This window comes from Shewanella sp. A32 (assembly GCF_029167175.1).
Lineage (GTDB): Bacteria > Pseudomonadota > Gammaproteobacteria > Enterobacterales > Shewanellaceae > Shewanella > Shewanella yunxiaonensis.
This window is the reverse complement of record NZ_JARFTS010000005.1, coordinates 1-57671: the sequence shown is the minus strand read 5'-3', so window position 1 is coordinate 57671 and position 57671 is coordinate 1. Positions and strand designations below refer to the sequence as shown.

At 48.0% G+C, this 57671-nt stretch carries 56 protein-coding genes; 38 read left to right on the top strand and 18 right to left on the bottom strand.

Features of this window, described 5'->3' with window-relative positions; all coding sequences use genetic code 11:
- Positions 1-71: 71 nt before the first annotated feature.
- Positions 72-1181, bottom strand: coding sequence for an anhydro-N-acetylmuramic acid kinase (locus PY479_RS05665; RefSeq protein WP_212594020.1), 1110 nt, complete (start codon positions 1179-1181; stop codon positions 72-74).
- A 14-nt stretch (positions 1182-1195) separates the two neighbouring features.
- The gene (locus PY479_RS05660) at positions 1196-2599 is read right to left on the bottom strand and encodes a peptidoglycan DD-metalloendopeptidase family protein (RefSeq protein ID WP_275483156.1); all 1404 of its coding nucleotides are present in this window, start codon (positions 2597-2599) and stop codon (positions 1196-1198) included.
- A 123-nt stretch (positions 2600-2722) separates the two neighbouring features.
- Here PY479_RS05660 and tyrS point away from each other — a divergent pair, with 123 nt between their 5' ends.
- Positions 2723-3922 (top strand): tyrosine--tRNA ligase, encoded by a 1200-nt coding sequence (gene tyrS, locus PY479_RS05655; RefSeq protein WP_212594018.1) that lies wholly within the window; start codon positions 2723-2725, stop codon positions 3920-3922.
- 40 nt (positions 3923-3962) lie between these two features.
- Here tyrS and PY479_RS05650 read toward each other — a convergent pair whose 3' ends face one another.
- The 7 genes from PY479_RS05650 to gltB all read right to left on the bottom strand — a co-directional run bounded on the left by PY479_RS05650 (position 3963) and on the right by gltB (position 13322).
- The gene (locus PY479_RS05650; protein ID WP_275483155.1) at positions 3963-4424 is read right to left on the bottom strand and encodes a hypothetical protein; all 462 of its coding nucleotides are present in this window, start codon (positions 4422-4424) and stop codon (positions 3963-3965) included.
- Positions 4425-4525: 101 nt separating this feature from the next.
- Positions 4526-4936 carry a nuclear transport factor 2 family protein gene (locus PY479_RS05645; RefSeq protein WP_228730485.1) on the bottom strand — a complete coding sequence of 137 codons (411 nt, stop codon included), beginning with the start codon at positions 4934-4936 and terminating at the stop codon, positions 4526-4528.
- 275 nt (positions 4937-5211) lie between these two features.
- Positions 5212-5592, bottom strand: coding sequence for a DUF2721 domain-containing protein (locus tag PY479_RS05640; protein ID WP_212596638.1), 381 nt, complete (start codon positions 5590-5592; stop codon positions 5212-5214).
- Between the two features lie 60 nt (positions 5593-5652).
- Entirely contained in the window at positions 5653-6639 is a 987-nt protein-coding gene (locus tag PY479_RS05635; protein WP_275483154.1) for a cobalamin biosynthesis protein, read from the bottom strand.
- 4 nt (positions 6640-6643) lie between these two features.
- Positions 6644-7336: a 5'-methylthioadenosine/adenosylhomocysteine nucleosidase gene (locus tag PY479_RS05630; protein WP_212594014.1), complete on the bottom strand. Its 693-nt coding sequence runs from the start codon at positions 7334-7336 to the stop codon at positions 6644-6646.
- Positions 7337-7459: 123 nt separating this feature from the next.
- Positions 7460-8866, bottom strand: coding sequence for an FAD-dependent oxidoreductase (locus PY479_RS05625; RefSeq protein WP_212594013.1), 1407 nt, complete (start codon positions 8864-8866; stop codon positions 7460-7462).
- Positions 8867-8873: 7 nt separating this feature from the next.
- A complete protein-coding gene (gene gltB, locus PY479_RS05620; protein ID WP_275483153.1) occupies positions 8874-13322 on the bottom strand; it encodes a glutamate synthase large subunit in 4449 nt (1482 codons plus the stop codon).
- A gap of 467 nt (positions 13323-13789) precedes the next feature.
- Between gltB and PY479_RS05615 the strand changes: the two genes are divergently transcribed.
- The 4 genes from PY479_RS05615 to oxyR all read left to right on the top strand — a co-directional run bounded on the left by PY479_RS05615 (position 13790) and on the right by oxyR (position 18282).
- Positions 13790-14698, top strand: coding sequence for a TIGR01212 family radical SAM protein (locus PY479_RS05615; RefSeq protein WP_275483152.1), 909 nt, complete (start codon positions 13790-13792; stop codon positions 14696-14698).
- Positions 14699-14834: 136 nt separating this feature from the next.
- Entirely contained in the window at positions 14835-15200 is a 366-nt protein-coding gene (locus PY479_RS05610; protein WP_212594010.1) for an Hpt domain-containing protein, read from the top strand.
- A 488-nt stretch (positions 15201-15688) separates the two neighbouring features.
- Positions 15689-17197, top strand: coding sequence for a Na+/H+ antiporter NhaC family protein (locus PY479_RS05605; RefSeq protein ID WP_275483151.1), 1509 nt, complete (start codon positions 15689-15691; stop codon positions 17195-17197).
- A 170-nt stretch (positions 17198-17367) separates the two neighbouring features.
- Complete coding sequence (gene oxyR, locus PY479_RS05600) at positions 17368-18282, top strand: hydrogen peroxide-inducible genes activator (protein ID WP_212594008.1); 915 nt, start codon at positions 17368-17370, stop codon at positions 18280-18282.
- 7 nt (positions 18283-18289) lie between these two features.
- Here the strand turns inward: oxyR and PY479_RS05595 are convergent, their stop codons facing one another.
- The gene (locus tag PY479_RS05595; protein ID WP_275483150.1) at positions 18290-19363 is read right to left on the bottom strand and encodes an adenylate/guanylate cyclase domain-containing protein; all 1074 of its coding nucleotides are present in this window, start codon (positions 19361-19363) and stop codon (positions 18290-18292) included.
- Positions 19364-19485: 122 nt separating this feature from the next.
- Complete coding sequence (mutH, locus tag PY479_RS05590; RefSeq protein ID WP_275483149.1) at positions 19486-20160, bottom strand: DNA mismatch repair endonuclease MutH; 675 nt, start codon at positions 20158-20160, stop codon at positions 19486-19488.
- 675 nt (positions 20161-20835) lie between these two features.
- Between mutH and rppH the strand changes: the two genes are divergently transcribed.
- The 10 genes from rppH to PY479_RS05540 all read left to right on the top strand — a co-directional run bounded on the left by rppH (position 20836) and on the right by PY479_RS05540 (position 29448).
- Positions 20836-21363 carry an RNA pyrophosphohydrolase gene (rppH, locus tag PY479_RS05585; protein WP_212594006.1) on the top strand — a complete coding sequence of 176 codons (528 nt, stop codon included), beginning with the start codon at positions 20836-20838 and terminating at the stop codon, positions 21361-21363.
- A gap of 24 nt (positions 21364-21387) precedes the next feature.
- Entirely contained in the window at positions 21388-23622 is a 2235-nt protein-coding gene (ptsP, locus tag PY479_RS05580; RefSeq protein ID WP_212594005.1) for a phosphoenolpyruvate--protein phosphotransferase, read from the top strand.
- 45 nt (positions 23623-23667) lie between these two features.
- Positions 23668-24471, top strand: coding sequence for a sulfite exporter TauE/SafE family protein (locus PY479_RS05575; RefSeq protein WP_275483148.1), 804 nt, complete (start codon positions 23668-23670; stop codon positions 24469-24471).
- Between the two features lie 34 nt (positions 24472-24505).
- A complete protein-coding gene (gene lgt, locus PY479_RS05570; protein ID WP_275483147.1) occupies positions 24506-25333 on the top strand; it encodes a prolipoprotein diacylglyceryl transferase in 828 nt (275 codons plus the stop codon).
- Entirely contained in the window at positions 25333-26127 is a 795-nt protein-coding gene (thyA, locus tag PY479_RS05565) for a thymidylate synthase (protein ID WP_275483146.1), read from the top strand. The genes lgt and thyA overlap by 1 nt, the downstream gene beginning before the upstream one ends.
- 118 nt (positions 26128-26245) lie before the next feature.
- Positions 26246-27421, top strand: coding sequence for a Na+/H+ antiporter NhaA (gene nhaA / locus PY479_RS05560; RefSeq protein ID WP_275483145.1), 1176 nt, complete (start codon positions 26246-26248; stop codon positions 27419-27421).
- Positions 27418-27801, top strand: a complete 384-nt coding sequence (locus PY479_RS05555) for a hypothetical protein (RefSeq protein WP_212594000.1) — start codon at positions 27418-27420, stop codon at positions 27799-27801. Before nhaA ends, PY479_RS05555 begins: the two co-directional genes overlap by 4 nt.
- A gap of 15 nt (positions 27802-27816) precedes the next feature.
- Positions 27817-28725 carry a transcriptional activator NhaR gene (gene nhaR, locus PY479_RS05550; RefSeq protein ID WP_212593999.1) on the top strand — a complete coding sequence of 303 codons (909 nt, stop codon included), beginning with the start codon at positions 27817-27819 and terminating at the stop codon, positions 28723-28725.
- A gap of 65 nt (positions 28726-28790) precedes the next feature.
- Positions 28791-29042, top strand: coding sequence for a succinate dehydrogenase assembly factor 2 (locus tag PY479_RS05545; protein ID WP_275483144.1), 252 nt, complete (start codon positions 28791-28793; stop codon positions 29040-29042).
- Between the two features lie 7 nt (positions 29043-29049).
- Entirely contained in the window at positions 29050-29448 is a 399-nt protein-coding gene (locus tag PY479_RS05540) for a protein YgfX (protein ID WP_212593998.1), read from the top strand.
- Here PY479_RS05540 and nadB read toward each other — a convergent pair.
- Positions 29436-31046 carry an L-aspartate oxidase gene (gene nadB, locus PY479_RS05535; RefSeq protein WP_275483143.1) on the bottom strand — a complete coding sequence of 537 codons (1611 nt, stop codon included), beginning with the start codon at positions 31044-31046 and terminating at the stop codon, positions 29436-29438. The two genes, PY479_RS05540 and nadB, sit on opposite strands and share 13 nt — an antisense overlap.
- Positions 31047-31248: 202 nt before the next feature.
- Here nadB and rpoE point away from each other — a divergent pair, with 202 nt between their 5' ends.
- The 11 genes from rpoE (at position 31249) to acpS (ending at position 40385) form a co-directional block, all read left to right on the top strand.
- Positions 31249-31827, top strand: coding sequence for an RNA polymerase sigma factor RpoE (gene rpoE, locus PY479_RS05530; protein WP_275483142.1), 579 nt, complete (start codon positions 31249-31251; stop codon positions 31825-31827).
- A gap of 27 nt (positions 31828-31854) precedes the next feature.
- Complete coding sequence (locus tag PY479_RS05525) at positions 31855-32463, top strand: RseA family anti-sigma factor (RefSeq protein ID WP_275483141.1); 609 nt, start codon at positions 31855-31857, stop codon at positions 32461-32463.
- Between the two features lie 9 nt (positions 32464-32472).
- The gene (locus PY479_RS05520; protein ID WP_212593994.1) at positions 32473-33405 is read left to right on the top strand and encodes a MucB/RseB C-terminal domain-containing protein; all 933 of its coding nucleotides are present in this window, start codon (positions 32473-32475) and stop codon (positions 33403-33405) included.
- 10 nt (positions 33406-33415) lie between these two features.
- Entirely contained in the window at positions 33416-33907 is a 492-nt protein-coding gene (locus tag PY479_RS05515; RefSeq protein ID WP_275483140.1) for a SoxR reducing system RseC family protein, read from the top strand.
- A gap of 108 nt (positions 33908-34015) precedes the next feature.
- Positions 34016-35806, top strand: coding sequence for a translation elongation factor 4 (lepA, locus tag PY479_RS05510; protein ID WP_275483240.1), 1791 nt, complete (start codon positions 34016-34018; stop codon positions 35804-35806).
- A 156-nt stretch (positions 35807-35962) separates the two neighbouring features.
- Positions 35963-36874 carry a signal peptidase I gene (gene lepB, locus PY479_RS05505; RefSeq protein ID WP_212593992.1) on the top strand — a complete coding sequence of 304 codons (912 nt, stop codon included), beginning with the start codon at positions 35963-35965 and terminating at the stop codon, positions 36872-36874.
- Complete coding sequence (rnc, locus tag PY479_RS05500) at positions 36874-37557, top strand: ribonuclease III (protein ID WP_275483239.1); 684 nt, start codon at positions 36874-36876, stop codon at positions 37555-37557. Before lepB ends, rnc begins: the two co-directional genes overlap by 1 nt.
- Positions 37550-38536 (top strand): GTPase Era, encoded by a 987-nt coding sequence (era, locus tag PY479_RS05495; protein WP_212593991.1) that lies wholly within the window; start codon positions 37550-37552, stop codon positions 38534-38536. Before rnc ends, era begins: the two co-directional genes overlap by 8 nt.
- Before the next feature lie 6 nt (positions 38537-38542).
- A complete protein-coding gene (gene recO, locus PY479_RS05490; protein WP_275483238.1) occupies positions 38543-39223 on the top strand; it encodes a DNA repair protein RecO in 681 nt (226 codons plus the stop codon).
- Positions 39224-39266: 43 nt separating this feature from the next.
- Positions 39267-40004 (top strand): pyridoxine 5'-phosphate synthase, encoded by a 738-nt coding sequence (gene pdxJ / locus PY479_RS05485; protein ID WP_275483139.1) that lies wholly within the window; start codon positions 39267-39269, stop codon positions 40002-40004.
- Positions 40005-40007: 3 nt separating this feature from the next.
- Entirely contained in the window at positions 40008-40385 is a 378-nt protein-coding gene (acpS, locus tag PY479_RS05480; protein ID WP_275483138.1) for a holo-ACP synthase, read from the top strand.
- A 53-nt stretch (positions 40386-40438) separates the two neighbouring features.
- Here acpS and PY479_RS05475 read toward each other — a convergent pair whose 3' ends face one another.
- The 3 genes from PY479_RS05475 to ccsA form a co-directional block, all read right to left on the bottom strand.
- Positions 40439-41041, bottom strand: a complete 603-nt coding sequence (locus tag PY479_RS05475) for a nucleoside deaminase (protein WP_212593988.1) — start codon at positions 41039-41041, stop codon at positions 40439-40441.
- Positions 41042-41176: 135 nt separating this feature from the next.
- Positions 41177-42445 (bottom strand): CNNM domain-containing protein, encoded by a 1269-nt coding sequence (locus PY479_RS05470; RefSeq protein ID WP_212593987.1) that lies wholly within the window; start codon positions 42443-42445, stop codon positions 41177-41179.
- 100 nt (positions 42446-42545) lie between these two features.
- A complete protein-coding gene (ccsA, locus tag PY479_RS05465; RefSeq protein ID WP_212593986.1) occupies positions 42546-43334 on the bottom strand; it encodes a cytochrome c biogenesis protein CcsA in 789 nt (262 codons plus the stop codon).
- 270 nt (positions 43335-43604) lie between these two features.
- Here ccsA and ffh point away from each other — a divergent pair, with 270 nt between their 5' ends.
- The 10 genes from ffh (at position 43605) to PY479_RS05415 (ending at position 53014) form a co-directional block, all read left to right on the top strand.
- Positions 43605-44978 carry a signal recognition particle protein gene (gene ffh, locus PY479_RS05460; RefSeq protein WP_275483137.1) on the top strand — a complete coding sequence of 458 codons (1374 nt, stop codon included), beginning with the start codon at positions 43605-43607 and terminating at the stop codon, positions 44976-44978.
- A 168-nt stretch (positions 44979-45146) separates the two neighbouring features.
- Complete coding sequence (gene rpsP, locus PY479_RS05455) at positions 45147-45395, top strand: 30S ribosomal protein S16 (protein ID WP_212593984.1); 249 nt, start codon at positions 45147-45149, stop codon at positions 45393-45395.
- 21 nt (positions 45396-45416) lie between these two features.
- Positions 45417-45947, top strand: coding sequence for a ribosome maturation factor RimM (gene rimM / locus PY479_RS05450; RefSeq protein ID WP_212593983.1), 531 nt, complete (start codon positions 45417-45419; stop codon positions 45945-45947).
- Between the two features lie 16 nt (positions 45948-45963).
- On the top strand, positions 45964-46701 hold the full coding sequence (gene trmD, locus PY479_RS05445; RefSeq protein WP_275483136.1) for a tRNA (guanosine(37)-N1)-methyltransferase TrmD: 738 nt from the start codon (positions 45964-45966) through the stop codon (positions 46699-46701).
- Positions 46702-46740: 39 nt separating this feature from the next.
- Complete coding sequence (gene rplS, locus PY479_RS05440) at positions 46741-47094, top strand: 50S ribosomal protein L19 (RefSeq protein ID WP_133038059.1); 354 nt, start codon at positions 46741-46743, stop codon at positions 47092-47094.
- 200 nt (positions 47095-47294) lie between these two features.
- Positions 47295-48386: a 3-deoxy-7-phosphoheptulonate synthase gene (locus PY479_RS05435; RefSeq protein ID WP_275483237.1), complete on the top strand. Its 1092-nt coding sequence runs from the start codon at positions 47295-47297 to the stop codon at positions 48384-48386.
- Positions 48387-48399: 13 nt separating this feature from the next.
- A complete protein-coding gene (gene tyrA, locus PY479_RS05430; protein WP_212593981.1) occupies positions 48400-49539 on the top strand; it encodes a bifunctional chorismate mutase/prephenate dehydrogenase in 1140 nt (379 codons plus the stop codon).
- A 225-nt stretch (positions 49540-49764) separates the two neighbouring features.
- A complete protein-coding gene (gene hcp, locus PY479_RS05425; protein WP_212593980.1) occupies positions 49765-51423 on the top strand; it encodes a hydroxylamine reductase in 1659 nt (552 codons plus the stop codon).
- Positions 51424-51478: 55 nt separating this feature from the next.
- Positions 51479-52564 (top strand): hybrid-cluster NAD(P)-dependent oxidoreductase, encoded by a 1086-nt coding sequence (locus PY479_RS05420; protein ID WP_275483135.1) that lies wholly within the window; start codon positions 51479-51481, stop codon positions 52562-52564.
- A 114-nt stretch (positions 52565-52678) separates the two neighbouring features.
- The gene (locus tag PY479_RS05415; protein WP_212593978.1) at positions 52679-53014 is read left to right on the top strand and encodes a hypothetical protein; all 336 of its coding nucleotides are present in this window, start codon (positions 52679-52681) and stop codon (positions 53012-53014) included.
- Positions 53015-53074: 60 nt separating this feature from the next.
- Here PY479_RS05415 and pheA read toward each other — a convergent pair whose 3' ends face one another.
- Together pheA and raiA are read right to left on the bottom strand one after the other, a co-directional pair.
- Positions 53075-55015: a prephenate dehydratase gene (gene pheA / locus PY479_RS05410; RefSeq protein ID WP_212593977.1), complete on the bottom strand. Its 1941-nt coding sequence runs from the start codon at positions 55013-55015 to the stop codon at positions 53075-53077.
- Between the two features lie 256 nt (positions 55016-55271).
- On the bottom strand, positions 55272-55607 hold the full coding sequence (gene raiA / locus PY479_RS05405; RefSeq protein WP_212593976.1) for a ribosome-associated translation inhibitor RaiA: 336 nt from the start codon (positions 55605-55607) through the stop codon (positions 55272-55274).
- 359 nt (positions 55608-55966) lie between these two features.
- On the opposite strand from raiA, the gene PY479_RS05400 reads away from it, so the two are divergent.
- On the top strand, positions 55967-56626 hold the full coding sequence (locus PY479_RS05400) for a cytochrome b/b6 domain-containing protein (RefSeq protein ID WP_343377248.1): 660 nt from the start codon (positions 55967-55969) through the stop codon (positions 56624-56626).
- A 50-nt stretch (positions 56627-56676) separates the two neighbouring features.
- Here the strand turns inward: PY479_RS05400 and PY479_RS05395 are convergent, their stop codons facing one another.
- Positions 56677-57129, bottom strand: coding sequence for a cytochrome c (locus PY479_RS05395; protein WP_212593974.1), 453 nt, complete (start codon positions 57127-57129; stop codon positions 56677-56679).
- A 171-nt stretch (positions 57130-57300) separates the two neighbouring features.
- Here PY479_RS05395 and trpR point away from each other — a divergent pair, with 171 nt between their 5' ends.
- Entirely contained in the window at positions 57301-57576 is a 276-nt protein-coding gene (gene trpR, locus PY479_RS05390; protein ID WP_212593973.1) for a trp operon repressor, read from the top strand.
- Positions 57577-57671 lie beyond the last annotated feature (95 nt).

The window sequence follows — 57671 nt, the reverse complement described above, 5'->3', positions numbered from 1 at the left end:
TCGATTCCTGTCAACGGTTGAAGCGGCGCATGCTACCACCGCACATGTGGATGATAAAGCCTTTCGCGCGATTATTTCGCTGGAAATCTGGCACCCAGCACCGCTTCACGAGTCGCGCCGGTGACTGCTGGCAAGTTAGCTGGCAAGTTTTCCACATGGCGTAAAGCTAACCACGCGAAAGCAATACCTTCAACCCACTTGGGATCAACCCCCAGCGCATCCGTAGTCAATAACTGATGATGTGGCATCAATGCGGCTAAACGCTGCATCAATGTATCGTTAAGCGCACCGCCGCCACAGACATACACCTCACCAGTGCTACAGAGCTTTTGAATATCATTAGCGATACTGTAACAACTGAGGTCCAACAAGGTTGACTGAATATCTTCTTCACTTAACTGGCCAAATTCTGAAAGTTGTTGTTCAAGCCACGCCTGATTAAACAGTTCACGCCCGGTACTCTTCGGATACGCCTGTGAAAAGTAAGGATGTGATAGCAACTGTTGCAGTAGCCCTTGATGCGTCTTACCACTGGCGGCCCACAAACCGTGCTGGTCGAAGGGTTCTTGCTTGACCTGTTGGATCCAGGCGTCAATCAGTGTATTACCGGGGCCGGTATCAAACCCCAGGACTTGGTGACTGTCACCGGGTAGATATGTCACATTACCAATACCTCCGATGTTCAGGATCACCCGCGTCACTCCTGGTTTGGCGAAAATTTGCTGATGAAAAGCGGGAACTAGCGGTGCCCCCTGTCCCCCCAAGGCAATATCTTTACGGCGAAAATCGGCAATGACATCGATGCCAGTTTCAACGGCGATGGTATTAGGGTCACCAATCTGCAGGGTAAAACCGACTTCCAGATTGGGCATGTGCCGTACTGTCTGTCCATGACTGCCGATTGCAATAATATCTTCAGGTGCCACCTGTGCCTTAGACAACAGTTGATTGACTGCCTCGGCAAAAATTTTACCCACGGTGCGGTCAAGCCGGCCAAGCCGATTAATTTCATCGTTGCCTGGCTGACATAGCCGCTGCAGCCCTTTGTACAAATGCTCTGGATAAGCCTCGGTATGATGCGCCACCAGTCGAGGTTTTTGTGCTGAAAAGTCCACAAGTGCGGCATCCACGCCATCCATACTGGTACCGGACATCAGTCCGATATAATAAGCGGTTTTCATATCCATTCTTTCCATTATTGCTTAGCAATTCTGACTTGCTGATTCTGTGCGAGTTTTGCCATCAACTGATGACTGAGCGCGGTAAAGGCGGCTTTCTCTTTCGATGCAATTGGCAGTGCTTTTGGCAGGTCTACCGTTCTGGGATTACGGTGTACTCCATTGACGATAAATTCGTAATGCAGATGTGCGCCGGTGACGCGACCGGTCCGCCCCAGAGTGCCGATAATCTGGCCTTGTTTCACCGTATCACCACGTTTGACCTTACGCTTGTTAAGGTGCAGATATTTCGTAGTGTAGGTTTCGTTGTGTTTAATAAACACATAGTTACCGTTGTATTGGTTGTAACTGGCTTCAATTACTTTACCATCGCCGGCCGCCTTGATAGGTGTGCCGATGGCAGCAACATAGTCAACCCCGCGGTGTGGCCTCACTAGTCCGGTCACAGGGTGGAGACGCTTAGGATTGAAATTAGAGCTGACATATTTAAAGTCTACTGGTGAGCGTAAGAAGGCTTTGTGCATGCTATGGCCATCAGCCGAATAGTAATTGCCGTCGGTATACCGTACCGCCGTATAATGCTGTCCTTGGTTGATAAATTCTGCTGCTAAGATATTACCGTTACGGAGAAATTCGCCGTCGGCATATTCCTGCTCATAAATGAGCGCAAAGCTGTCTCCTTCACGAATATCCAATGCAAAATCGACGTCCCAGCCAAAAATAGTCGCGAGTTGCATAATTTGGGCGGGGGTTAATCCGGCATCTATACCGGCATTCCAAAAATTGCTTTTTATCTCAGCGCGTGCAAACTGCTGTCGATTTTCAACGTCCTTATCGATAACCGTCGCCTGGTAACCATCGCCGTGTTGCTTAATAAGCAGGGTTGAGATGGCGTCGATTTGGTAACGCAACTGCTGCAGTGAGCCATCGGCATTCTTCCCAATAACAATCTCTTCCCCGGGCATAATTTTTATCAGGTTTTTTTTCGCCAGCGGGAGCTGCGTAATATCGTAAACCTCTCTGGCCGTTAGCTGCGCCCGGCTGAAGACCGCCGCCAGCGTATCGCCTTTTTTAATATCGAAATGTTCCAGCTCCGCCATAGTATCAGGCTGCACATCTGACTGCGGTTCAAGCGATTGCTGGGTTTCTTCGGTAATTTCCGAGGTGATGGCTTCGGCGGCCGCTTCAGATTCTTCCACGGCGCCGCTTTCCGAACTTTCCACTGTGTTCGGTGCTTCTGGGGTGCGGAATGCTAACGGTACATCGTAACGAACATTGGCGGTGGCTGGTGGTGTCTGTCGAAAAGCAGAGGCCTCTTCAGTCGGAAAAATCAGAATAATGAAGGCGACAAGAGAGAGAATACCGAGCAAAATCTGGTGCTTTTTCGGTAGTAATCTGAAGAGCGTAATAATTTTTGCCATTGACCCCGGTACCAAATCGTAAAACTTGGGCATTGCCCGTCAGTTTACACACTTTAAATTAGGCTGGCTAACAAGTAACATAAGTCTCTTTGATTTTGTAGAGCCTCGGGAGTTGTTGGCAAAATGGCTGATTTAGCGCAGGTATTGGCGGAGATTAAACGCGGTACAGAGGAAATCCTGCTGGAATCTGATCTGGTGGAGAAACTGAAAGAAGGACGTCCGCTAAGAATTAAACTGGGCGCCGACCCAACTGCACCGGATATTCATCTGGGGCATACAGTGATCCTGAATAAGCTGCGCACTTTCCAGGAGTTCGGTCACGAGGTGATATTTTTAATCGGGGATTTCACCGGCATGGTGGGTGACCCAACCGGTAAAAATAGCACTCGTCCGCCATTAACGCATGCGCAGGTGATGGCGAATGCCGAGAGCTATAAAGAGCAGGTCTACAAGATTCTCGATCCTGAGAAAACGCGCATTGAATTCAACTCCACTTGGCTGGAGAAATTAGGAGCTGCCGGCATGATCCGTCTGGCGGCGCGGCAGACAGTTGCCCGCATGATGGAACGTGATGACTTTAAAAAGCGTTATGCATCCGGCCAGTCAATCGCCATTCATGAATTTATGTACCCGTTATTACAGGGGTATGATTCCGTGGAGCTGAAAGCGGATATCGAACTCGGGGGTACCGATCAGAAGTTTAACCTGCTGATGGGGCGGGAATTGCAGAAAGCCGAAGGGCAGAAGCCACAGGCTGTGATCATGATGCCATTGTTGGAAGGTTTGGATGGCGTTAAGAAAATGTCCAAATCTGCAGGCAATTATATTGGTGTCAGTGAAGCGCCAGACGAGATGTTTGGTAAGCTGATGTCCATTTCCGATGAACTGATGTGGCGCTATTTTGAGTTACTGTCATTCCGTCCATTGGGCGAGATTGAACAGTTTAAAGTCGACGTTGCCAATGGCGCCAACCCGCGTGATATTAAAATTCTGCTGGCAAAAGAGATCATTACGCGTTTTCATGATGAGCAAGCAGCTGAAGCAGCACACCAGGCCTTTATTGATCGGTTCCAGAAAGGGGCTTTGCCCGAGGATATCGACGAAATTACCCTGAGCGCGGGCGCCGAGGGCATTGCCATCGCTAATTTGCTGAAAGATGCCGGATTAGTAGCGTCGACGTCAGAAGCGCTGCGTATGCTCAAACAGGGCGCGGTGAAAATGGATGGCGAGCGAGTGGATGACGGCAAGCTGCATTTTAATGCTGGCGTCACTGCCATATTCCAGGTGGGTAAGCGTAAATTTGCTAAGGTCACCGTGGCCTAAAGGGCGCTGGTGAATTAAAAAAGGGCCTGATGGCCCTTTTTTATTGCAGCTTGTTGTCAGCTGTGTGGGCCGTTATGTTGCAATGATTGGTGCTAAAGAAATTGTCTTCACTGCAACGCCAGCTTAAGCGGGCTTTTTCTAACGCCCAGTGGCCCTTTTTCTTGCCCAACGCCAAAATTAGCAGCATCTGCGGGTGGCCGGATTGGGATGGCCTTACACTATAGGTGATCACTTTACCTTGATATTCCTTTGCGGTGACCAGTTCAAACCCGGTTCCTGAATATTGCTGACTGATCTGCTGTGGGTCATGGCTCCAGCTCGCTTGCTGTTGCTGCGCTATGGCGAGGGACTTATTGAAATGACTAACCGGCTGTGCGGCATAGGACAGCACTAACGGCGGTTCTGGCAGTGCTGGGTTAGCGACAGACTTAATCGTCGCCACCGCCGTATGACAATACAACAGTAACAGCGCTACAGAGCTAATGGCTGAAACACATCTCATGAACACCTCATCCATCCTAATTTAAACCGAGAGCGCTTTCACTTCTCTCTTGTATGGGACAGCATTGGGTTGCGTGAGTTCCAAGGATTGTGGTCAAACGGTTATTGCGCCGACAGCTGGTCTGCCATGGTTTGGTAATCAATAAAGTCTTGGTGTTTGGTTACCCGATGGTTCAGTAGGTCCAGATTCAGCGTGGTAACACCTGGGATAGCGATATCAATAATTTTTCCGGGTTTACCAAATTGCTCTCCAGGGCCTTTGAAGTGGTAGTTACCAATCATCACAACCAATGAACCAGAGTTAAACATGTGTTCAATGTTAAATTCGTACTCCAGCACACCCCGGTGAGCACGTTCCAGAAAGTCAATGATATGTCGGCTTCCGGTATATGAACGGCCAGCCGTGACATCCACAAAGACACTATCGCGGTTATAAAAAGTCGCCAGCTTTTGGTAATCATGGTTGGTATAAGCGTCGATATAGCTCATCGCCATCTGTTGTTCTGGCGGCATTTCGCCAGTATCTGCCAACAGCGGGGAACATATCAGAACTAATATCAACAACAGATAACGCAAACTATAAGTCTCTTTCCGGAAAAATATTGACGCAAGAAGCGGCTCACTCAATGCCGCCGCAGATAGTGTCGTCCGGACTGTAGAAAAATACCATTGGCAGAAAATTCCGGAGAGCTCTGGCATAATGCCTCTTGCTCCTGAGTGAATCAACCCTCTGTCGGCAGGGAAATGTAAGCAACCGTCTATACGCGGGAAAATCGTAAAATGATGGGTTAACGATCATCCATTTGTTTCAGATGAATGTTGAGCGCATCCACTGAAATACGGATTTCAATCACTGATAGGATCAGTGAATACAACAATAACAAGAGGCTGGCACCAAAGATCAGCGAGCCAGATTTATTAAAGCCCAAATAAATCATAATCATGCACAGTACACACAGGGCAAAGCTGGATACGCCCGCTTCCTGCATGCGTTTAATGATGACAATCCGACGTCGCAGATTTTTCAGCTGTTCACTGGCGATCGGTTTATCCGCAGCACTCAGACTGCGGATCAGTGCTGCCAGCGAGAAAAAACGATTAGTATAGGCCAGTAATAACAGCGAGATGGCGGGAAATAACAACGCTGGTGTCGTAAGCGAAATAGACATCTGTTCCAACATAACCTCTCCCTGAATTTTTGATGCCAGTTAGCACATTATAAAAAGCTTTTAGTGTGTGTGGAACCAGCGTAAGCCAATCCATATCACCGGTATAGCCGTTAACAGAATTATCCAAAAAGCTATGGCGGCTTTGACCAGCACAGTCGCTCGGCGAATATCTGTTGCGGTCGGTAAATTGCCATAAGTGAGCTTGCTACTGCTCACTTTTACGCCGTTATACTTCTGTGGGCCACCTAATTCGATGTGTAGCATGGCAGCTACCATGGCACACAGTTGCTGATAACTGCGCAAGTCTTGATGATGACTAATCTTATGCGTTGTAAATAACCAGTTTATGCCGCCACTTAGTGACAGTGAAAATCGCCACAGTAATAGCGGAACCCAAAACAGTAGCTGATTGCTCCAGCTCAACGCACGGCTGAAATAATGATATCGCGGGTTTTGTGGCCACCAGATCTGTTGCAACTGCCATAACATTGCAAACAACAAAGTTACTGGTGCGCCAAATAACAGATAGGTCGTGAGGCTAGCGAGTAATCGGTATCCTGGGACGGTGACCAATGCTTCAATCGTCGCTTTGGCGATCCCGGTTTCAGACAGCTCGGCCGTGTCTCTGGCAACCCAATCTGACAATAAACTGCGCGCACTGGATTTGTCGCCGTTTTGTAATGCGGTGGTGATGTCACCTGCTGCTCGCAGAATGTGTAAATCTTGCAAACACAAATAGAGGAGCAGCATTTCAAAAAACCAGGGATATTCCGCGAGGTAAAGTAGCAGTGAGCTGATCACCCAGAAGGGTAATACCAGTAACAATAACGACAATACCCCAGCCAGTGCCTGCTGGCTGGAGGCCCGTTCGGTATGCAGAACTTTAGCTGCCAGCGATTTTGCCAGTTCACCCAGCCAGCGCAGTGGCTGTAACGGTGCAGGCAGTGGCAGATATTTCACCGCCACTAACGGCAAAAGCACGGTGGCGAAATACTGCAGCAGCTGCCCGTCCTGACTCACTAACTTATCAACGAAAGATGCCAGCATAAGTTCATAGTTGCTGCAGCATGCCGATAACCATTAGGGCAGAATGCTTGCCGGCTTTTATCAGATATGTATCAAAATCCACCGGAGAATCGTTATTAGCATTGTCAGACAGTGAACGGATCACCACAAAAGGGACGTTAAACTGATGACATACCTGCGCAACAGCGGCTCCTTCCATTTCACAGGCTGCCATTTGCGGAAAATGACGACGCATCACAGCGGTCCGTTCAGGATCGCAGATAAAACTATCACCGGTGCAGATTAAGCCTTCCATCGCTTTAACTGTTCCCAGCCCGCTAATCGCGGCTTTGGCGGCAGTGATCAGTTTTGCATCGGCGGTAAATGCTGCCGGCTGTTGCGCCATCTGGCCAATTTCATAACCGAATGCGGTAACATCCACATCGTGATAGCGCAGTTCACTCGAAATGACGATATCGCCAATGTCCAGGTTGTCTACGAAACCCCCGGCGGAACCCGTATTGATCACTGCATCAACGGCAAATTTTTCAATCAGTAAACTGGTCGCCATTGCTGCCGCCACTTTGCCAATTCCTGAGCGGGTGATCACAACCTCTTTTCCCGCCAGTTGGCCGCTAACAAACTCTACCGCGCCGATAGTGAGCGAATGTGCATTGCTCAGTTCCGTAATGAGGTGAGCAACTTCCGGCTCCATGGCGCCGATGATCCCGATTTTCATGGATAACCCTTTATCAATTCAGTAAAAAAACGGCTCAATATACCATAGTGAATTTCATCGCCACAAAAAAATGCGCATCGCGGAAAACCGTGATGCGCAACAGGACAGGAAGTATCCTTAGCGCTAATCGAAAAAGTTAAGAATACCGCGGGCAGCGTCACGACCTTCGGCAATCGCAGTGACTACCAGATCTGAGCCGCGCACCATATCGCCACCGGCAAACACTTTTGGATTACTGGTCTGAAATGGTGTGTCGCTTTCTTTGGGTGCCTTTACTCGCTGCCAGTCATCGACCTCTATGCCATAGTCCGCGAACCAACTGGCAGGACTTGGCTGGAAACCAAAGGCGATGATAACGGCATCGGCTTCCAGTAACTGCTCGCTTCCAGGAATCGGTTCTGGACGACGACGGCCACTGGCATCCGCTTCACCCATACGGGTTTCTACACATTCAATGCCGACAACTTTTCCCGCGACAGTCTTGATTGCTGTGGGCTGGCGGTTGAACAGGAACTCAACGCCTTCTTCGCGGGCATTTTTGACTTCACGGCGTGAACCGGGCATGTTGGCTTCGTCTCGACGATATGCACAAATCACCGACTCGGCACCTTGACGCACGGCAGTACGTACGCAGTCCATGGCGGTATCACCACCACCTAGCACTACCACCTTTTGCCCCTTGAGGCTGACGTATGACTGCTGTGCATCTTTCTCACCTAACAACTCTTTGGTGTTGGCAATAAGATAGGGCAGTGCCTGGATAACCCCTTGCGCATCTTCACCGGGAAGACCAGCCTTCATGGCGGTGTAGGTTCCCATCCCCAAGAATACTGCATCGTACTCATCCAGCAATGCGCTAAATGCTACATCTTTGCCGATTTCAGTACCAAGACGGAATTCAATGCCCATGCCTTCCATCACCTGGCGGCGGGTTGCCATAACAGATTTATCCAGTTTAAAGGCGGGAATGCCATAGGTCAGCAAGCCACCAATCTGCTGGTAACGATCGTAAACGACCGCTTTTACACCGTTGCGTGCCAGAATATCAGCACAGCCAAGTCCGGCCGGGCCAGCACCAATAATCGCGACGCGCTCTTTACGCGGCACGACTTTGCTCATATCGGGTTTCCAGCCCTGGGCCAGCGCGGTATCGGTAATATATTTTTCGACATTACCTATGGTCACTGCGCCATATTCTGCATTCAAGGTACATGAACCTTCACACAGCCGGTCCTGAGGACATACCCGGCCGCAGACTTCCGGCAGGGTATTGGTTTCATGGACCAGATCGGCAGCATCCATAATCCGTCCCTGTTTAGCGAGGCTTAACCAGTTAGGAATATAGTTATGCAGTGGACAGCGCCATTCACAATAAGGGTTGCCGCAGTCCAGACAACGGTCAGCCTGCTGGTTAACCTGTTGCTGAGTGAACGGCTGATAAATCTCAATAAACTGTGTCTTACGCAGCTCCACTGGCTGCTTGTCGGGATCGACACGGTCTACTTCAATAAACTGAAAATTATTACTCATTAACTCATTACCCCGCTTTTACAGCCAGTTCAGGGCTTGGTGTCTGTGTCTTTAGCAGATCCGCCGCTGCAATATTTTTCGGTTTCACCAGCACAAAACAATCGAGCCAGTTTTCAAAGTCATGCAGGATGGCTTTGGCGTGGTCACTGCCTGTTTCGGCAACATGCTCTTCAATCAGGCCTTTGAGATGTTGCTGGTGGATGGGGGAATCGACCTTCAGCAGTTCGACCATCTCTTTGTTTACGCGCCGACTGAAACGGCCAAATTGGTCAAATACATAGGCGAAGCCACCGGTCATCCCAGCCCCGAAGTTCACGCCGGTAGTCCCCAGCACGACGACAATACCGCCGGTCATATATTCGCAACCGTTGTCACCCACACCTTCAACCACCGCCAGCGCGCCGGAGTTACGCACGGCGAATCGTTCGCCAGCTCGGCCTGCAGCATAGAGCTTGCCACCAGTAGCACCATAGAGACAGGTGTTACCAATAATAGCACTGCGTTCAGATTTGAACGGACTGCCATGCGGCGGATAGATACTCAGTTTGCCGCCGGACATACCTTTACCAACGTAGTCGTTGGCATCACCGCACAGAGACAGTTCCAGCCCCGGACTGTTCCATACACCAAAACTCTGACCGGCACTGCCGTTAAAACGTACCTTGATTGGCTGCGGACACCCCTTCAGCCCCCATTTACTGGCAATATAGCCTGATAATGCGGCACCCACAGAACGGTCAGTGTTATTGATAGTAAAGCAGGCATCAAAACCTTCGCCTTCATCGACCAATTCACCACATTTAGACAGCAGTTCTTGGTTCAATACCCCTTTATCAGCAGGTTCATTCAGTTCCTGCCAGGTGAGAGAAGTTGAACTTCTGACTTCAGGACGGTACAAAATCGGTGACAGGTCTAGACCTTGCTGTTTGTCGGTTTCACCCGGCAACAGTTTCAGCCATTCAGTATGGCCAACCAGTTCCTCAAAACGAGAAACCCCCAGTTTAGCCATCCATTCACGGACTTCTTCTGCCACAAACTGGAAGTAGGTCATTACCCGTTCAGGCAAACCGTGGAAGTGCTTTTCACGCAGCTTCGGATCCTGAGTTGCCACCCCAGTCGCACAGTTATTCAAATGACAAATACGCAGGTAACGACAACCGAGCGCAATCATCGGCACCGTACCAAAACCGAAGCTTTCCGCACCTAACAGTGCTGCTTTGATAACATCGGCCCCGGTCTTCAAACCGCCATCCACTTGCAAGCGGATTTTATGGCGCAGACCATTTTGCACCAGCGACTGATGTACTTCAGACAATCCCAGTTCCCAGGGACTTCCGGCATATTTCACCGAGGTCAATGGACTGGCGCCGGTGCCGCCGTCATAGCCGGCTACAGTAATCATGTCGGCATAAGCTTTGGCTACCCCGGTAGCAATAGTGCCGATGCCTGGTTCAGAAACCAGTTTTACCGAGATCATCGCTTTGGGATTGATCTGTTTCAGGTCAAAAATCAACTGCGCCAAATCTTCGATAGAGTAGATATCGTGATGTGGTGGTGGCGAAATCAATGTTACACCGGGACGAGAGTATCGCAGCGTGGCGATTTCCACGCTGACTTTATGGCCTGGTAATTGGCCCCCTTCACCGGGTTTAGCACCTTGTGCCACCTTAATCTGCAACACATCAGCATTAATCAGGTAGTGCGCAGTCACCCCAAAACGGCCTGAGGCAATCTGTTTAATCGCGGAGTTACGCTCGGTGTTAAATCGGCGTGGGTCTTCACCACCCTCACCAGAGTTAGAGCGACCGCCCAAGCGGTTCATCGCAATCGCCAGTGCCTCATGAGCTTCTGGACTCAGCGCCCCGATACTCATGGCGGCAGTGTCAAAGCGTGGATAAAGATTTTTATCCGGCTCCACATCGCCGATAGCAATGGCCTGGCGGTCACTACTGATCTGCATCAGATCGCGGAAGGTTGTTACCGGGCGTTCATCTACCAACTTAGCGAACTGCTTATATTTTGCATAATCCTGATGATTCAGTGCATTTTGCAAAGTATTGACTACGTCGGGGTTAAAGGCGTGGTATTCGCCTCCTTCGACATATTTCAGCAGACCACCCTGAGCCACAGGCTGATGCGGCCTGAAGGCGGCTTGTGTGCGTTGTTTGACATCCGCTTCAATACCGACAAAGCCTACGCCCTGAATGCGGCTGACAACGCCCTTAAAGCATTGTTCGATGACTTCATCTGCAAGACCAACCGCCTCAAACAGTTGACTACAACGATAGGAGGCAATGGTGGAAATCCCCATTTTGGAGATGATTTTCCGCAAACCTTTTTCAATGCCATAGCGGTAGTTCAGCATGGCACTGATGACATCTTCTTGTTGATGCTGCTTGGCTAACTGAGCGACTGCTTCATACACCAAATATGGATAGATCGCGGTGGCACCAAAGCCCAATAACACTGCAAAATGATGAGGGTCTCGAGCACTGCCGGTTTCCACAATGATATTGGTATCGCAGCGAAGGCTTTTGGCTACCAGCATCTGTTGTACCGAGCCCACCGCCATTACCATCGGGATTATCAACCTTTCTTTGCTGATATTGCGGTCAGACAACACCACTAATGTGGTGCCGCTGCGTGCCAGCTTTTCAGCTTCGTCAGTAATGCGCTTGATTGCCTGGTGTAAGCCTTCTTCTGGCTCATAAGACAGATCGATAATATTGGCGCGATAGTAAGTGCTGTCGAGCGCAAGTAACTGATGGAAATCGCTATAGAGTAGAACTGGTGAGTTAAACATCACGCGATAGGCGTGACCAGTCGTCTCATTAAACAGGTTTTGCTCTTTACCGATACAGGTGGCCAATGACATGACGTGCTTTTCACGCAATGGATCGATTGGTGGATTGGTTACCTGGGCAAATTTCTGACGGAAATAGTCATACATGGTGCGCTGTTTACGTGACAGCACGGCCATTGGGGTGTCGTCACCCATGGAGCCGATAGCTTCTTCACCCTTACTGGCCAATACCCAGATGACCTGTTCCATCTCTTCACGGGTATAGCCAAACATCTTCTGATATTTGAGCAGGGTGGCTTCATCAAGTTCACTGACGCCCATTTGCGCTACCGGTAACTCATCGGCAGGGACCAGCGTGCGGCTGTTCTTCGCCATCCATTCTTTATACGGATGACGTCGCTTAAGGTCATTATCAATTTCAAATGACTGATACAAGCGACCTTGAACGGTATCCAGTACCAGTAACTCGCCTGGGCCCACACGGCCTTTTTCGACCACTTCGTCCGGTGCGTAATCCCAAATGCCGACTTCAGATGCGAGGGTGATAATACGGTCTTTAGTAATGACGTAACGGGAAGGACGCAAACCATTCCGGTCTACCGCGCAAGCGGCATGCCGTCCATCGGTCATTACAATACCCGCTGGGCCGTCCCAGGGTTCCATATGCATAGAGTTAAAGTCGTAAAACGCTTTAAGCTCATCATCCATTTCCGGGTTACTTTGCCAGGCTGGTGGGATCAACAAACGCATAGCACGATATAGATCCATGCCGCCAGCCAATAGCATCTCCAGCATGTTATCCAGAGATGACGAATCAGAACCGGTTTCGTTTACGAATGGTGCAGCTTGTTGTAAATCGGGCAGCAGTGGTGAATTGAATTTGTATGCACGGGCTCTGGCCCATTGGCGGTTTCCAGTAATGGTATTGATTTCACCATTATGTGCCAGGAAACGAAACGGCTGTGCCAGTGGCCATTTGGGGGATGTGTTAGTTGAAAAACGCTGATGAAACAGACAGATGGAGCTCTGCAACCGCATATCAGCCAGATCGGAATAAAATTCCGGCAAATCTGCTGGCATCATCAAGCCTTTGTAGACGATCACTTTACCGGACAGACTGGCGACATAAAAATCTTTGTCATCTATCAACTGTTGCTCAAGACGACGGCGCGCCATATACAGACGGCGCTCGACGTCTTCAATGCGCCAACCTACTGGAGCATTCACCAGTACCTGCCATATTTGCGGCATACTGGCTTTGCCGATTTCACCTAAAATATCGCCATTGACGGGGACTTTACGCCATCCTGCAATACTGAGGGTTTCTTTTTCTAATTCTTTCTCGGTCAGGTATTTGGCAGTTGCAGCCTGCTCTTCATTCTGACTAAGAAATAACATACCAACAGCAAATTTTCGACTCAAGTGCCAGCCTGCTTCTGCGGCAATTGCCTCAAAAAAACTGACTGGCATTTGCATCAGCAAACCACAACCATCGCCGGTGCGCCCATCAGCGGCGATTCCTCCTCGGTGTTTCATGCGGTCAAGACCGTGAATAGCCGTTCGCACGATGCGATGGCTGGCTTCGCCATCCATTTGTGCAATCAAGCCGAACCCACAGTTTTCCCGTTCGAAACTGGGATGATACAAACTCATACAAACCCCCAACTAAACGTCCACATACTGCTCTATAGCCACAAATTTCTATAGATATGCACCCGAACGAACCAAATTATCCTGAGACTCTTCAAAGGTCAAACCAAAAAATTGCATATATTGAATTAAAATAACCGGATCATATAAAGAATTTTTAATCATATTCCGTTAACGTTAACTGTGTTTTTAAAGCTATAACATTATGAATAAATGGAAATTTATAAAGTTATTAAAATTTATGACACGTAATTTTAACACGTAATAATAGCGAAATTCTCATACCGAATGCTTATTTTTTATACTAAAAAAAATTAATTAAATAATCATTTAGCGTGACTAACTATGCAAGTGTGCGTGTTGATTACTTAAATGTCGACCACTATTTCAGTAAAGTTTGATATAGGGCAATCTCACTTGCAGGGTGAGTTGCTAAACTTTCGCCTTTCTCACTGGCACCGCATTCACTCATGGGCTTAGACGATTTTGTTACAACGTTCTCGACGTATTGCAAACAACAGTTTGGTGAACGGGTACAAAAACTGACACTTGATGCCAGTTTTACCTGCCCCAATCGCGATGGCACTTTGGGGACCGGTGGTTGTACTTTTTGTAACGTCACTTCGTTTAGTTATGCGCTTGACAGCGGTCAATCTATCGCCACTCAATTAACTGAAGGTAAACAGCGGTTACGTGCCAAAGCCTCTAAGTTTTTAGCTTATTTCCAAGCATATACCAGTACCTATGAAGAATACGCCATACTGCAGCAACGATATGATGAAGCGTTAAACTCTGCGGATTTGGTTGGTCTGTGTGTCGGGAGCCGGCCGGATTGTCTTCCAGACAATGTGCTTGATTTATTGGCGACATATCAACAGCAAGGGCGAGAAGTGTGGCTGGAATTGGGGTTACAGAGCGCTCACGATACCACCTTGAAACGTATTAACCGGGGGCATGATTTTGCTGCATATGTGGATGCGGTAACGCGAGCGCGCCAGCGTGGCTTGAAAGTGTGTACCCACTTAATTCTTGGTTTACCTGGTGAAAATATCGCAATGCACCTTGAGACGTTGCAGAAAGTATTAGCTGAGGGGGTCGATGGTTTGAAACTGCATCCTTTGCATATTGTTGATGGCAGCATCATGGCGCGGGCCTGGCAAGCGGGGCGATTGTTGCCGCCGACAATTGAACAATATGCGGCAAGTGCTGGTGAACTTATCCGACATACACCTAAAAATGTGGTATTTCACCGTGTCACTGCGTATGCCAAACCGCCTGATTTATTGGCGCCGCAATGGTGCTCGAGTCGGTGGAAAGGATTGATTGCCATTGTGGATAATCTGGCAAACTTCGGTGGACAAGGCGCGGCATTATCTTGATTTTTAAATTCATTAGCAGATTTTGTCAGAATTTTGTTAACGGTACGCCAAAGCATCGCTATTGGCAGTAATTAGGTTGCACCCAGCATTTTACTGGGTATGATGTGGTAAATTTTAGCTCTAAAGGAGTGCCTTCATGGTTAACCCAGATTTGGACTCAGTACTGGATCTCAATACACTCGAACAATACTGTAGTGCCATTGGTGCCGGTACACTGCTGAAAAGCGTCGTGCTGTTTGAACAGCTGCTGCCAGAATATCTGAATAATCTGAAACAGGCCTCCGCTGCTGCTGATAAAGAACAGCTTTGTTCTGAAGCCCACAAATTTAAAGGCGCTGCCGGTTCTGTCGGCCTGAAACGCGTGCATCATTATGCACAGTTATTACAACACGGCGAAGATCCCGAATGGGATGGTCAGCATGCCGCTTGGCTTGAAGCTGTTATGACTTATGTTGATGCAGACTTACAGCAGTTGAAGTCGTTTTTAGAAGCGAAAGCATAGACTGCCGCTATTCACCGCTGATTGGTATTTGAGTTTTTCAGTGAGACCAATCAGCTTTTCACCCCTCCGGAACCTGCCTTAATCTGATATTCCGTTTCATTGTGATTATCTTTAGCTAAGCTAAGCTAAGCTAAGCTAAGCGCCTAACCGCTGCCTGGTACTCACTTTATCCCCTTATCTGACATCCGCAGCACTACCTAAGCCATTATCCGTTATTACCATGAATGTTGTTCTATTGTGGTTATATAGTGATATCAATGTTACATTGCCATTGCGATATTTTGCCTAATAAGCTGGCAGTACTGTCGGTTAGCTGAAAATTATTGCGGTCATAAAAACCAAGATTTTTTCGCTGTTGGCGTTTTTCTGAGTCAGGGAGTGACGCTATTTAACATGCACCATTGGATGCACGTGCGTCTCAATGTGCAAATTTATAACTAAAATTCAATTGATTAAAATATCGATTGCCTTGTCTGTAAGGAAGTATTGTGGTTCAGACAGATGCGACATCTCTTATCCCTATTGTTTTAACGTTAGCGTTATCTTTAATTACCCGAAATGTCGTTATTGGATTGTTCGTCGGCGTATTGAGCGGCGTCTTTATGCTGAGTGGCTGGCAGCCGTTTGAGACCTTCGGGGTTATGGTTAAAGATTATCTGGTGCCCCAGTTAACCGATGGCTATAACGCAGGGGTGTTAGTGTTGCTGGTTTTTATCGGTGGCTTCGTAGCATTGATGGAGCAATCTGGCGGTGGTCATGCATTTGCGCAGAAGGTGACGCACTGGGTTAGTACTCGTTGCCGGGTGCAACTGGCGGCATGGTTTGGTGGTATCTGTATCTTTTTTTCCGACTTGGGTACGCCGTTGATTATCGGTCCGGTGTTTCGTCCCTTATTTGATAAACTGAATGTGTCGCGGCAGAAGTTAGCTTTTATTATTGATTCAACCGCTTCGCCAGTAGCCATTCTGATCCCGTTTATTGGTTGGGGGGTCTACATCATGGGGTTAATTCAAAAAGAATTATCGGCTCTAAACAGTGATGTCAGCGAATGGAGCGCTTTTGTTGGCGCCATTCCGTACCAATTTTATGCAATCCTCGCCATTGTTATCATTCCGCTGGTGGCTTTCAAGAAACTTGATTTTGGCCCGATGGCGCAAGCAGAAGCCGATGCCATGTTGGGAAAGCACATGGGCAACAGTGACCTGTCATTGCAGGCTTTTTCCCATCCTCAGGCTAGAGCCTCGTTTGTTTGGGCGCCGTTATTGGTCATGGGCTTGGTGATGGTGTCAATGCTGGCGCCATTGGGGTTCCCGTTCCGACAGGTATCAGGCTCCGTATTTCGGGCCGCGTTATCCAGTGCCTATTTTTTTGCGGCGATGACACTGATCATCTTGATGGCTTACCGCAAAGTGCGCCGTTTAAGTGATGGTATCGGCGTTTATCTTAAGGGCATGAACAATATGATGCAGATTGCCATCGTATTGATACTGGCCTGGACACTCAGCACCGTAGGTAAAGAATTAGGCACCGCTGCCTATATTGCGCAACAGGCGCAGGCGGGATTCCCCGCCTGGTTGTTGCCTGCGGCAGCATTTCTGTTTTCCGCGATTATTTCATTTGCCACTGGTTCATCGTGGGGGACGTTCGCCATTATGATGCCGTTGGTGATCCCAACCTCGGCGGCCATTGACGCACCATTATTAGTGTGTATTGGTTCGGTTCTGTCTGGTGGTTTATTTGGTGATCACTGTTCTCCCATATCAGAGACCACGATTTTTTCTTCTACGGGTTCTGGGTGTGATCAATTTGAGCATTTTCGTACACAACTGCCATATGCGCTGCTCAATGGCACTATTGCGCTGGTGAGTTTTATCGTTGCCGGTTTGCATGAGTCGCCGTGGATATTCGTCCTGGCCATTTTGGCGCAATTGGAGGCAGTATGGCTGTTGGCAAAGTTTTATCAGTACCGCTTTTCATTAGGGCTTATGGAAGATTAATGTTTCTAAAACGCAATGCCGAATGTAATTCTGTGGGGTTCTCTGTGTTATTTAATCGTTGAGTTGGTTGCCTTAGTGAGATGTAGCATCAATTCACCTGCTGCGTTGTAGCGGTTTTATGGTAAATTGGTCGGAAACATCCATTGGTGAAATGCGCGGTAATTGACTCGATGAAACCTTTACCAAGTCTTAAGAATCTCTATTATCTGGTGAATTTGCATCAAGAGCAGAATTTTAATCGAGCTGCCGGCATTTGCCATGTCAGCCAGTCAACATTATCCAGTGGTATCCAAAATTTAGAGGAGCAACTGGGGTATCAACTGATCGAGCGGGATCATAAATCCTTTATGTTCACCGCCATCGGTGAAGAAGTGGTACAGCGAGCGCTCAAAATTCTCACCGATGTGGATGATCTGGTAGAGTTGGTGAAGAACCAAGGCGAACCCATGACTGGGGAAATCCGGTTGGGGTGTATTCCAACCATTGCGCCGTTCTTGTTGAGTCGCCTAGTAAAACAATGCCAAGCAAGTTATCCGCAGTTGAGTTTGCTGCTTAAAGAGGATACTACCGAGCGTTTATTGGTATCGCTTGGCAAAGGAGAACTCGATTTACTGCTGTTGGCTTTACCTGCGGATGTTACCGGCTATCACAGCATGAAAGTGGGCATCGATCCCTTTAAGATGGTGATCCATAAAGACCTCGCCAATAATGTGCATGAGCCAGTGGATTATCAGGCATTACCTGATGAGAGCATCTTTTTACTGCAGAGTGAACACTGCATTACCGGTCACGCTATCAGTGCTTGTAAACTCGGCGATAGCCGTAAAGTAAATCCCTTTGCAGCCACCAGCCTACATACACTGGTGCAGATGGTGAACAGTAAACTGGGAACCACTTTCCTGCCACAAATGGCAATTGATGCTGGCATCCTTAAAGATACCGATTTAGTGGTGTTAAACCCGCCTGGCGACTCTCCTTTCAGAGATATCGGCTTAGTCTGGCGCCAGACTACCAGTCGTATCCGCACCTTCAGAACCCTTGGCTTAGAAGTACAAAAGCTGTTACAGCAGAAGATTGATGGATAGCGTGTAATTAACCCTGCTTAGGTTTTACGCCATAGACTTCAATGGAATGTTGTTTGCCTTTGAGTTTCACCGGACCAAGGTTGGTCAGTTGATACTCACTATGATTGTTTTCCAGACGCGCAACTAACGCGCCAGATAGCAACATTCGTTGTCCGAGCGGGTTACATTGGTCCTGCAGTCGTGCAAGTGTATTCAGTACGTCGCTGAAGAAGCTGATTTCCTGCTTTTGTACACCAACGACTGCCGCCACAACCTGCCCACAGTGTGCTGCTGCTTTAAATTTGGGCACAAATCCATACTGTTCTTCAAAATAGTGGCGTTGCCAGTTGAGTTGCTGACTGAATTCAAAATAGACATTCATGCAACGGTCATTGATGATACCCTGTGGCAGCGGCCAGTGGATCAACACTGCATCCCCCATATAGCGGTAGATTTCAGCATCGTTATTGGTGATAGTTTCTGACAGCAAGCTAAAGCAATCCTGGATCAAACGACTGAAACGGTAATCGCCCAGTGATTCAGCATGCGTGGTGGACGCCACCATATCTATGTACAAAAACAGGCGCTGTTCATAGCGGGGACGATGATAGTTACCCATCCCAATATTCAGCAGAATGCGCGGACCAACCAGCAATGCCATCTGCTCAATAAATGCCAAACCGACTCGTACAACCACCAGATAGATCATCAATGCCTGGAACGATGGGCTATACAGGATGTGCACTGTCAACATCTGCCGCAAAGTCGCTATGTGGTTTTCAATCGCCCACATGTTCAGATATTGCGTCATATACGCTAATGTCGTGGCACCAAGAAGAAGGAATAACCCTTTGAAAATAACGGAGAATATATAGGGTAGCCGGTTGATAGCACTGAAATCAGCAATCAGGTTAGACATCCAATGCAAACTGCCGAAGATGATGCCCATGTAAACAGCAAGCGTGGCCAGATCCCCTGAGCCAACTGCCCACTGGGGAAGCTCAGTCGATTGGGAATATCGGAAAAAGACGAAGGCCGACATAGCTCCGGTCCAGGCCAGAATGGCGAACAAGAGTTTCTTTGCCTGTACACGTGCTCTCACGGAATGGAACAGTTCCTACAATTTCATTGGCTTACTAAGAGGCGGTAGTTTATCGATATCAGCAGGGTGATGCCAGCGATAAATGTGATCCATATCAAATCAAACTCACATCTTTTGTGTGGTTAGCCAAAATATTGTCGCAGGATTTGACGGGTAAAACTGGTTTTAAGGTAAAACCCTCTGGGATTGGTCATCTGAATACTGCCATCTTCAGCAATGCTAGCAGTTAATGCGCGACTGTTGGCGGCCTTTGGGCGTAACTGCAGCACTTCACCATGGCGAGCCGTAATAGTGCTAACTTTACCGAGACTGATCAGTTCCATTATCTCTTCCCAGTCTTGTTGCAGCTGCCGCAATTGTTCATTGTCTGGCCGCCACAAAATTGGCATGCCTATGCGGCGTGTAGCTGGCGTTAGAGTACGTTCACCTTGAATGGGTATCCACAGCACCTGCTGCAGTTTGTGGTAAACCAGGCTTTGTTCCCAACGTAATCCGGTAATCTCCATTAGCGGGGCAACACAGACATACGTGGTTTCCATGGGCATACCGTTTTGGTCGACAGGAATGCTTTTGAGTTCGACACCCAGATGCAAAAAATCCTGCTGCGGCTTCGAGCCGGCATTAGCGCCTAATGCGATCTCCAATAACTGTCCCGGCCAACCTTTGTCACGACGAAGATTGGTGGGTGGTTGAATCCCGAATGACTGTGCTAATTGACCCAGCGATAAGCCAGCAAGGGCCTCTGCACGTTGTAGCAAGACGTCAATGGATTCTGGAGGGGATATTAAGGGATTCATAACTGGCAGTTTACCTTAATTCCAATGTTGTACAACGCCGAACAAAATCTGTTCAGTCATCTTCTGTACAAGATACTCAAGTGAGTAAATGTTTCTATTATTTTGAATTTCAATGAGTTTATTAAAGTTTAAAATAGGGTTAGTGCATTTGTACCAAATTACTCGCCGGATGTTCCATAGTTGCCAACAACTTTATCCACAATATTTCGGGATAAATCGTGTGATTGGGTGACATGAACAATTATTAGTCATAAATATGATTTAAATTATCATATTTTAATTATTAAAATCGATTAGATTTGAATGTTGTCGAGCGGTATTGCCAAGCAAAAATGGTAAAAATTGCGGTGGAGATTTTTTAAACATCAATAGCTATTTTTGCAAATACAAAAGTAGGATTGAGATAAAATATATATAAAACAATAGTTAACAGATATTTTGATGATGTTTTATGTAAGGCTCTGGATAGTTTATGGCAACTTTCCAACGTTTTCTCCCGGTTTCCAACAACCTTTTCCACAGATTTTGTGGATAGTGTGAATAACATCGGTTCAGCCAAATAATGGCGGCATATCGTCGCGTTAGATATCAAAAGCTGTACAACTGCTAATTGCTGCCGCGCAAGCTTTGTGAAACAATCGATGCATTGAAATTTATCGAGTTTTCGGAGTCCATGTGATTGACGGCGATGGCTTTCGCGCAAATGTGGGCATAATCATCTGTAATAAAATTGGGCAAGTCATGTGGGCCCGTCGTTTCGGTCAGCATTCGTGGCAGTTTCCACAGGGTGGGGTGGATGACGGTGAGTCGGCAGAAGAAGCCATGTTCCGCGAGTTATTCGAGGAAGTTGGGCTCAAGCCAGAACATGTGCAGATACTGACATCTACTCGTTCATGGCTCCGCTATCGGTTACCTAAGCGCCTAGTGCGTCAGGACAGCCAGCCCGTGTGTATCGGACAAAAGCAGAAATGGTTTTTGTTACAGTTGAAAAGCCAAGATAGCGCGGTAAATCTTAATTTATCCGGTCATCCGGAGTTTGATGACTGGCGCTGGGTGAGTTATTGGTACCCGGTAAGGCAAGTGGTTTCTTTTAAACGCGACGTATACCGCAAAGTAATGAAGGAGTTTGCTTCTACTGCGCTGGCGTTACAGCAGCAACGGGAGCCGTTTCGTCGGAAGGGTAGAAATCGACCGTCTCGCTGACAGGATTAACGTGGGAGGAGAGCGTTGTTAAACACACTCAGGGACATCACTCAGGCAGTCGCCAGCGCCGGCGATTTGGATACGGCGCTGGAGTTATTGGTCAAACAGATCAAGGCTGCGATTGTGACCGAGTGTTGTTCCATTTACATCCTCGACAAGGATGAGTTGATATTATCTGCGACCGATGGTCTGGAGCCTAATGCCGTCGGTAACGTGCGTATGCCGATTACCGAAGGACTTGTAGGCTTGGTTGCCGAACGTGAAGAAGCCATCAATTTGGCAGATGCGCGTCAACATCCTCGCTTTAAGTTGTTTCCTGAAGCCTTAGAAGAAGAATATCGCGCCTTTCTGGCAGTTCCTATTATTTACCAGAAGCAACTCCTTGGTGTGATCGTGGTCCAGCAGGCCAGTGCCCGTCAATTCAGTGAAGGTGAAGAAGCTTTTCTGATGACCTTGGCGGCACAGCTGGCAATGGCCGTTCGTGGTTTGAAACAAAAAGCCAGTGTTAAAGGCCGTGAAAAGCAGATCTTGTTCCAGGGAACTCCCGCATCCAATGGTATCGCTATCGCCCATGCTTTAGTGCTGGGGGGTGAGATTGCGTTGCGACAGCCGAATCGCAAAGCGGCGGATGTTAAAGTGGAGCTGGAGCGATTAAGTACTGCCATCACGCGATGCCGTAATAATCTCGGTAATCTTTCCCAGCGCTTCGACCGTGAGCAGGATCAGGAGGTCGTGGCGATTTTTTCTGCACTAACCTTGCTGTTGGATGAATCCAGTCTCGGTGGCGAATATGTCCGCGAAGTTGAGCAGGGGTGGTGTGCAGAATCGGCTATCAGTCGGGTGTCGCTGCGCTATATCGAGCAATTCCAGTCGATGGAAGATCCCTATATCAAGGAGCGCGCCAGCGACATCCGCGATTTAGGGCAAAAGGTGTTACGTCAGTTGATTGAACCGGATCGCCTAGTATTGGATTCGGATAAGCCAGTGATTCTGGTGACTAAGGAAGCCGATACGACTTTGCTGGCGGAGTTTCCCAGAGCCAAGCTGGCGGGGATCGTCACTGAATTGGGCGGCGTGAATTCTCACGCAGCAATTCTGGCAAGGGCCTTGGGGATCCCGGCACTTACCGGGGTGCAACAGGTTTTGGCATCCAACATCGATAAAAAGATGATGGTGTTAAATGCTACTCGTGGCCAGCTGATGGTGTCGCCTTCCAGTGCTGTTATCAGCGAATACCGCAGTTTGCTGAATGCGGAAAAAGCGCTACAACGACAATATATGCAGGAAGTGCACCTGCCCGCCGAAACCTTAGATGGTGAGCGGATTAATCTGTTCATTAATGCCGGATTACTGAGTGGCTTAGCTTCAGAGTTGGCCGAAGGCGCTGATGGTGTCGGGCTGTATCGTACGGAAATTCCGTTTATGTTACAGCAACGCTTTCCCAGTGAGAGCGAGCAGATAAAAGTCTATTCCCAAGTATTTAATTTGGTGGCTGGGCGCCCGGTAGTGATGCGCACGCTGGACGTCGGTGGCGACAAACCGTTGCCATATTTTCCGATTAAAGAAGACAACCCTTTCTTGGGCTGGCGTGGTATTCGTATGTCGCTGGACCATCCTGAACTGTTTTTAGTGCAGATGCGCGCCATGCTGCAAGCCAATGGCACGAGCGAGCAACTGAAGATTTTGCTGCCAATGGTAAGTAACCTTGAGGAAGTTGACCACGCGCTGGAATACTTTGAGCAAGCTTACAGTGAGCTGAAATCAGATGTGAATCCCTTGCTTTCAAAACCACAGTTAGGCGTGATGCTGGAAGTGCCCGCTTTACTGTATCAGTTGGATGAAGTGGCCAAACGGGTAGATTTTGTGTCAGTGGGGTCAAACGACCTGACTCAATATTTATTAGCCGTTGATCGCAACAACCCTAGAGTGAGTTCGTTATTTGACAGTTATCATCCTGGTGTTTTGCGTTACCTTAAAACGGCATTGCAGCAATGCCGTCACTATGGCTTGGGGATCAGTATCTGCGGGGAAATGGCGGGCGAACCTGCCGGGGCATTATTGTTGTCAGCCATGGGCTATCGTGAATTGAGCATGAACCAGGGCGCATTAGCAAAGATTAACTACCTGATGCGTCGGGTGAGCATGGATGAATTACAGGTGCTGTTGCAACAGGCTCTGTCATTACGTTGTGGTTCTGAAGTGCGAGAATTATTACGCGCTTATTTGGGCGAAAAGGGACTAGCGGCAATTCTCAACTAACGCGTTTATCAGCGATAGTTACTGACATTTTGCTAAGGAATCAATGTGGAAAGCCTTCTATTAGTGTGTGGTGCCTGTTTGTTGTTGGGAATTGTGGTGGGATTCTCAGCCGGCTTATTAGGTATCGGCGGCGGACTAATCGCGGTGCCCGCATTAATTTATATGCTGCCATGGGTGCATGTTCCTGCTAATTATCTGCCGCATGTCGCCATCGCCACCTCGTTGGCCGCCATTATTCTCACCTCATTTTCATCAGCCAGAGCACATCACGCTCGCGGCAATATTGATTGGTCGCTGTTCAAGCCAATGCTGCCCGGCACCATTATCGGGGCGTTGTGCTCAGGGTTTATTGCGCAATTAATATCCGGCAATGACCTGAAACGCGGGTTTGCCGTTTTCGTGATTTTAATGTCAGCGAACATGGCATTCCCTTACAAGCCCTCTTCTGAAGGCAAAAAACTGCCGCCAGCAATTGTGTTGTTTCTGGCGTCGGCGTTCATTGCGGTGATTTCCGGATTGATGGGGATCGGCGGTGGTACGTTAACTGTACCATTCCTATGTTGGTGTGGCTTGCAGATGCGGCAAGCGGTCGGATTTTCTTCAGCCAATGGCTTGGTGATCGCGCTTTGGGGCAGTTTAGGGTATGTTATTGCCGGCTGGGATATCGAAGGCATGCCGCTGGGTTCCTTGGGGTATGTTTATCTCCCAGCGCTGGTGGGCATAGTGATCACTTCCATGTTGCTGGCCCCCGTTGGTGCTAAAGCAGCGAGTACTTGGCCGACGCCAGTACTGAAAAAGATCTTCGCAGCGTTACTGCTTGTGGTGGGTCTCAAATTGATGTTTAGCTAGCAATAATCAAAAACTCCAGGATGTAATCTTCTTTATGGCGTTGCAATTTCCTCACATTGATCCTGTGATCGTGTCTTTTGGGCCTTTTGAAATTTTTGGTCAGAGTTTCCATCCAGCGCTGCGCTGGTATGGGTTTATGTATCTTCTGGGATTTATGGCGGCGATGTTTTTGCTTAACCGTAAAGCCGACAAATCCAATGGCATATGGACAAGGGACCAAGTTTCAGACTTGTTGTTTTATGCGTTTCTGGGGGTGATCCTTGGAGGCCGTATCGGCTACGTGCTGGTTTACCATCTCGACTATTTCCTGGCAGATCCTTTGTACCTGTTCAAAATCAGTGAAGGTGGTATGTCATTCCACGGCGGTCTGGTCGGGGTGATACTGGCAATGTTCTATATTGCTCGCAAACAGCAGCGTACATTCTTTGAGGTGTCAGACATCGTCGCGCCAGTTGTCCCTATTGGTCTCGGGGCGGGACGTATTGGCAACTTCATTAACGGTGAACTTTGGGGGCGAGTGACCGATCTTCCTTGGGGAATGGTGTTTCCGACAGGGGGCCCAGAACCACGTCATCCATCGCAATTGTATCAGTTTGCACTGGAAGGCGTTGCGCTGTTTATTTTGTTGCAATGGTACAGTCGCCAAACGGATAAACGTGGCGCAGTTTCCGGCATGTTCCTGTTGGGATATGGTATCTTCCGCAGTGTGGCAGAATTAGTCCGTCAGCCGGATCCTCAATTGGGATTTTTCCTCGGAGATATTACGATGGGACAAATTCTGTCGGCACCGATGATTATCTTTGGTATTTATCTACTGGTACGTAAAGCGCCGGTAAACAGTCTGGTAAAAGGGAAACAGTAATGCAGCAATATCTCGATTTAATGCGACATGTACTGGAGCACGGTACTAAAAAAACTGATCGTACCGGCACCGGTACGCTTTCAGTGTTTGGTTACCAGATGCGTTTTGACCTCAGTAAAGGTTTCCCGCTAGTCACTACCAAAAAATGCCATCTGCGTTCCATTATCCATGAGCTACTGTGGTTTCTTAACGGTGACACCAATATTGCATACCTTAAAGAAAATAACGTCTCTATCTGGGATGAGTGGGCAGATGACAACGGCGATCTTGGCCCAGTGTATGGTGCTCAATGGCGCAGTTGGCCAACGCCTGATGGCCAGCATATTGATCAGATCAGTCAGGTTATTCAGCAGATAAAGCAGCAGCCAGACTCAAGGCGCTTAATCGTTTCTGCATGGAATGTAGCCGAACTGAATAAAATGGCGTTAGCGCCTTGCCATGCATTTTTCCAGTTTTACGTTGCCGACGGCAAATTGTCCTGCCAGTTGTACCAGCGTAGCTGTGACATCTTCCTCGGGCTACCGTTTAATATCGCTAGTTACGCGTTATTAACGATGATGGTTGCACAGCAATGTGAACTCGAATTAGGGGATTTTGTGTGGACCGGTGGCGATACTCATCTGTATTCCAATCATCTTGAGCAGACACGGCTGCAGTTAAGTCGTGAGCCCAGAGCATTGCCAACGATGACTATCCTGCGCAAACCCGCCTCGATTTTTGACTATCAATTCGAAGATTTCGAATTGAGTGGTTATGATCCTCATCCTCATATCAAGGCTCCTGTCGCCGTCTGATTTTCCTTCTTAAAGCCATTAAGCTCGGAAATTCCGAGTTTAATGGCAGAATCTTTCGATTTTCCTTGTTAAAATCCGTTAGCTACACTTTGATGAATTATCGATTTTGGAGTTCGTCATGGAAAAAGTTATTCGGGATTTCCTTAGCCAGGAATCGGCAGGTGGCATTTTGTTGCTGGCGGCTGTGGTGCTGGCCATGCTATCTGCCAATTCTCCGCTGGTGGGAGTCTATCAAGGTTTTCTCGACATGCCATTGCAGATACGTGTTGGCGCATTAGATATTCATAAGCCACTGCTGTTGTGGATTAATGATGGCTTGATGGCGTTGTTCTTCTTGCTGATCGGTTTGGAAGTAAAGCGGGAACTTATTGAAGGGGCACTGTCTAGTGTTGCTAAAGCGTCGTTGCCAACGTTTGCAGCATTAGGTGGCATGATGGTTCCAGCCGCTATCTATCTGTTATTCAACTATCAAGATCCGATAACTTCAGGTGGTTGGGCTATCCCTGCTGCGACAGATATCGCGTTTGCACTGGGCATTATGGCGTTACTTGGAAGTCGCGTGCCTGTAGCACTTAAGGTGTTCTTGTTAGCGTTAGCAATCATTGATGACTTAGGCGTCATCGTTATCATTGCACTGTTTTACAGCAATGATCTTTCAATCATCAGTCTTGTAGTCGCGGCTTTCGCGGTGTTGGGACTTATTTTGCTTAACGTTAAAGGTGTGACTTCGTTAGGGGCGTATGGACTGCTCGGGGCAATCTTATGGGTCGCGGTTTTGAAATCGGGTGTGCATGCCACGTTGGCTGGCGTAATTATCGCATTTGCCATTCCGTTGCGAGGCAAAGACGGCCGTTCGCCGTCGCAACATCTGGAACATGCTCTGCATCCCTGGAGCACATTCCTTATTCTGCCGGTGTTTGCCTTTGCAAATGCCGGGGTGTCGCTGAACGGTATGTCGCTTCAGAGTCTGTTGTCTCCGGTCCCGATGGGGATCGCGCTGGGACTGCTATTAGGAAAACCCATTGGGGTGATGTTATTCAGCTTTCTTGCCGTAAAACTTAAGTTAGCCGAGTTACCCAGCGGGATTGGTTGGCATCACATTGCCCCAGTTGCGGTAATGTGCGGGATTGGTTTCACCATGTCGATGTTTATTGCTTCGCTCGCGTTTGAACACGGTGGGGTGTTGTACGGTGATTTGGCTCGCCTGGGCATTTTGCTCGGTTCCATGACGGCCGCCGCATTGGGATATTTATGGTTATCAAAAACGTTACCCGGTACAGGAGACAAAGTATGAAAAGCCAATATTTAAGCATCGCGCTGTTAATGCTGCTGACGCCAATTGCACAAGCGTCGCAATTGGAAGCTTGTAAAACGGATAGCAAAGGTAAGATTTGCCAAAGTTATCTGGAAGGAATTGTTGATGGTGCGTTAATGTATAAGCCATTAGCCGTGGGGGCTCGGTTGGAAAGTAATGACTATTTATCGCGGGCGTTGAAATACCGTGGAGGTAAACGCTTCCAGGAAGCTAATCGCCAGTTTTGTCTGGACCGTTTACCTGAAAGAGTTAGCTTGGTCACCGGTCTGACTGAAGCGATAGACAGTGGCGAGGTGACGGTGCAAGCGGATTTGCAAACGGCAGTATTCAGCTTGTTGGATTGTCAGCGACTGCAATAGCGAGATGGATTGCCCATGTCACATCTGAATTACAACCATCTTTACTATTTTTGGATGGTACAAAAAAAAGGCTCGGTGACCAAAGCGGCTGAGACCTTGTGTCTTACACCGCAGACCGTCACCGGGCAGATCCGCGCGTTTGAAGAGCGGCTCAACGGCAGTCTGTTTAAACGTAATGGGCGTCGATTGGAACCCACTGAATTAGGGGAGTTGGTGTTTCGTTATGCGGATCGCATGTTCGCGCTCTCATACGAAATGTTGGATGTGCTCAACTACACCAAAGAGAACAGTTTACTGTTTGAGGTCGGTATTGCTGACGCACTGTCGAAAACACTCGCTAGTCGAGTGTTAATGTCCGTGATCCCGCGCGATGCGAGTATGCAGTTAGCGTGCTACGAAGCCACTCATGAACATCTGATGGCGCGGTTACGCGAGCATAAACTCGATATGATCCTCTCCGATTGCGCCGGGGAGTCGTTAAAATATCCTGAAATTCTCTCGAAAAAATTGGGTGAATGTGGTGTGGCCTTTTTTTCGGCGATGCCACTGACTCAACCGTTTCCTGCCTGTTTGGAGGAAGCCCCTATTCTGTTACCCAGTAAACGCTCGTCCATCGGCCAACAGTTATATCGCTGGTTTGATGAGAAAAATCTGAATGTCACCATCCTCGGAGAATTTGACGACGCCGCGATGATGAAGGCTTTTGGGTACTTTGGCCGCGGAATTTTTGTGGCACCCTCCATCTATCAGCAGGACATTCTCAACCACAATGTGCGGCTCTTGGGGGCAACGCTGGATATTAAGGAAGAATATCACGTGATGTTTGCAGAACGGATGATCCAGCATCCAGCGGTCAAGTGTCTGCTTGAGACTGATTTCGAAGTGCTTTTTGCTGGCTATGATGTTCAACTTCAGAAACTTTAGTGATTCGACAGTCACTGCCGCAGGGGGTAAACTGGCAACAGTATTTTAATAAGGGGAGTTAAACGATGGCTGATTTGATGAACTATGCCCGAGTGAAGTGGGCTTGCCGGCGTGGGATGCTGGAATTGGATGTGTTATTCCAGCCGTTTGTCGAAAAATATTATCAGGATCTCACTGATACTGACAAAGCCACCTTTGTGCGATTGTTGGAATGTGAAGATCCGCAATTGTTTGCCTGGTTTATGGGGCATGCGAAATGTTCTGATCCGCAGTTAGCGGATATGGTGGCTAAGGTTCGTGGGCGTGCCGCACCATAGATTTGCCGTGAAATCCTCATTTGGCCAGTACCTGGCGTTGATGGTACTGGCTGCCGTTTGTTTGCTCAGTTTCTGTTTCTGGCCCGATTTAGATTATCTGTTTTATCAACCGTTGCGTTGGCTCATGGTTACCACGTTGATCGGATATTTTAGCGTTCGGCTATGGCGATTACGGTATTGGCAGCTTGAGTTTTGGCTGGCGGGTAACGGTGGCGGGCAATTTGAAACGGGTGATAGTTTTGATGTCGCCGAGCCAGTGATGGTGACACCTTGGTTAGTCAGTTTTTCTTGTCAGTTGCCGACGGGCTTTCGACGTCTTTACCTTTTTAGCGATATGTTTGACGACACAGATTACCGTCATCTGTGTCGCCTGTTGCTCAATCGTAATAGCCCTTACTCCGGCTGAAGAATGGTGGGCTTGGGATCGGGTAGTTTTTCAGGATAATCAATGTTGTAATGCAGACCGCGGCTCTCTTTACGGTTCATCGCGCAACGAATAATCAATTCTGCTACTTGTACCAGATTGCGCAGTTCCAACAAGTTGTTACTTACACGGAAATTGCTGTAATACTCTTCGATCTCTTGTTGCAACATAGTGACACGCCGCAGCGCTCGCTCCAGCCGTTTATCTGAACGCACAATCCCCACGTAATCCCACATAAACAGACGCAGTTCATGCCAGTTATGCGCAATTACAACTTCTTCATCTGAATCAGATACCTGACTTTCATCCCAGGAGGGAATTGCACCGGGCATCTGCTGTTTATGCAACTGACTCAGGATGTCGCTGGCCGCGGCGCGGGCATACACCAGACATTCAAGCAACGAATTAGAGGCGAGTCGGTTCGCCCCGTGTAATCCGGTATAAGCCACTTCACCGATCGCATACAGGCCGTTCAGATCCGTCTGACCATGCAAGTCGGTCATGACGCCACCACAGGTGTAGTGGGCCGCAGGCACTACTGGAATGGGTTGCTTGGTGATATCGATGCCCAAATCCATGCAGCGCCGGTAAATGGTCGGAAAATGTTTAATGATAAATTCCGAATCTTTGTGTGAGATATCTAAAAACACACAATCGGCACCCAGGCGTTTCATTTCATGGTCGATGGCCCGAGCCACGATGTCCCGCGGTGCCAGTTCTGCACGTTCATCATATTCCGGCATAAAACGACTACCATCAGGACGTTTTAATAGCGCACCTTCGCCACGGAGTGCCTCGGTCAGCAGGAAGTTACGGGCATCTGCGTGATAGAGACAGGTTGGATGAAACTGATTGAATTCCATATTGGCGACACGGCAACCTGCACGCCATGCCATGGCGATGCCATCACCAGAAGACACATCGGGGTTAGAGGTGTATTGATACACCTTGGAACTACCACCGGTTGCTAACGCCACAAAGCGCGCTTTAATCGTTTCAACCTGTTCCTGTGTGCGGTTCCAGACATAAGCGCCTAAAACCCGATTGCCAGGACGTCCTAATTTGCGGGTAGAAATTAAGTCTACCGCGTTATAGCGTTCTAACACTTGGATATTGGGATGATTTAGCACTCGTTGCTGCAATGTCGTCTGTACTTCTTTGCCAGTGGCATCGGCCGCATGTAAGATCCGTCGATGGCTGTGACCACCTTCGCGCGTCAGATGGTAGCTCGATTCATCAATGGTCCCGTCTGGCCGTTCATCTTTATCGAAGGCAACACCACACTCAATCAACCATTTCATGGCTGCCTTGGCATTCTTGGCCGTGAAAGTCACCGCTGTTTCGTCGCATAGTCCCGCACCGGCAACTAACGTGTCGGTCACGTGGGATTCTATGGTATCCTCTTCGTCGAAAACGGAAGCAATACCGCCTTGTGCATAGTAGGTTGAGCCCTCGCTGAGTGCGCCTTTAGACAGGACAATAATATTGCAGTGCTGTGCGAGGTGCAGCGCCAGTGTTAAACCTGCGGCGCCACTGCCGATAATCAGTATGTCGGCTTGGTGTTCAACTGCTTGTTTCATAGGGTATCATGAGCCGATTGGTAGAGGGCTTATCCTAAACCAACTGCTCTATATTGGGTATAATTTTTGACCCAAAACACATTTATAGTGAAATTTTAAAATTTCATTAAGAACTTTTCATAAAGGCGCTGGTCTACATACGTGAATATGATTCGAGCGACTGAAAAATCAGCATTATAAGAGTTGGGAGAAGTCGGCTCGGATGAGTGGACAGACTAGTGATCAACAGTTAGTTGAGCGCGTACAACGGGGCGATAAAAACGCATTTAACCTTTTGGTACAAAAGTACCAGGGAAAAGTGATTAACCTGATTTCACGTTATGTGAGAAATCAGGCCGATGTAGCCGACGTAGCGCAAGAAGCTTTTATTAAAGCTTACCGGGCGTTACCAAATTTTCGCGGTGAAAGTGCGTTTTATACTTGGTTGTACCGAATTGCAGTAAATACAGCAAAGAACCATCTGGTGTCTCAGGGGCGTAGAGCTCCTGCCAATGATGTCGATGCTGATGAAGCTGAATATTACGATGGCAGTGATGCACTTAAAGAATTTGCATCGCCTGAGCGATTGATGTTGTCAGATGAGATCAAAAAGGTCGTGTTTGACACATTAGAGTCACTGCCTGAAGAGTTAAAAATGGCGATCTCCTTGCGAGAGCTTGATGGCATGAGTTACGAGGATATCGCCAATATTATGGATTGTCCGGTGGGCACAGTGAGATCACGTATCTTTCGCGCTCGTGAAGCCATCGACAAAAAGCTCCAGCCTTTGCTGGAAAGATAACCCTTAAACTAACAGGTGAGCTGAGTAATGGAAAAATTAGGTCAGGAGTGGGTTTCCGCTGCAGTGGACGGTGAAGCCGGCCCTCAGGCTCTGGCAGATTTGGCCAGTGATAAATCTTCTCATGATAAATGGCGCAATTACCATCTTATTGGTGATGCCATGCGGGGTGAGTTACCGCAGACACTCCAACTGGACTTGTCTGATAGTATTGCCGCCGCTATTGAGCAAGAGCCTGCAATCTTGGTTCCTGTCGCGCGACCACAGCAGCAAGTTAGCAAACAGCAAAATGGCAACACGATAGTTGCACCTTTATTCAAGCAGTTTGGTCAGTATGCTATTGCCGCCGCTGTGGCGCTAGTGGCCGTCGTCGGTGTACAGAATTATTCTGGCTCTGGTAGCGCTGACGATGCAGCATCACCAGTCTTGATGACTCGTCCTTTAGTGGGCGGCGCCTCGCCAGTGAGTTTACAGACTGACGCCGTACAACAGCCTCAGGGGTACACTAACGAACAGTTAATGGAACAACGTCGTCGTATTAATAGTTATATTCAGGACCATATGCTGCAACAGCGATTGAATGCCGGTGTGGTTATGGATAACAATAACGAGGTCGTTACTGTTCCGTTGAATCAATAAGGAAGTCTTTTGCGTCTCATCCTGTTGGCTTTCCTGGCCTTTGCTCTGCCTGCGTTTGCGCAGGAACAACTCACCGCCAAAGCCTGGCTCGATAATATGAGTCAGGCCTTACGTGAAAAGCAGTTCAAAATTTCCCTCATCCAGCTTCAAGCGGATAACATCCGGCCATTGATCTACCTCCACGGTATCGTTGAAGGAAAGGAAGTGGCGTTTCTTGAGCACTTAAACGGACCGGTAAAAAATGCGGTGCGTGTAGGTAATACCGTCACTTTTATCGAGCATGATCAACCGGCTTACAGCATGACCGCCAATCGCATTCAAGGTGTGATCCCCGCAGCTTTTGCTGGGGATGTTGCTGAACTTGAGAAAGGCTATCAGATAGTGCTTGGCGGCCGTGCGCGGATTGCCGGGCGCACTGGACAAATGATCCGTTTGGTGCCTAATGACGAATATCGCTATGCCTTTCAAGTGTGGATCGATGTTGATACCTATCTACCGCTACGATATGACATGCTGTCGCAGGATAAGCAGTTATTAGAGCAGTTGTTAGTCATCGAACTGTTGGAGACGAAAACACCCGCGCCAATCCTTGAAGATGCTTACAAGCAGAAATGGCCACCGGTCATGAATACCGCAGAACGGGAAGATGGTCAAAACTGGCAGTTTGATTGGTTGCCTCCGGGGTTTAAGGTCATTGTTCGCGATCACCACCGTTTAATCGGTTCCCACGAACCGGTGGAATACATTGCATTGACCGACGGATTAAGCAATATTTCAGTCTATGTGGCACGTTCAGGGCAGGCACCAATACCAGAGGAGCTAATGACGCGTAATGGCATATCGATGGCGTCTGAGCGCGTGGGCAATCTGGAAGTGGTTGCGGTTGGCAAAGTGCCGACACAAACATTGGTCCGTATTGCGTCAGGTTTGAGGCTAGACTGAGGGTAAGCTTATGATGGAGCAGGTTGCAACAGTCATTGGTTCAGATGCGGACGGTTGGGTAACTGTTCGCGTTGAAATGAAAAGCGCCTGTAACCATTGTTCCCAGGGGGAGAGTTGCGGCACCTCAGCGGTAGCCAAAGCGTTTACCGGGCGTTATCAAGAGTTTTCATTGCCCGCGGTTGAATATTACTCCACAGGTACTCTGTTACGTTTAGGACTTCCAGAAAGCGTTATTCTCAAAGCGGCAGCGCTGGTGTATTTGCTCCCTCTAATCGGCTTGTTTATTGGCGGTATTCTTGGCGGCAGCATTGCCCAGCTTACGGGAACTAATTCAGATGCCACCAGTATGTTGATGGCTTTAATGGTGGCTGTCGCTGCCTGGTATTTCGGTAAACGTCGTGCCAAAGTGCTTGAAGGTGCTGCGCAGCCAGTAATACTGGCAAATCTTGGCAGACCGATGAGCACCGAAAGTGTTGATAGTGATCATTGCTGCCACTCCTGAGCCGCTTCTGCTCCAGCAGCGAATCTAATTGGTATTGGCATCGCGATCAGTTACAATTCCGCACCTTTAACTGACACAATTAACCAAGAGCTTAGTTACCGCAGCATGATGAATCACATCAGAAACTTCTCGATCATTGCCCACATTGACCATGGCAAATCCACTCTTTCTGACCGCTTAATCCAGGTTTGCGGCGGTCTGACTGACCGTGAAATGGCAGAACAGGTACTGGACTCAATGGATCTGGAGCGTGAGCGCGGGATCACCATTAAAGCTCAAAGCGTCACGCTCGACTATAAAGCCAAAGACGGTGAAATCTATCAGCTTAACTTTATCGATACGCCCGGACATGTTGACTTTTCTTATGAGGTTTCCCGCTCTCTGGCGGCATGTGAAGGCGCATTATTGGTTGTTGATGCCGGACAAGGTGTAGAAGCACAGACGCTGGCTAACTGTTATACCGCACTCGATATGAATCTGGATGTGGTGCCAGTACTGAATAAAATTGACTTACCACAAGCTGATCCAGAAAGAGTCGCCGCAGAAATTGAAGATATCGTGGGTATCGAAGCCAAGGATGCCGTGCGTTGCTCTGCGAAAACTGGTGTCGGTGTCGACGAAGTCTTGGAAACTATCGTTGCTCAAATTCCTCCCCCAAAGGGCGATGCTGAGGCGCCTCTGCAAGCATTGATTATTGACTCCTGGTTTGATGCCTATCTGGGCGTGGTGTCATTGGTGCGCATTAAAAACGGTAGTCTCAAAAAAGGTGACAAGTTTAAAGTCATGTCGACCGGGCAGAATTATATTGCCGAGCGGGTCGGGATTTTTACACCGAAGCAAACCGATAAGAGTGAGCTAAAAACCGGTGAGGTAGGGTTTGTTGTTGCCGGGATCAAAGAGATCCATGGTGCACCAGTGGGCGACACGCTGACATTAGCAAAAAATGGTGCCGACAAACCGCTGCCAGGATTTAAGAAGGTAAAACCTCAGGTTTATGCCGGGGTATTTACCGTATCTACTGACGATTATGAAAGTTTCCGTGATGCACTGAACAAGCTCAGTCTGAATGACGCCTCCCTGCAGTTTGAACCGGAGACCTCTTCTGCATTGGGGTTCGGCTTCCGTATTGGCTATCTTGGCCTGCTGCATATGGAGATCATCCAGGAGCGTCTGGAGCGGGAATATAATCTCGATCTGATCACCACCGCGCCAACAGTAGAGTATGAAGTTGTGCTCACTAATGGTGAGACCGTCTATGTAGACAACCCATCCGAATTGCCACCAATCAACAATATTGAAGAAATTCATGAACCGATTGTTGAAGCGAATATCCTGGTGCCTAAAGACTATTTGGGTAATGTGATTACCCTGTGTGTCGATAAGCGAGGCGTGCAGAAAAACATGGTATATCACGGCAATCAAGTCGCCCTGACATACCATATTCCTGCCGCGGAAGTGGTAATGGATTTTTTCGACAAACTGAAATCTACCAGCCGTGGCTACGCGTCTTTGGAATATAACTTTGTGTATTTCCAGCCAGCAGATATGGTGCGATTGGACGTGTTGATTAATGGTGATAGGGTGGATGCGCTTGCCATGATCCTGCACCGTTCTAACATCCGTCATCGTGGTATTGCGCTGGTGGATAAAATGAAAGAGCTGATCCCGCGGCAGATGTTCGACATTGCGATTCAGGCGGCAGTCGGAAGTCAGGTGGTGGCTCGCTCGACGGTAAAAGCATTACGTAAAGATGTGACCGCCAAGTGTTATGGTGGTGACGTGTCTCGTAAGAAGAAACTGTTGCAGAAACAGAAAGAAGGTAAAAAGCGTATGAAGCAGTTGGGTAACGTTGAAGTACCTCAGGAAGCCTTCCTGGCGGTATTGAAGATCAACGAATAACGTTGTCCAATGCTGTGTTTATGACTTTCTTTGCGCCGCGGTTCGCGGCGCTTTGGTTAGTATGCCTAGTGAATGAGAGCTATTTCTGTATAGGTACACTAACCAAAGTTGGCAAGAAGGTATTTATTGAAATCAAGGCAGGAGTATAACTGACCCATGGCGGCCTACTTTTCGATTTTTTTAGTGTTGGTAACCTTGGTTACCGGTATCGTTTGGGCGTTTGATGCCTGGTTATTGGCGCCGAAACGACGGGCACGGTTAGCGCTGGCAGAAGGGCAGGGAGAACTGCCAGAAGAAGCCAAAGCGCAATTGCTGCAAGAGCCCGCAATCGTTGAAACATCCAAATCCATTTTCCCAGTGATAGCGTTTGTCATGATCCTGCGCTCCTTTATCTATGAGCCGTTCCAAATCCCATCAGGTTCTATGATGCCAACGCTGTTGGTTGGTGATTTTATTCTGGTAGAAAAATTTGCCTATGGTCTTAAAGACCCCGTGTGGCGCACTAAACTGGTTAGCACCGGTGAACCAAAACGTGGCGATATCATCGTGTTTAAATATCCTAAAGATGAATCTGTGGATTACATCAAGCGCGTGGTTGGTTTGCCTGGCGATCGTATTATCTACCGCAATAAGGAACTGTACATTCAGGAGGCTTGCCATCAGCAGAGCCCGTGTCCAGAACCAAGATTGGTCCTGCGCGCGGAAGTTAACCGTGGTGAATTTAGTCTCGATGGGGTGCCGCAGATCCGTTACCGCGAGCAACTCGGCAATGTGACGCACGATATACTGATCGATCCCGCCAGAGGCGAACCTAAGGCGTTTTATTATCGCCAAGATGATTTACCTGCAGGTGAATTCGTCGTGCCTGAAGGGGAATATTTCGCCATGGGTGATAACCGCGATAACAGCACCGATAGTCGTTTTTGGGGCTTTGTTCCAGAAAAGAATTTAGTAGGACGGGCCGTTTGTATCTGGATAAGTTTTGAATTTGATCGCAAGCCGGATGACTTTTTGCCAACCTGGATCCCAACCGGTGTGCGTTTTAACCGTGTTGGTGGCATACAATGATGGAACCAATTAAAAATCTGCCACGACTTTGTCGTACTTTAGGCTATGAATTTAAAGACTTGGCACTGTTGGAACAGGCACTGACGCACCGTAGTGCCGCAAACAAACACAATGAACGTTTGGAGTTCCTCGGCGATTCCATTCTGTCGGTAATCATTTCTGATCAGTTATTTCATCAGTTTCCTAAAGTCACGGAAGGTGATCTTAGCCGCATGCGCGCCACACTGGTTCGTGGTGATACGCTGGCTAAAATGGCAAAAGAGTTCAAATTGGGCGATTATTTGACATTGGGTCCCGGCGAGCTGAAAAGTGGTGGATTCCGTAGAGAATCGATCCTCGCAGATGCTGTTGAAGCCATCATCGGTGCCATCTATCTGGATGCCGATTTGGAAGTGGTCAGAACGCTGTTATTAGGGTGGTATGAAGCACGCTTGGCTGCGATAAAACCGGGGGAAGGGCAGAAGGATGCCAAAACTCAGTTGCAGGAATTGTTGCAAGGCCATAAAAAGCCATTACCCGAATATGAAGTAATGAAGGTGGAAGGCGAAGCACACGATCAGACATTTACGGTCGAGTGCCGCGTGGCAGAGTTATCTGCGCCAGTGACAGGTACTGGCAGTTCACGACGTAAAGCCGAGCAACAGGCCGCAGCACAAGTGCTGGAGTTGATGAAGCATGAGTAAAACCCCGCAAATGCCGGAACAGGAACCTAGTCTTGATGAGTTGCTGGCCAAGTTAAATCAGCCACAGACGCCGACCTACGATAAGACCTATTGTGGTATGGTGGCTATCGTCGGTCGCCCTAACGTGGGGAAATCGACCCTACTGAACCAGTTGCTGGGACAGAAAGTCAGTATCACTTCCCGCAAGCCACAAACCACTCGCCATCGCATCATGGGCATCCATACCGATGGTGATTCACAAGTGGTATTTATTGATACACCTGGCCTGCATATGGAAGAAAAGCGCGCCATTAACCGTCTGATGAATCGTGCGGCATCCAGCTCCATTGCCGATGTGTGTATGGTGATATTCGTGGTCGATGGCATGCACTGGACGGCTGACGACGAAATGGTACTGAATAAGCTGCGGCGTGGCGCCGATGAGCGTAAAACCGTATTAGCGGTGAATAAAGTCGACCATATAAAAGATAAAGAAGCGCTATTTCCTTATCTGCAAGAATTGGGACAGAAATTTCCCTTTGACGAGATTGTGCCAATTTCCGCTAAGTCCGGTACTAACGTGGGTAAATTGCTGTCGCTGGCACGCCAATGTTTGCCTGAAAGTGTGCATTTTTTCCCGGAAGATTATATTACCGATCGTTCTCAGCGTTTTATGGCATCGGAAATTGTGCGTGAAAAGTTGATGCGTTATCTGGGGGATGAACTTCCCTATGATGCGACCGTCGAAATTGAACAGTTTAAGATGATGGAAAACGGAGTATACCAAATCAATGCGCTGATCCTGGTGGAACGGGAGGGGCAGAAGCGTATGGTGATTGGTAAAAACGGCGAGCGCATTCGTACCATTGCCACCGAGTCTCGTTTGGATATGGAAAAGCTTTTCGACAACAAAGTGTTTCTAGAAGTCTGGGTGAAAGTGAAATCGGGCTGGGCGGATGATGAACGTGCGCTGCGCAGTCTCGGGTATGGCGAAGATTAAGTTGTGATGCACCGGGGATATGTGCTGCATGCCAAGCCTTATCGTGAAACCAGTGCATTGCTTAGACTGCTGGTAGATGGCCTCGGGCGTATAGACGCTATTGCAAGGCTTGGCAGCGGTAAGCGTTCTCTCAAAAGCGTGATACAGCCATTTCAACCGCTGTTATTTGAACTCTCGGGCCGCGGTGAACTGCGTAGTCTGAGTCAGATTGAAAGTGCGTCCCCGGCAGTACCGCTGACCGGGGACGCTTTGTATTCAGCGCTCTATCTGAATGAGTTACTGATACGTGCATTGGGTCAGGTGCAAAGTGGCGAGTCGCTGTTTGTGCCTTATCATCAGACACTGATGGCGCTGGCACGAGAGTTCAGTCAGACACCGCTACGTTTTTTTGAGCTAACACTGCTGGACGAACTCGGTTGTTTGCCATCGTTGACACTGGATGCCAATGGCGTAGCCGTAGATGCTGCTAGCCACTACCGCTGGTTACCTGAATCGGGATTTCTGGCGGGGGACGGCATCATTCCGGGGCGAGTGTTATTGGCGCTGGCTGCCAGAGAGTTACTCGATGCCGATTGGCCGCATGCGAAGCGCCTGACTCGTCTGTTGTTACAACCTGTGGTGGGTGACAAACCGTTAATGAGTCGGCAGCTGTTTAGCAAACGTGAATTACCAACAAATCAACAATAAAGATGATGCCAGCACATCATCAACATGCAGGAGTTGAAAGGTTATGGGAAGAATTCTGTTAGGGGTCAATATTGATCATATCGCCACATTGCGAAATGCACGTGGTACGGATTTTCCAGATCCCGTCCATGCCGCCGCAGTGGCTGAACATGCCGGTGCTGAAGGGATAACGGTGCATTTACGTGAAGACCGCCGACATATCAAAGATCGCGATGTCTACCTGTTAGCGAAAACCTTGCAGACTCGTATGAACCTTGAGATGGCAGTGACAGAAGAGATGCTAGCAATCGCCTGTGATATTAAGCCGCCACACTGCTGTCTGGTTCCAGAAAAGCGCGAAGAACTGACCACTGAAGGTGGTTTGGATGTCGCGGGACAACTGAACAAAATGAGCGAAGCGGTTAAACGCCTGAAAGATGCCGGGGTCAGTGTATCGCTGTTTATCGATGCCGATCAGCGCCAGATTGATGCCGCTGTAGCAGTCGGCGCACCAGTCATTGAGATCCATACCGGTCATTATGCTGACGCTAAAACTGATGCAGAAGCCAAACAAGAGCTGACGCGTATCAGTGAAATGGCCGCTTATGCATATAGCAAAGGTCTGGTGGTGAATGCGGGTCATGGTCTGCACTATCACAACGTTAAGCCGATTGCCGCCATTCCAGAGCTATACGAGTTAAATATCGGTCATGCCATTATTGCCCGCGCCGCAATTGACGGCCTGGCAAAAGCGGTGGCGGATATGAAACAGCTGATGTTGGAAGGCCGCAGAGGCGAATAATCCATGGCTATTCTCGGGCTTGGGACCGATATCGTTGAAATAAAACGCTTTACCGAGATGCAGCCAACAGCGTTGCTGCGATTGGCTGAACGCGTATTAACCATCACGGAGTTGCAGCATTTTAATGCACATAAGCAGCCCGCGAGATTTCTCGCGAAACGTTTTGCAGCTAAAGAAGCCGCGGCAAAGGCCTTAGGCACCGGTATTGGTCGAGGCGTTTCATTCCAACATATCCGCGTCTCCAATAATACGGCCGGTGCGCCTGAGCTCACCTTATCTGAGGGGGCGTTAATGCAATTACAGGCCTTGGGGGCCACCTCAGCATTATTATCTATTGCTGATGAGCGCCATTATGCGGTGGCAACCGTGATCCTGAGTTAATTATTAACCATGTAAAAAAGGGCCTGCCGGCCCTTTTTTATGCGAGTATATTTTTACTCTGCACCGTTATATAGCAGACCACCGTTAGCCACATACGCCTGCAATATTTCCCGCCCCTGACGTTGCAGGACTTGCCGCTCTACCTTTATCCCGGCATGTATCAGATAATCATATGACGCTTCAAACACCGGGCCTTCATCAAAACCGATTGCTCGCGCATCTTCCCCGGTAGCGGCACAAACCAACCGTTTTACTCCAGACCACAATATCGCCCCCATGCACATGGCACAGGGCTCACAGGAAGTAAACAGTTCATAGTCTTCTGCCAAGCCTAAGCTATATTGTTTCAGACGTTGTTCTCCCAGCATAATTGCCATCACTTCACCGTGGAGTGTGGAATTATTCTGCGGTACGACCTGATTAACACCAATGCTCAACAATAGTCCTGACTGCCGATGCACAATGATACTGGCGAATGGACCACCGGTTTTTCGGCGGACATTTTCTTGTGCCAGCGACAACGCCAACGACATTTTGGCCTCATCTGTTACCAAGGGTTGCTGCCAGTTAATCAGTGTCTCAACCCAGTCGGGTAAGTGGATACTGACGGCCAATACGGGGGAATTGGGAAAAATGTGGGAATGCAAACCACACATATCACTAACCTCTGTCCTTATTTCAGCCGACCAGTGTAACAGCTGCTAAGTGGCGGTAAAGTCGGAACTACAGTTTCCTATTTATTAGCTAATAATAAAGGCACCCGCAGGTGCCTTTATATCGTATGGCAGTAATCAGGATGCGCGGTAAAACTGGGGCATTACCCTAACCGTTTTTACCATGTTATCCGCAACCTCGATGATTTCCATGGGATAGCCAGCCAAACGCAGCCCAGTGTTGGCGGCGGGAATATCTTCCAGATACTCTAAAATTAAGCCATTGAGTGTTTTAGGACCATCGGTGGGGAAATTCCAATTTTTCTCTTTGTTGAGATCCCGGATATTAATGGTGGCATCGATCAGGAAAGTACCATCTTGTTGCGGGGTAATTTCCTCACTGGCGGTCGGGATCATCGACGTTGTAAAATCCCCAACAATCTCTTCCAGAATATCTTCCAGTGTAACTAACCCTTGGATATCTCCATATTCATCAACCACCAGTCCGATGCGTTCTTTATTTTTCTGAAAATTTGCCAGCTGTACACTCAGTGGCGTTCCTTCAGGCACATAGTAGATTTCTTTGACAGCACGAAGCAGTGACGATTTGCTGAATTGTCCTTTAGATTGCAGACGCAGTGCATCACGTAAATGGACAAAACCGACGGCATCATCAATATTGTCGCGAAACAGCAGTACCCGCGTATGTGGACTCTGAATAATCTGCTTGTTGATGCTTTTAAAATCATCATTGATATTGATGGCGTACAGTTCATTGCGTGGCACCATAATGTCTTCAACAGACACATTGCCGAGGTCGAGAACTGATAACAGCATATCGCGATTGCGACGCGGGATCAGTGCGCCAGCTTCATGCACCACCGTTGCCAATTCTTCTTGGCTTAGTGCATCACTGTGTTTGACCGATTTAACCCCCATCATGCGCAGGATGAATGAAGTAATCCAGTTCATCACTTTTACTAGTGGCAGTAACAACCATAACAGCCATTTCAGCAGCAAACTGGAGGGGAACGCTACCGGCTCTGGTCGCAGTGCGGCAAGTGTTTTGGGGGTCACTTCTGCAAAAACCAGCACGACAAAGGTCAAAACGCCAGTCGCAATCGCAATTCCTACATCACCATACAGGCGCATACCTAAAACGGTTGCGACTGCAGAGGCGAGAATATTAACTAGGTTATTGCCGATTAAGATAAGCCCGATAAGGCGATCAGGGCGTTCCAGCAGTTTCAGAGCCCGTTGGGCTCCCTTATGGCCATTGCCGGCGAGGTGGCGCAGTCGGTAACGGTTCAGGGTCATCATAGCGGTTTCTGAACCGGAGAAATAAGCTGAAATTAGGATCAGGACTAGCAGGATCAGTAGAAGCGCGCCGGTCGATATAGCGTCCAAAAATGGGCTCCGTAAGGAATAATAAGCCTAGTAAATACTGGGAATTAGTTTAGGTGTCAAGCTATCAGGCGGCAGATTGGCTGCCGCCAGGCATTTTCTTTTAATTGAGGATAAGCTCTTTTACCGCACGGGCACCAAAATACGCGAGTGACAATAACACGGCGCCGGTAATGGTATAGATGACGGCAGTCTTGATACGACAGCCAACAGTGTACTGTTGCCACAACATAGCGATATAAACAAACCATGCCATGATAGACAAAACCGCTTTATGTCCCTGACCCCCGGCAAACATGCTATCCATGAAGATAAAACCTGTTGCCAGCGACAAGCTCAGCAGAATCAGACCAATGATCACCAAGTGATAAAGTTGTTTTTCAACCGTCAACAATGGCGGGATCGCATGCGTCATCAGTGGCTGCTTTTTCTTCAGTTTATTCTGAATAAACAGCAGTTGTACCGCATATAACGCCGCAATCAGTAACGCGCTGTATGCCATCAGCGATAATACCACATGCACCAACACTTCTGGATGTTGGTCGAAATGCAAAATGTATTGTGGAGGTACTAGCCATAATAAAGCTACACCGATAATTGAACAGGCGAATACCACAGGCACCAATACGATCACTTTAATGTGTGACATCACAATGGTGAATGTCAGCGCAATGATCCAGCACACCATGGAAATCACAACGGTTAAACTGAAGTTCTGTCCATGAGAAGTGAAAAGGGCTGGATACAGGGCAAAGGCATGCAGCAATACAGCAATGGCTGCAAAAATTGTCACCAGTTTCCTGTTCGGGCCTTCGGGATGAAAAAGGCGACTTGTCACCAAAATCAGTGCCACGGCGTAAAACACCATTGCAACAGCAGGAAGAATGACCATCAGACGTTAACCTATTCCTTTATTGATAAAGATACGGTGGTAAACCGCAAGAAATTGCTGCCGTAAGAATAACATGAGTGATACACGCTTGGGCAGTGACACAGACAACAAAAATTAAATTGTTCACAATCCTTTAGTTGCAAAATCGTGTAATAAGTTCCAGTTGCGGAGTCAGCGGTATTCGCTATGCCTTGCTTGGTGGCATCTTGCCACGACATGGTTATAATACGCTGCAACTGCAGTAATTAAATATACGGAACAGAACACGCCATGTTTGAGAATCTCTCTGACCGCCTTTCCCGAACGCTGAAGAACATCAGTGGTCGCGGTCGTCTCACTGAAGACAACGTCAAAGATACGCTGCGCGAAGTACGCATGGCGCTGTTGGAAGCCGACGTTGCGTTGCCCGTAGTGCGGGAATTTGTTAACAGCGTTAAAGAGCGCGCTGTAGGTCAGGAAGTTACCAAAAGCCTGACGCCTGGGCAGGTATTTATCAAAATCGTCCAGAGTGAACTCGAAAATGCGATGGGCGAGGCTAATGAGGCACTAAATCTGGCAACCCAGCCCCCCGCCGTATTGATGATGGCGGGTTTGCAAGGGGCCGGTAAAACAACCAGCGTAGCCAAATTAGCGAAATTTTTGCGTACACGGCAGAAGAAATCTGTATTGGTCGTGAGTGCCGACGTTTACCGTCCGGCCGCTATCAAACAGTTGGAAACCTTGGCGCAGGAAGTGGAAGTAGAATTTTTCCCTTCCGATGTCAGCCAAAAGCCTGTCGATATCGCCAGTGCTGCGATTGCACATGCCAAACGTAAATTTATCGACGTTGTGATTCTCGATACCGCCGGCCGTCTGCATGTCGATGAAGCGATGATGGATGAGATCAAAGCGCTGCATGCTGCCGTTAATCCGATAGAGACGTTGTTTGTGGTGGATGCCATGACGGGGCAGGATGCGGCTAATACTGCAAAAGCATTTAATGATGCATTGCCACTTACCGGCGTTATTCTCACCAAAGTTGACGGGGATGCACGTGGTGGGGCGGCGTTATCGATTCGCCACATTACGGGCAAACCGATTAAATTCTTAGGTGTTGGTGAAAAGACTGATGCTCTGGAGCCGTTCCACCCAGATCGGGTTGCTTCACGTATTCTGGGGATGGGCGATGTCCTGTCGCTGATTGAGCAGGTAGAACGTGGTGTCGATAAAGAAAAGGCATTGAAACTTGCTCAGAAAGTGAAGTCCGGCGGTGGTTTTGATCTGGAAGATTTCCGCGAACAACTGCAACAGATGAAAAACATGGGCGGCATGATGAGCATGATTGAAAAGATGCCCGGCGTGGGTAAATTGCCCCCAGATGCCATGGCTCAATTGCAAGGCGGTAAGCTGACTGCTCAGATGGAAGCTATGATTAATTCCATGACGCCGGGTGAACGTCGCAACCCTGATATCATCAAAGGCTCGCGTAAGCGTCGTATTGCAGCCGGTTCTGGCACACAGATTCAAGATGTTAACCGCCTGCTGAAACAGTTTGCCCAGATGCAAAAAATGATGAAGAAGATGTCGGGTAAAGGCGGTATTAGCAAACTCATGCGTGGTATGGGCGGAATGATGCCGCCAGGAATGCGTTTCCCGGGACGTTAAACACGTTAGCGGGCTATGATTTTCATGGGGTAATTTTGGCCTGATGCGGTTGCAATTGGCTAAAAGTCAGGTAAAATTCCCCGGCTTTCTATGCTGGGACTCTTGGCGAACACAGGGTTCCAGTTTTTATTTTGCTGGCAAGCAAATCAAACAGAGGAACTAGAACGCATGGTTACCATTCGTTTATCTCGTGGTGGCGCTAAAAAGCGTCCATTCTACAACATCGTAGTGGCAGACAGCCGCAACGCACGCAACGGTCGTTTCATCGAGCGTGTTGGCTTCTTCAACCCACTGGCTCGTGGCCAGGAAGAAGCGCTGCGTCTGGATATGGACCGTGTTCAGCATTGGCTGGCTAACGGTGCTGCTACCAGCGAACGTGTTGCAAAACTGATCAAAGACGCTACTAAAGCTGCTTGATCGTAATAAAGGTATAGATTGATGAGCAGTAACCCCGAACCAGTTGTACTGGGCAAAATAGGCTCCAGTTATGGTGTAAAAGGTTGGCTGAGAATCACCGCCTATACCGAAGCTGTTGAAGGTATTTTTGAGTATTCTCCCTGGTATATTCAACAACAGGGTGAATGGCGTGAAGTGAAAGTTGATCGCTGGCGTTTCCATGGCAATACAGTGATTGCCTTGCTGGAAGGTATGGAAACTCGCGAGCAGGCACAGATGCTCACTAACTGTGACATCGGTATTCTGCCACAACAGATGAAATCATTGCCGGAAGATGAATTCTATTGGCGTGACCTTATCGGTTGTGCAGTGGTTAACACGCAAGGTTACAACATGGGCGTGGTCGATCAGATCGTGGAAACAGGATCTAATGACGTCTTGTTGATTAAAGCCAACGCTAAAGATGCCTTTGGCAAGGTGGAGCGTATGGTTCCCTTTGTCACCGAACAGTTCATCAAACAGGTGGACTTGACGGCAAAGCAGATAATCGTGGATTGGGATCCGGACTTCTAAGTCGAGGAAACAGCTTATGTGGTTAGGGGTCATCACCCTGTTCCCGGAGATGTTTCGAGCAGTAACCGATTTTGGTGTTACGGGTCGGGCCGTTAGAAACGGTCTGTTGGAACTAAAAACGTGGAATCCTCGTGATTTTACGTATGACCGCCACAACACGGTGGACGATCGACCTTACGGCGGTGGTCCAGGAATGTTGATGATGGTACAGCCGCTTCGCGAAGCTATACATGCTGCCAAGGCAGCTGCAGGCGAAGGTGCTAAGGTGATTTATCTGTCACCTCAGGGACGCAAGCTGACACAGCAAGGCGTAGCTGAGCTGGCACAGGCTTCCAAGCTGATTCTAGTGTGTGGTCGTTACGAAGGTATCGACGAGCGCATCATCAATGCGGAAGTTGATGAGGAATGGTCTGTAGGTGATTACGTGCTTTCGGGCGGTGAGTTACCGGCGATGACCTTAATTGATGCCGTTTCGAGGTTAGTTCCCGGGGTTTTGGGAAAACAAGCCTCAGCAGAGCAGGATTCCTTCTCTGACGGATTGCTCGATTGCCCTCATTTCACGAGGCCGGAAGTACTGGATGGCGAAGAAGTTCCAGCAGTGTTGCTCAGTGGCAACCACGAACAAATTAGACGCTGGCGTTTGCAGCAGAGTCTTATGAGAACTCTTAAGCGAAGGCCGGAATTGTTTGAAACTCTAGCTCTGACTGACGAACAAAAGACCCTGTTAGCGCAGTTCGTTGAGCAAATGGACTAAGCGTGGTCAAGCTCAGTTAATTCTAGAACGGAGATACAAATGAACAAAATCATCAAAATGCTCAACGATGAGCAAATGAAACAAGACGTACCAGCCTTTGGCGCCGGTGATACCGTAGTCGTTCAGGTACGTGTTAAAGAAGGTGACAAAGAACGTCTGCAGGCGTTCGAAGGTGTGGTTATTGCTAAGCGTAACCGCGGCCTGCACTCAGCGTTCACCGTACGTAAGATCTCTAACGGTGAAGGCGTTGAACGTGTGTTCCAGACTCACAGCCCTCTGGTTGCCAGCATCGAAGTTAAACGCCGTGGTCGCGTGCGTCGTGCTAAGCTGTACTACCTGCGTGATCTGTCAGGTAAAGCTGCACGTATCCGCGAAAAACTGGCTACTAAATAAGTCAGTTACTTTAGATAACGCAAGTGTTCGCACAGAAGCCCGCCTATATGGCGGGTTTTTGTTTTGTAAATATTAAAAACAATGCTTGATCCTGTTAGAAAATAAAGGCAGACTGATTTGGTGATGTAATGGTGTAACGTTACAATAATACGACGAGTCGTTCAGTCAAATATCAGGTGAAGTAAGTGTCAGAACAATCAATGCAAGCCAATCCGCTGGAAAATGTAAGGATACGTGCGGAAAAGGTACTGTTCACTCCGGAACAGCTAAAAAAGGAATTACCGCTTTCTGAGAAAGCCCATCAATTTATCCTTAACGCCCGTAAAACAGTTTCCGATATTGTGCATAAGCGAGATAACCGCTTACTGGTTATCACTGGCCCATGCTCAATACATGATCTGGCGTCTGCTAAAGAGTATGCCCTGAAACTCAAGCAACTGCGAGATGAACTTCAAGATCAGTTTTATATTCTGATGCGAGTCTATTTTGAAAAGCCGCGCACTACGGTTGGCTGGAAAGGGATGATCAATGACCCTGATATGGACGAATCTTTTGATCTGGAAAAAGGATTACGTCAGGCAAGGGAGCTAATGTTATTCCTCGCCGAGTTGGAAATACCTGTGGCCACCGAAGCGCTGGATCCTATCAGTCCTCAGTATATCTCGGAACTTATCAGCTGGTCAGCCATTGGGGCCAGAACAACTGAATCGCAGACTCATCGTGAACTTGCCTCCGGTTTATCAATGCCGGTTGGCTTTAAAAATGGCACTGATGGTAGTATTGATGTTGCGATCAATGCACTGAAATCGGCCGCCAGCAAACATCGGTTTATGGGCATTAACCAACAAGGGCAGGTAGCATTGTTACAAACCCGTGGTAACCCAGATGGACACGTGATTTTACGTGGTGGTACCCAACCTAATTATGATGCTGAGAGTGTTGCGCAGAGTGCTGAAGCGTTACATAAAGCCGGATTGACTGCGCGGTTGATTATTGACTGCAGCCACGGTAATTCCAGTAAAGATCATCGGCGCCAACCATTGGTGTGTCGTGATGTTTTCCAGCAGATCGCTCAAGGCAATAAATCTGTTATCGGTGTGATGTTGGAGAGTCATCTGTTTGAAGGCAATCAGAAATGTGATAAACCTCTGGCAGAATTGCAGTATGGGGTCTCGGTGACTGATGCTTGTATTGACTGGACCTCCACTGAATCTTTATTACGGCAAGGAGCGAAGCAACTAGCGCCAATCCTGCCAACCCGTTTTGATATGCTCAGGGCCGCTAATGCCTGAGGGAAAATATAATATGAATGAGAAGACCACCGAAGAGCTGGAAAAGCTACGGGATCTTATTGACGGTGTTGACCAGCAATTATTACATCTGCTGCGTAAGCGCCTGGATCTTGTCGCTCAAGTCGGTGCCGTGAAACATAGTGCTGGTTTGCCGATCTACGCGCCGGAAAGGGAAGCCGCAATGCTTGCCAAGCGCCGCGCAGAGGCGGAAACCATGGGGATCCAACCGCAACTTATTGAAGATGTGTTGCGAAGACTGATGCGGGAATCTTACCTGAATGAAAAGGATGTCGGTTTTAAACAGGTAAAAGAGCAGCTCGGTAAGATCGTCATTATCGGTGGTAAAGGTCAGCTAGGACAGTTGTTTGCTCATATGTTCAGTTTATCTGGCTATGATGTGCATCTGCTAGACAAGAATGACTGGCATATGGCTGAGTCATTATTTGATGGTGCCGGCTTGGTGTTAGTCACCGTGCCAATATCAGTGACCTGTGAGCTGATCCAGGAAAAACTCACTAAGTTATCTGAACATTGTATTCTGGCGGATCTGACATCGGTTAAAGCTGCACCATTAGAAGCCATGCTAGCGGCGCACAAAGGGCCTGTTGTGGGACTTCATCCGATGTTTGGCCCAGATGTCGGCAGCTTCGCGAAGCAAGTTGTTGTTGTGTGCCATGGCAGAAATGCAGAGGCTTATGGCTGGTTACTGGAGCAGATTAAGATTTGGGGTGCCAGACTGGTTGAGGCTGAAGCCGTGAAACACGATAAAGCGATGCAACTGGTGCAGGCAATGCGGCATTTTTCAACCTTCGTATATGGGTTGAATCTATGTCGCGAACATGCAGATATGCAAAGTTTACTGCAGTTTAGTTCACCTATTTATCGTCTTGAATTGGCGATGGTTGGTCGTTTGTTTGCACAGAGTCCTGAGCTATATGCCGATATCATTTTCGCGCAAAAAGGTAGCCTTAAGGCGATATCTGATTATCTGGCCAATTATTCTGAGGCTTTGACAGTACTGGAATCTGGTGATCGCGAAGAGTTCATTCGTCGCTTCCGTGAAGTGGCGCAATGGTTTGGCGAATTGGCACCGCAATTTCAGCATGAAAGCCGCGCCATGTTACAGTCAGTTAATGATTTGAAAAGTCATTAAGCACTTCTAGCGGTTTTCCTCTTAGTTAAAAAAATGTCCTCGATATTCAGTATGTCCGGGGCATTTTTTATTTTATTCAATTAGTTATATTTTTTCTTAACGTCACCAACGAAAAAGTAAGGTGATCTGGCTCTCTCTTTTGCTACAACGAGGTTGGCCTTGGTTAAGTTTTCAGTAGACTAACTTAAAACATGTAAAAAATATGCATGATTAAGGAGACCTACTGTGTTTTGTATTCAGTGTGAGCAAACCATCCGAACCCCAGCCGCTAATGGCTGTAGTTATTCCCAAGGCATGTGTGGCAAATTGGCTTCAACATCAGATCTCCAGGATCTGCTGATTTATATGCTACAAGGTGTATCTCTTTACGCCGCACGGCTGAGAACATTTGGGGTAATTGATGCAGAAGTCGATACCTTTGTTCCCAAAGCGTTTTTCTCTACCCTAACGAATGTGAATTTTGATGACGAGCGTATCGTCGATTATGCCCGTATCGCTGCCGCGTTACGTGACCGCTTGCAGGCACAATATCAATTGATCTGTACTGAAAATGGTCTGGTGCCAGAGGAGTTTCCAGTTGCTGCCAAGTTGTTGTTGGCTACCACCAAACCTGAATTATTAGTTCAGGCAAAACAAGCGGCACCGAATCGGGGCGAAGTTAACGAAGATATCTTAGGCTTACGTCTGTTGTGCCTCTACGGCCTTAAAGGCGCTGCAGCGTATATGGAACATGCACGGGTGTTGGGGCAAACCAGCAGCGAAGTTGCGGGAAAATTTCACGAGATCATGGGATTTTTAGCTACTGATAGTGAAGATGCAGACAAGCTGTTCACTACCGCGATGGATATAGGCCAACTGAACTATCAAATAATGGAGATGCTGGATAGTGGTGAAACCGCCACATTCGGTCATCCTGAGCCAACACAAGTGAATACTAAGCCAGTAAAAGGTAAAGCGATTCTGGTGTCTGGCCATGACATGAAAGATCTGGAGCTTATCCTGCAGCAAACGGAAGGCAAGGGCATTAATGTCTATACCCATGGCGAGATGCTACCAGCACTGGCTTATCCACAACTGAAGAAATACCCACATCTGGTCGGAAATTACGGTGGTGCCTGGCAAAACCAGCAAAAAGAATTTGCCAATTTCCCGGGTGCCGTAGTGATGACCTCCAACTGCATTATTGATCCGAATGTCGGTAAATATGCTGACCGCATCTTCACCCGCAGTATCGTCGGTTGGCCTGGTGTTACGCATCTGACCGGCGACGATTTTACAGCGGTGATTGAGAAGGCTCTCGCACTGGAAGGATTTAAGTATGATGAAATCCCACACCTGATCACCATAGGTTTTGCACGTAACACGCTGATGAACGCCGCTCCTGCCGTAGTTGAAAATGTGAAGAACGGTAATATCCGCCATTTCTTCTTGGTGGGTGGTTGTGATGGTGATAAGGCTGAACGCAGTTACTTTACCGATTTTGCGAAAGCAACGCCGAAAGATAGTCTGATCCTGACGCTTGGCTGCGGTAAATATAAATTCAACAAACTGGATTTTGGCGAGATCAACGGGATCCCTCGCTTGCTGGACATTGGTCAGTGTAATGATGCCTATTCCGCTATCCAACTGGCACTGGCCCTGTCAGAAGTTTTTGACTGCAGTGTGAATGAGCTACCGCTGAGCCTGGTGTTGTCCTGGTTTGAGCAGAAGGCAATTGTCATCCTGCTGACGCTGCTTTCCCTAGGCGTAAAGAACATCCGTACCGGGCCGACTCCTCCCGCGTTCCTCACACCTAATTTGTTGAAGATATTGGAAGATAAATTTGGTCTGCGAAATGTCAGTACAGTAGAAGAAGATCTTAACAGCATCTTAGGTGCTGCCTGATGTTGTTGATAAGCGCGGCACCTGTCGCGCTTATCGTTTTGAGGGAGAATAACCGATGATTAATGCCACTGAATTGTATGGCGCAGCGGCGCAGCATTTTATCGCAAATGACTGGCAAACGGGTGAGCTGAGGCTGATCTGCACGGCGCGCTGGCAGGAAACAACTGATGTGGTAAGTTTTCGTTTTAGAGCTGCCGAACCGATCAAATTTCGCTTTAAGCCCGGCCAGTTTATAACCTTTCACTTGGAGATTGGCGATTCATTATTTCATCGTTCTTACACCATCTCGTCATCACCGTCGCGGCCGCATTCGCTAACGGTGACGATTAAACGGGTGGAGGGCGGTAAAGTCTCTAATTACCTGCTGGATAATCTGCAGCCCGGACACAGTTTATTGGCATCAGGTCCCTATGGTGATTTTAACCTGATTGATATCCCAGCGGAGCGTTACCTGTTTCTCAGTGCCGGTTGTGGGATCACCCCAGTATATTCCATGACGCGTTACCTGACAGACACCTTAGGGCCTGATGCGGATATCTGCTTTATTCATAGCGCCAGGACTGCAGCCGACATTATCTATCGTGACAGCTTGCACGCAATCGCTGAACACTACGCTGGCTTTTCTCTGGGAGTGTTAGTGCAGCACGAACTGGTGTTACCTCAGTCTGAGCGTGGACAGTGGCTTAGCGGATATCTTGATGCCGAACGTTTGTTGCAATTGGCCCCAGATTTTCTTGACCGCACTGTTTTTGTGTGCGGCCCCGAACGATTTATGAACGCGTGTAAAAGTCTGTTTGAAGCGCTTGGATTTGATATGTCCAGGTATCACCAAGAAAGCTTTGGGATGGAAGTTTCCCCAAGCTTAAAGGCGGCTGTCGGTTCGTATTCGCTGCAAGTGGATGGTAATGAAACATCTCTCAATGGCACGCAGACTCTGCTGGAAGGGATTGAAGCACTGCAACTGCCTATTATTGCGGCCTGTCGTAGCGGCGTTTGTGGTGCTTGTAAATGCCGAGTCGTAGAAGGTGACGTGGCGTCTGATAGTCAACAAACACTTACAGCTGACGAGATCGCGTCAGGGATGGTATTAGCCTGCTCGAGTCGACCATTGTCTGATATTAAATTAGCACTGGGAAATTAATTGGTTAAACAAGAATTAATGATAGGGCATTGCACAATTAGAGTTCACAAAGTATGGTTAAAGTGACGGGCTGCTGGTAGCCCTATCTTCACTGACGTTGGCTGGAGAAAAACGATGACCGGTGCCCACTCGCAATTGATACTCGCAGAAGATCGTAGTTTAGGACATTTCCTATACGGGCTTATGTGTGCGTTTCCGCTGTTTTTAGTGCCAGTGGTACTGAGTCTGTTGATTAATTTTAGTCAGCGACAGGTTGCGCCAGCGTCATTAATGGGTAGCCATTTGCGGTGGCAACGACATAGCATTTTCGGCTTGTTGATGTTGATGCTATTGGGGTATTGGGTGAGTGCGTTGTGGCTCAGTTTGAGTTTCTTCGCATTGGGAATGATTTGGTTTAGTTACCGTATCTTTAAAGGTTGGTTGAATCTGACCGATGGCGTCGCAATGTGATTTACGTGTAGCATTAGAAACATAAGGCCCTGATATTTCAGGGCCTTATGTTTGGTCGCATTATGGCTGGCTATGCTGCCGGTAAATTTCAGCCAGCAGTTGTCGCTGTTCTTTCAGATTTCCCGCTGGTAACACAATACCATCTGCATGCAGGTGTTCTGCCGCTTGCGCCAGTTGCGGCTGTAAATCGGCATTGATGTAACTGAGATTGATGATCATCGGTAAATGGCTAATCGATTTAATATTCACCAGTGCCGCCAAATCCAGCGTTAACTGCTCTGGATGACTAAAGCTACGGATCCCCGCTTCACACAAGATCAGTTGCTGATTGCCGCAAGAAAGCAGTGAATCTGCCGCAGATAACCAGTCTTGCTCACTCGCCATATTATTGCGTTCCAGTATCACTGGCATATTCATGGCCCCGAGCTGGCTCAGCAGTTCTTTATTGAACATTTGCTCGCCGGGAATTAACAGCAAATCGGCATGTGATTTCGCAAATAACAGATCGGCTTGTTGTTGCACACTGATAATGCATTGCAGTCCCAAGTTATTGAGTTGATTTCTGAAATGCGACAGCACATCGTTATTGACCTGGCTGATACCGTCCACAATAACTGCTTGAAATCCCGCTTCGCGTAACGCTTGAGCTTGCTGACTATAACTGTTACCAAGCGTGGTCACATTAAGCGACGTAATTGCTGCAAGAGCGCCATTGCCGATATGCAGTTCACCACTGACGACCTCGGTATTATGTTCCTTAAAACTTCTTGAGTAACGGGCGCTGTCGGCTTCCTGTGGCAGCGCGTTCTTAGAACTATCTGGCTCGATGAGTAGCTGACTATTTTCTAATTGTGTCGGTTTCACGTTTTCAGAGGAGTAACATCCCAGCACTTTGATGAAGCGGGTAATACGCTCCATTTCGTGTAAAGCCTGGCGCACATGTCGGTGGGCGGTATTGCCATCAATATCCAGGTAAAACATCTCTTCCCATGGGGTGCCGTATATTGGTCGAGATTCCAGTTTGGTGATATTGAGGTTATGCAGCTTCAATACCAGCAACGCATCGGCTAATGAGCCGGGCGTTTGCCCAGTTGTCATGATTAACGTGGTCTTGGCAGGTATCTGGGTCGGGACACTGACGGCTTTGCGGGCAACCACAATAAAGCGGCTTTGATTAATTTTCTGATTGGCCAGATTTTGATCGAGTACTTCGAGATTATAATAAGCACCGCCTTCCGCACTGCCAATGGCTGCTACGGTGTTATCACCCTTACTCACCAGTTCCATAGCTTCGGCACTGCTGGCGCAATAATGCAATTTGATATTCGGATGTTCGTTAAGATAACGACTACATTGACTGATCGGTTGTGGATGCGCGTAAACCGTCTTGATGTGTTCAAGACTGCTGTTTGGCTTTGCTAACAAGCAGTGCCCAACTTCAATAGTCGTCTCAGCAACAATACTCAGGTTGGTATGCTGTAATAAGTCATAGACTTCATTGATGGAACCTGAAGAGGTGTTTTCTATCGGTAGAAAGCCATAGTCGGCATGTCCGGATTCAACTGCGCGAATTATCTCACCGAAGCTATGGCAGCCCATATCCTGCATTTCCATGTCTCGCCGTTCACAATAGCGATGGGCGGCAATATAGGAGTAGGAGCCTCGCGCACCTAGATAAGCGATGTTATAGAGTAATTTCCTGCCAGCAAAATCCGCTTGTGATTGTAAATAAGCTTGTTGATTTAAAACGGAATCTTCAATAATTGATTGGTATAGACTAAGCACATAGTGTGCGTCCAAACCATGCTCTCTGCCTTGTTTGACCAAGTCTGCCAGCAGCTCTTTTTCGCGTTTGGTGTCACGGATAGGACGGATATCAATCTCTTTACTGCGAGCTACTTCCAGACTTAGTTGCCGCCGCTTTGCCAGCAATTCCAGTAGTGATTTATCGACACTAGTTATTTGTTCTCGGACTAAGTTTAGTTGCGGCGCCTTTTTCATTCTAACCCCGATACGTCATTGCGGTTATAGACAAAAAGGCCTCCCGTTGGGGAGGCCTGATGATTTCGTTATCTTCGCTGAAATAATAGTAGCTCCCCAAATCGAGGACATAAACGATAACGAAAAATAAAGCTAATACGGTGTTCACGGATTTAAACTAAAGCGAAGAGTTAACAGTGTCAACGAAAAATTCACAAGGTAGTTTCAAATATAAAAAAGCGCCCCCAGGTGGGGGCGCTTGAAACGCTGACTCTCATCAGGCCGCATCTTCGGTGGCATAATCTTCTGCCAGATCCCCATTAAACAGGGTGCGTTTGGCGGGTTTGTGAGTCAGTCGATTCAGTTGCTTCTCCAGTCTCTGTCCCATGGCATTGATGGCCGCATAGAGATTTTGGTGCTTGGCCTGGGCAAATAACTGGCCGTTCCCTAATTTGATGGAGGTTTCTATTTTAAACCAAGGTCCTTCAGTAAGGATGATGACGTGGGGGTTAATTAACTGCACATCGTAGCGATCGAGCTTTTCGAGCCGACTTTCGATACGGTTGCGGATAGCTTCGGTGACATTGAATTCTTTGCTGGTGATTTTAAGCATATTGTCTAACCCTCTTTCATTTCCGTGAATCCAGATTACCAATTGCGGTGGTCTGAAATGTGATCTCGATCAACAATTGTTTTTAATAAAATGTCGTTGACGTAGAAGTTTGATCCTCCATACAAGTTCTCTAACTCAAGCGTTGAAATGCTTGAATAGTGGCACGTAACGGGTCATAGTTGACGGAATGGCTCGCAAGCTATCCTCCTGAAATTTTCGTTTGTCACCTGCGGTGTATTGTCCTTCACTGGTCAAATTGGCGTCATTCCGTTACCTTCCTTGTTAGTTAAGCTTAGGTGAATATTTTCTACTGCGCATTTTGGATGCGAAAATTTATATCGGATATGGCAAATATAAACATGACTCAGAAAATGATGGTGTGGGATGTTCCGGTTAGACTTTTCCACTGGCTGACATTGTTGCTGGTAGCATTGTTATGGTGGAGTGCAGAACAAGGTGAAATGCAATGGCACCAGCTGTTTGCATATCTGTTAATGATCAATCTACTACTCAGAATTGTTTGGGGGTTTATCGGTAGCCAATATGCGAGATTCAGCGATTTTCTGCGGTCGCCGTTCCAGGTCATCAGCTACGTGCGCAAACAACCTGATGAACCTTCACTAGGGCATAATCCGCTGGGTGGTTATATGGTGCTGGCGCTGATTTTAGTGTTGTTGTTACAAGTGAGTAGTGGAATGTTTGCCACAGATGACATTGTCACCGAAGGACCCTTTTACTCGTGGGTCAGTGATGCTCTGTCGCGTTGGCTTACCTGGTTTCATAAAAGCAACTTTAACTTACTACTGGTTTTGGTGGTGATACACGTCAGTGCCGTGGTGTTTTATGAAATCCGTGGCCAGCGACTAATTGCGGCAATGGTAACTGGCAACAAGCAGACAACTCTGGTATCGGTTAGCCAGCAGGGTAATGTCACGCTAAAGCGTTGGTTGTGGGTGATGCTACTAATTTCAGCCCCAATTGGTTATTGGTTGATTTGGCCGTTGCTGGGGACTCTGTAGAGTGAATTGATGCAGTAGCATCAGTCAGACTGACACTACTGCACATTGGCTTAATCCTTTTTATACAAATCGTGGCAGGCTTTGCAGCTTTTCCCGGTCACGGCAAATGCCTGTTTCACGGCATCTTCGTCACCCGATTGCGCTGCCTGCAGCAATTGGGCGGCATTTTGCTGCATTGCTGTAAGTTTGGCTTCAAAATCAGCTTTGTTTTCCCAGATCACCGGTAAGGCGTCTGTATGGCCGCTACTGGTACCCTCGATAAAACCTTCTAACGGTAACTTAGACAGTGTCGCCACATTTTGGGCGCGCATTAATACCGTAGCTTTGTCGAAGGGCTTTTTCGCTTTAACCATGGCACCGATATCGGCGAAGTTATGCGCCATCACTTCAAACACCGCCTGGCGATAGTGTATGGCATCTGCTGGCTTTTTGAATTCTCCAGCGTGTGCGGAAACCAAGAAGACTGCTCCTAATGAAGTTAGCAACGTCAATTTAATGCGCATGTTTGTCCATTCCTTGAGTTGTGTGATTTCGATCACCATTCTTAGCTGATAAGACATTGGTGCGTCAACATTAATGATGGATAGCTAATATCGAGATCCTCATACACTTTTTTTCATGCAAGCGAGTCGGTATACTGTCATCATGTATCATTACATGATGACAGTTACTTTATGAGACCTCAGTGGAAAGCTGTTCAGCAGTTAATCCTTGAACATCCTCAGAACGAGCAGCTCGATTGCTTATTTGAGTTATTGTTAACAGAAGAGGAGCGACAAGCATTCGCCGGTCGTTTAAAAGTTTTTCAGTTATTGCTTGAGGGACAGTTAAGTCAACGGCAGATCGCCGCCGAGTACGGAATTAGTATTGCCACGATCACCCGCTGCTCCAATTACTTAAAGAATATGTCGGCACCAACATTGGCAAATGTGCAGGCGTTGATTTTGTGAGCCTTGTCCCGTCCTAATATAGGTTGACAGTTTTTAGGCCAGCTCCCGTAGCTGGCCTTTTCTATTGTGCACCTGATTGGGTGTTGCCATATCTA

Coding starts and splice junctions, on each gene's coding strand:
- PY479_RS05665 (WP_212594020.1), bottom strand. CDS start 1,181: ATGAAAACCGCTTATTATATCGGACTGATGTCCGGTACCAGTATGGAT.
- PY479_RS05660 (WP_275483156.1), bottom strand. CDS start 2,599: ATGGCAAAAATTATTACGCTCTTCAGATTACTACCGAAAAAGCACCAG.
- tyrS (WP_212594018.1), top strand. CDS start 2,723: ATGGCTGATTTAGCGCAGGTATTGGCGGAGATTAAACGCGGTACAGAG.
- PY479_RS05650 (WP_275483155.1), bottom strand. CDS start 4,424: ATGAGATGTGTTTCAGCCATTAGCTCTGTAGCGCTGTTACTGTTGTAT.
- PY479_RS05645 (WP_228730485.1), bottom strand. CDS start 4,936: ATGCCGCCAGAACAACAGATGGCGATGAGCTATATCGACGCTTATACC.
- PY479_RS05640 (WP_212596638.1), bottom strand. CDS start 5,592: ATGTCTATTTCGCTTACGACACCAGCGTTGTTATTTCCCGCCATCTCG.
- PY479_RS05635 (WP_275483154.1), bottom strand. CDS start 6,639: ATGCTGGCATCTTTCGTTGATAAGTTAGTGAGTCAGGACGGGCAGCTG.
- PY479_RS05630 (WP_212594014.1), bottom strand. CDS start 7,336: ATGAAAATCGGGATCATCGGCGCCATGGAGCCGGAAGTTGCTCACCTC.
- PY479_RS05625 (WP_212594013.1), bottom strand. CDS start 8,866: ATGAGTAATAATTTTCAGTTTATTGAAGTAGACCGTGTCGATCCCGAC.
- gltB (WP_275483153.1), bottom strand. CDS start 13,322: ATGAGTTTGTATCATCCCAGTTTCGAACGGGAAAACTGTGGGTTCGGC.
- PY479_RS05615 (WP_275483152.1), top strand. CDS start 13,790: ATGGGCTTAGACGATTTTGTTACAACGTTCTCGACGTATTGCAAACAA.
- PY479_RS05610 (WP_212594010.1), top strand. CDS start 14,835: ATGGTTAACCCAGATTTGGACTCAGTACTGGATCTCAATACACTCGAA.
- oxyR (WP_212594008.1), top strand. CDS start 17,368: ATGAAACCTTTACCAAGTCTTAAGAATCTCTATTATCTGGTGAATTTG.
- mutH (WP_275483149.1), bottom strand. CDS start 20,160: ATGAATCCCTTAATATCCCCTCCAGAATCCATTGACGTCTTGCTACAA.
- lgt (WP_275483147.1), top strand. CDS start 24,506: ATGGCGTTGCAATTTCCTCACATTGATCCTGTGATCGTGTCTTTTGGG.
- thyA (WP_275483146.1), top strand. CDS start 25,333: ATGCAGCAATATCTCGATTTAATGCGACATGTACTGGAGCACGGTACT.
- nhaA (WP_275483145.1), top strand. CDS start 26,246: ATGGAAAAAGTTATTCGGGATTTCCTTAGCCAGGAATCGGCAGGTGGC.
- PY479_RS05555 (WP_212594000.1), top strand. CDS start 27,418: ATGAAAAGCCAATATTTAAGCATCGCGCTGTTAATGCTGCTGACGCCA.
- nhaR (WP_212593999.1), top strand. CDS start 27,817: ATGTCACATCTGAATTACAACCATCTTTACTATTTTTGGATGGTACAA.
- PY479_RS05545 (WP_275483144.1), top strand. CDS start 28,791: ATGGCTGATTTGATGAACTATGCCCGAGTGAAGTGGGCTTGCCGGCGT.
- nadB (WP_275483143.1), bottom strand. CDS start 31,046: ATGAAACAAGCAGTTGAACACCAAGCCGACATACTGATTATCGGCAGT.
- rpoE (WP_275483142.1), top strand. CDS start 31,249: ATGAGTGGACAGACTAGTGATCAACAGTTAGTTGAGCGCGTACAACGG.
- PY479_RS05525 (WP_275483141.1), top strand. CDS start 31,855: ATGGAAAAATTAGGTCAGGAGTGGGTTTCCGCTGCAGTGGACGGTGAA.
- PY479_RS05515 (WP_275483140.1), top strand. CDS start 33,416: ATGATGGAGCAGGTTGCAACAGTCATTGGTTCAGATGCGGACGGTTGG.
- lepA (WP_275483240.1), top strand. CDS start 34,016: ATGAATCACATCAGAAACTTCTCGATCATTGCCCACATTGACCATGGC.
- lepB (WP_212593992.1), top strand. CDS start 35,963: ATGGCGGCCTACTTTTCGATTTTTTTAGTGTTGGTAACCTTGGTTACC.
- rnc (WP_275483239.1), top strand. CDS start 36,874: ATGGAACCAATTAAAAATCTGCCACGACTTTGTCGTACTTTAGGCTAT.
- era (WP_212593991.1), top strand. CDS start 37,550: ATGAGTAAAACCCCGCAAATGCCGGAACAGGAACCTAGTCTTGATGAG.
- recO (WP_275483238.1), top strand. CDS start 38,543: ATGCACCGGGGATATGTGCTGCATGCCAAGCCTTATCGTGAAACCAGT.
- pdxJ (WP_275483139.1), top strand. CDS start 39,267: ATGGGAAGAATTCTGTTAGGGGTCAATATTGATCATATCGCCACATTG.
- acpS (WP_275483138.1), top strand. CDS start 40,008: ATGGCTATTCTCGGGCTTGGGACCGATATCGTTGAAATAAAACGCTTT.
- PY479_RS05475 (WP_212593988.1), bottom strand. CDS start 41,041: ATGTGTGGTTTGCATTCCCACATTTTTCCCAATTCCCCCGTATTGGCC.
- ccsA (WP_212593986.1), bottom strand. CDS start 43,334: ATGGTCATTCTTCCTGCTGTTGCAATGGTGTTTTACGCCGTGGCACTG.
- ffh (WP_275483137.1), top strand. CDS start 43,605: ATGTTTGAGAATCTCTCTGACCGCCTTTCCCGAACGCTGAAGAACATC.
- rpsP (WP_212593984.1), top strand. CDS start 45,147: ATGGTTACCATTCGTTTATCTCGTGGTGGCGCTAAAAAGCGTCCATTC.
- rimM (WP_212593983.1), top strand. CDS start 45,417: ATGAGCAGTAACCCCGAACCAGTTGTACTGGGCAAAATAGGCTCCAGT.
- trmD (WP_275483136.1), top strand. CDS start 45,964: ATGTGGTTAGGGGTCATCACCCTGTTCCCGGAGATGTTTCGAGCAGTA.
- rplS (WP_133038059.1), top strand. CDS start 46,741: ATGAACAAAATCATCAAAATGCTCAACGATGAGCAAATGAAACAAGAC.
- PY479_RS05435 (WP_275483237.1), top strand. CDS start 47,295: ATGCAAGCCAATCCGCTGGAAAATGTAAGGATACGTGCGGAAAAGGTA.
- tyrA (WP_212593981.1), top strand. CDS start 48,400: ATGAATGAGAAGACCACCGAAGAGCTGGAAAAGCTACGGGATCTTATT.
- PY479_RS05420 (WP_275483135.1), top strand. CDS start 51,479: ATGATTAATGCCACTGAATTGTATGGCGCAGCGGCGCAGCATTTTATC.
- PY479_RS05415 (WP_212593978.1), top strand. CDS start 52,679: ATGACCGGTGCCCACTCGCAATTGATACTCGCAGAAGATCGTAGTTTA.
- pheA (WP_212593977.1), bottom strand. CDS start 55,015: ATGAAAAAGGCGCCGCAACTAAACTTAGTCCGAGAACAAATAACTAGT.
- raiA (WP_212593976.1), bottom strand. CDS start 55,607: ATGCTTAAAATCACCAGCAAAGAATTCAATGTCACCGAAGCTATCCGC.
- PY479_RS05400 (WP_343377248.1), top strand. CDS start 55,967: ATGACTCAGAAAATGATGGTGTGGGATGTTCCGGTTAGACTTTTCCAC.
- PY479_RS05395 (WP_212593974.1), bottom strand. CDS start 57,129: ATGCGCATTAAATTGACGTTGCTAACTTCATTAGGAGCAGTCTTCTTG.
- trpR (WP_212593973.1), top strand. CDS start 57,301: ATGAGACCTCAGTGGAAAGCTGTTCAGCAGTTAATCCTTGAACATCCT.